Source organism: Paenirhizobium selenitireducens ATCC BAA-1503 (assembly GCF_900492185.1).
GTDB lineage: Bacteria > Pseudomonadota > Alphaproteobacteria > Rhizobiales > Rhizobiaceae > Allorhizobium > Allorhizobium selenitireducens_A.
On record NZ_UEYP01000012.1, the window covers coordinates 55,953 to 110,575 of the forward strand.

Genomic DNA, 54,623 nt, shown 5'->3' on the forward strand with positions numbered 1-54,623 from the left:
CGCGGCAGCCCGGCTGAACGGCGTGTCGTAGAACAGTGCTGCCGCCGAAATGGACGCAGCCAGTCCCAGGCCGGTGCCCAGGAGGGCCCAGCGTCTTGCTTTCTCTGTCATGGTCTAGCTCCTTGCGGCCCTCACGGCCGCTCAAGATCAAATCGTCTTCAAATCAGCTCTGCGAGCGCAGATGTCGCGCACGAAGCCTGCGAACTCGCTGCTTGCGCTTTCCTGCCAACTCGGGGCTTCCTCCGTCTTCCCGCCATATACCGATGGCCAGCCTGCCCTGGCGGGAAGGACATGCTGTCGAACCTCGACACCCGCACTCTTCAGTCGCTGGGCATAGGCAAGGGTCTCGTCGAGAAGCGGATCATCCTCCGACGAAAGCAGCAGCGCCGGCGCAAGTCCCGCCAACCGCGAACAACCGGACGGGGCCGCATACGGATGGCAGATCCCGCCGCTCAGATAATGGCTCCACCCCTCCGCCCAGAGATCCCGCATGCCGATCGCTTCGGCCTTGCGGAACGAGGGCGTCCCCATGAAGGGGTCGAGCAGCGGCGAGACCAGCACCTGACCGTCCAGTTCGTCGGCGAAATGGTCGCGCGCCTTGAGGCTGACCGCAGCGGCGATATTGCCGCCCGCCTCCGAGCCGCCGACCAGCAGCAGGGACTTGCGATCACCGAAGCCTGCCCGCTTCTTCGCCATGTAGGAGAAGAGGGCAAATCCCACCTCGAGCGGTTTGGGGAAAACCGAACCGAGGGCATTGTAATCCGGCACCACGACGATCGCGCCCGTCCCGGCGAGACATTCCGCCATCGGGCAATCGCCAAGCCCCACGTGACGAAACGCACCCGCGTGGAAATAGATCAGGACCGGAGGTCCCTTGCCATATTCCGCTCCTTGGTAGACCCGAACGGCAATGGGGCCAACGGCCACATTGTCCAGCGTCATATCCTTGATCTCGACAGGCATCGAACCTTTACTCCGCGCGCCACAGGACCCGGACCGCACTCACAAAGAGCGGGACCAGAACCGGCAGGTAGCGGGGAATGCGCATGACAACAACCCTTCCCTTGTTAAATGGCCAGCGGCTCGGGCCACCGGGAAGTTGCCAAAGGCAGTCTTACCGGGCACCGATCGGCATTTCAGATACAGAAATTCGATCCAATCACGTGACGAGGGCCGGCGGCCTTCACCATCCCTCGACGTGATTGGCTTCTCTTGAGAAGGAATGTACTTTATTCGCATTATTGAACAAGTATGGCAAATGCGAGCGCACTATTCCAGATTTCGAACAATTTCGCATCGCATACTGACAGGAACCGACACATGGATCAGCTATCAGCCATGCGCGCATTCGTCCGGGTGGTCGAAACGGGCAATTTCACCCGCGCCGCCGAAGCGCTCAGCCTGCCCAAGGCGACGGTCACCAATCTCATTCAGGGGCTGGAGGCGCACCTTCATACCAAGCTCTTGAACCGCACCACCCGGCGCGTCATGGTGACCACGGACGGCGCCTTGTATTACGAGCGGGCAACGCAGATCATTGCCCAGCTCGACGAACTCGACACCAGCCTGTCAAACTCGCAGATGGCGCCGAGCGGCCGGCTGCGCGTGGAGATGGCGGGGGCCTTTGCCGACTGGATCGTCATCCCGGCCCTTCACGATTTTCACGCCCGCTTTCCGGAGATCCGCATCGACCTCGGCGTTGGCGACCGTCCCGTCGACTATCTCGCCGAAAATGTCGACTGCGCCTTGCGCGGTGGCGTTCCGGCCGACCAGTCGCTGATCGCCCGCCGGGTGTCGGAACTATCGATGATCACCTGCGCCGCACCGGGCTACCTGGAAAGGCACGGAACCCCGCAACACCCCCTGGAACTGGAGGACAGACATCACTGCGTCAGTTATTTCATGGCCCAGAACAATCGAACCATGGCCTTCGACTTTGAAAGGGACGGTGAGAAGATCGAAGTCAACGGCCGCTATCTCGTCGCCGTAAACGATGCGCGCAGCTATCTGACGGCGGCCTTGAACGGTCTCGGCATCTCTCCGCTCCCCCATTTCATGGCGGCAGAGGCGCTGGCAAAAGGCGATCTGGTGCGCGTCCTTCCGGAATGGCGCACCGAGCCGATTGCCCTCTATGTCGTCTACCCTCCCAACCGGCACCTGAGCAACAAGGTCAGGGTCTTCGTCGACTGGCTGGTCCGCCTGGTGACGAACTGGCAGCTCAATCTGCCGCCGGGGAGACGCTAGCCGGCGACACGCCGCAATCCGGCGCGTCGCACAATTCCTTGCGTCTCGACAAAGAAGGCCTGCGTGACATGACGCAGGGTGGGATTGCAGTCGAAAGTGTGCCGGGCGTTGAACCGGCCCATCGGTTGGCACCGGTCAAGCTCCGGCCCGCTCCAAGGAGAAACGAACATGTCCTTGACCATTGATCTCGATGCCGCGGGGATCGTCGCGCTCGAGCGCAATCATGCCGGGCTCCTTGGCCTTTGCCTGACGCTCGAGGAGATTGCCGATTCCATTCCCTTCGACGTCGACAGCGCCACGTGCCGCGCGGTCACCGAAACCCTCGGCCCGCTGCTGACCGAGGCCCACAGGCTCGAGGAGCAAATCCTCTTTCCCGACTTCGACAGGAACGCCGGCTCCTGCTTCGCCGCCATGATGATCGAACGGCTGAAGGCCGAGCATCGCTGTGACGGGTTGGCTTGCGAGGAAATGGTCAAGACCCTCGAGACGCTGGCCGAGGTAAAATGCCCGCTGCCGCCCGAGACGGTTCGCTACATGCTGCAGGGTTTCCTCGAAGGCCTGCGTCGCCACGTCTCCTCCGAGCGGCTGATGATCGAAACACTTCTTGCCGCCAAGGCCGAGGGGCGGGACGTCTTTGCCTGATCGCCCGCGGCCGCGAGCCACAAACCTTGCCTCCGAAAGCTGCTGAGAATGTCCCACCCCATCGAAATACGCTCCCCCTCGCTGATCGCCCATTTCTTCTCCGGCGGTTTTCGCCCCTTCTTCCTCCTCGGTGCCCTGCATGCCGCGCTGATGATCGCGCTGTGGGTGCCGTGGTTTCTCGGCTTCATCCATGTTCCGACGGCCCTCTCGCCGGTCGTCTGGCATCAGCACGAGCTGCTGTTCGGCTTCGTCCCCGCCGTGATCGCCGGTTTCCTCCTCACCGCCGTGCCCAACTGGACCGGCCGCAAGGCGTTCACCGGCTGGCCCCTCGCCCTACTTTTCGCGCTGTGGCTCGCCGGCCGCCTGGCGATCGCAGGCTCCGAAGTCATCGGTCTTTGGGCCGCCATGGTCATGGCCGGCGCCTTCCTTCCGGTCCTGGCAGGGCTGATCCTCAGGGAGCTCGTCGCCGCCAGCAACAGCCGCAACTACAAGGTCATCGCCGTCATCGGCATACTGTTTGCCGCGCAACTGACCTTCTTCTGGGAATTCGACCGCTACGGCCGCATCGAACTTGCCGACCGCATCGCCATCGCGACCATCATCTTCCTGATCTCGCTCATCGGCGGCCGCATTATCCCGAGCTTCACCGGCAACTGGCTGCGCCAGAACAATCCGGGTGCGATCCCTCCAGCCTTCAATCGCTTCGACCTTTCGGCAATGGTGCTCTCCGGCCTGGCATTGGCGGCATGGCCCATCGCCACCGCGGTCCCGACACTCGTGCCTTTCGCCGGCTTGGCCTTGATCGGCGCGGGGATCGCCCAGTTTGCCCGTCAGCTTCGCTGGAGGCCGGAGCGCACGCTGGCCGAACCGCTGGTGACGATCCTGCACATCGCCTTCTTCTTCATCCCGCTCGGCTCCCTGATGACCGGGGCTGCCCTGCTGCTCGACGAGCCCGGCTTGCGCACCGCCGGTGTCCATGCCTGGACATCCGGGGCGATCGGAGCCATGACGCTGGCCGTGATGACCCGGGCCACGCGCGGCCATTCCGGCCAGGCGCTGCGCTCGCCCGCCTCGACCACGATCGGCATCTACATCCCGATCGTGCTGGCGACCCTGCTGCGCATCGGCGTGGCGCTCGCCCCGGAATACACCATGATCCTCCTGCCGCTCGCCGGCCTGCTATGGATCGTCGCCTTCGTGGGCTTCGCGGCCTTCTATGGCCCGCTCATCCTGCGGCGCAAGCTCATCTAGCCGGTTTTCGCGCCACGGAGCCAACCCGTCCTTCCGAGCCGGCCGGTCAGGTTGGCTCCGCCCGTTCATCCCCGTGCCGTGGCAATGGCCTCCTTGAGCCCCTTCTCATCCAGTACGCCGGGATAGAGGTGCGACCCGATGACGAAGGACGGCGTGCCGACGAAGTTCAGGGCGAGCGCCTGGCTGTAGTTGCGGTCGAGCAGACCGGAAATCTTGCCACTGTGCTTGTTCACGGCGGCGACGATGTCCTGCATCTTCAGGCCGGCGCCCGTCAGCGCTTTCTCCACCACCTCCTCCGTCAGCTTGCCGGAGGTGCGCATCAGGGCTTCCATTGCCTTTTCATATTGGCCGATCTGGGCAGCGCCGAGAACGGCCTGGGCGGCAAAGATCGAGGCACCGCCGAAGACCGGCCAGTCCTTCAGCACGAGGCGGATATTGCCGTCCTGCTCAACCAGCTTCTTCACCGTCGGATGCGATTTCTTGCAATAAGGGCACTGGTAGTCGAAGAATTCGACGAGGGTGACGTCGCCCTTCGGATTGCCGAGCACGGGGGCATCCTTGTCGAAGTAGATCTCTTCCTTGGTGACGTCCTGCGCAAATGAGAGACGCGGCATGAGGGTCGACAGGGCCACGGTACCGAGCGTGGCATTGATCAGGTTCCTGCGGGTGAGCATCAGATTTCTCCTTTTCCGGATTGTTCGGGGCCGAGCACGACGACGCGCGACCCCTTCGGCACGCGACTGTGCAGATCGATGATGTCCTGGTTGAGCATACGGATGCAGCCGGACGAGACGGACTTGCCGATCGACCACGGCTCGTTGGTTCCATGGATACGATAGAGCGTGTCCTGCCCGCCCTTGTAGAGATAGAGCGCACGGGCACCGAGCGGGTTCTTGAGCCCGCCCGGCAATCCCTTGGCGAGCGGCTCGTAGCGCTCGGGATCCCGCTTGATCATGTCCTGGGTCGGCGTCCAGCCCGGCCATTGCGCCTTGCGGGCGATGTCCGCCTCGCCGACGAATTCGAGGCCGGCCTTGGCGACGCCGACGCCGTAGCGCATGGCCTTTCCGTTCTCCATGACGAGATAGAGGAAGCGTGCGTGCGGATCGACGACGATGGTGCCCGGCGGCTCCTTGGTCTGGTAATCGACCAACTGGCGCACATTCTTCGACTCGATCTTCGTCGCATCCACGGCGGGGATCAAGTTCCCGCCGTCGTCGATCGCCGCATACATGCTGGCGACAGACGGGTCGACTTTCGCCACCTCCGGTTCGACGGCTGGCTTTGTCGTCTGCACGCAGGCCGACAGGGACAGCAGGACCAGGGGCAAGGCCAGGAGCCGCACACGGCGCACCGGCCCCGGTTGGATGGATTTACGCATTCATATGTCCTTTTCCGCAAGCGGAGCTGAAATTCGTTTGATCTGTTCCGACAGGGTCTCGCGCGAGATCTCCCCGAGATGGGATGCGGCGAGCGTGCCGTCGGGGTGGATGAAGAGCGTCGCAGGCAGGCCCGGCGCCTTGTAGTGCCGCGACAGAAGCGAGGTCCGGTCGGCGATCACGGTGTCGATCGCGAGGCCGGCATCGGCGAGATAGTCCGCGACCCGTTCTTGCGCCTCCCCCTGGTTGGCGAAGACGAAATCGATCTGCGGATGGCGGCGCGCCATCTCCGCCATCATCGGCATTTCGCGCCGGCAGGGCGGACACCAGCTTGCCCAGAGGTTGACGACGAGCGGGCGGCCAACCCGTTCGGAAAGGGCGATGGAGCGGCCATCCAGCGTCGCCAGCCGCGTGTCGGGCGCGGCGATTGCCCCATTGCTGCCAAGCAGTGCAAGGATCGAGAACCAGGCAACCGCACCGGCCGCCAGGCTGCCTGCCGCCCATGGCATCAGACGGGATGACCGCCGGAGCAGGGGCACGGCCGCGATCAGGATGCCGACCAGGACCCCGGTCGCCGAAAAGCCGCCCTGCCAGAAGGCCAGGATGCGCCACGGCTCGGCGAGGAAACTTTCCCAATGTGCGAGGACATGACCGGCGCGCGCACCGATCAGGCCAAGCACCAGCGTCATCGTCGACCAGGGCCCCAGACGGCTGTCGACCCGGGAGGAAAGCAGGCTTGCCAGTGCGACGAAGGCGCCGATGCCGAGGATCGCGGCCAACCTTTCGACGTCGAAGGCCAGCGGACCAATGGACACTGCATTCATTGCACGGCCCCCTTTGCCAGGCCGGCGGAGCGGACCAGATTGACCGTGTCGACCTCGCCGACAAGCCGGGTTTCCGGCACTTCCGCCGTCCCGTCGAAGAACAGCATGGTCGGAGGCCCGATGACATCGAGCGATTTCATCAAACCGGCGAGATCCGCATTGTTCGTCGTGAGATCGACGCTCAGCCGATCGAAACCGGCCAGCGCATCGCCGATTTCGGGTTGCGACAACACACTTCTTTCGATCGTCCGGCAGCTGACGCACCAATCGGCTGTGACATAGACGAGGGCAGGCCTTTTTCCCTTGGCGCTCGCGGCAAGCAGGGTTTCAAGCTCGCGCGCGGATGCAACCGGGGAGAAATCCTTCTTCGACACACCGGCCGGGGACAGGGTGGCGCTACCTGCAGAAAACGGCGCGAGCGGCGCCAGGGGATCGCTGGCACCCGCCGCCAGGCCGACAACGAGCACCGCACCGTAGAGCGCAGAGAGCAGGCCCGCTGACTTTCCGAGCCGGGCCATTGCACCGGTTTCGGGGCGCAGGCTGTCGAAAGCGCCGATGAACACGCCGAAGGTGACGAGAAGGATCGACCAGAGCGCCAGCACGGCCGCTACCGGCAGCAGCGGCTCGGCAAGCCAGACGGCCGTAGCGATGAAGAGGAAACCGAAAAGCTGGCGGACGCGCTCCATCCAGGCACCGGCACGCGGCAGTATTCCCGATCCGAACGTGGCCATCACGACGAGCGGAACGGATTTGCCGAGCCCGAGCGCAAAGAGCGCCGCCGCGCCGAGAAACAGGTCACCCGAGCGGGCGATGTAGAGAAGGGCGCCCGCCAGAGGCGCGGTGACACAAGGCCCGATGATCAGGGCGGAAGTGAAACCGAGCGCCGCCACCGACCCGATCGATCCGGAACCGTTTGTCTTCTTGCCCACGAACCGCCGGGTGAAAGCCGCCGGCAGCTGCAATTCGAACAGACCGAAGCTGGCAAGACCGAGGACGACGAACAGGATGGCGGTCAGGGCGATCGTCACCGGCGACTGCAGGGCAAATTGCAGGTTTTGCCCGGACCAGGCGGCGACAAGACCGAGCATGCCGAAGGCCGTCGCCAGCCCCAGCCCATAGGTCAGGGAAAGCAGGAAACCGCGCCGCGCCGTCAGACGCTCACCTTCGCGGGCCAGCGTTGCTGCGACTATGGGGTACATGGGGAAGACGCAAGGGGTGAAGGCGAGCAGCATGCCGAGACCGAGAAAGGCCACCAAAAGCAGCGGTACGCCGCCACGGGCGAGGAAACCCTCGACCATCCCGCCCGACGGCGAGGCGGCACTGGCCAGGCCGGTGGCGCCGACGGCCGAACCCGTTTCGACTGCTGCTGTCGGCGTTTCGACGGAAATCGGCGTGGAGGCACCCGTCTCCGTTGTGCCGGGCGGCGTCCACTTGCTCCCGCTCTCCGCCGCGAGGGCAGCGAGTTCTATCGTGCGCGTGGTCGGCGGATAGCAGATGCCCTGGTCCTGGCATCCCTGATAGGTGACTTCAATTGCCGGGGCATCTGTCGATGCGAGGGCCTCTGCATGATCGAAGTAAACCTCGACCTTTCCGAAGCCTGGATCGTCCTTGAGCGTGCCGGGCCTGGTTTCCAGCGCGACCGGCCGTCCGTCCGGGGTCGCGGCGGCAAGATATTCGCGGTAGAGGTAATAGCCCTCTTGGATGTCCCAGCGCAGGGAAACCCGGCCCTCCTCGCTTCTCTCGGCGCTGAAGACGAATGCCTTGTCCATGTCGAGCGGCCGTTCGAGCGCGCCGACGGGGATGGCAAACAGAGCGGAAAACAGGAGCCCGATGAGGGTTTTGGAAAAGTTCATGCCTTGCGTCCTTCCGGCGGCGCACCATTTGTCGTTCGGGGCACCGATCGACCCGCTACCTTAAGGCAGGCTTAAGGTGAGCCGCGCATTGAGGCGGCCAAGGTCAGGTTCACGGAGGTGTGATGCGTCTGCTGGTGGTTGAGGACGACGAGGTCCTGTCGGATGGCTTGAAGGTCGGGCTGAACATGCTCGGCTTCACCGTCGACGCGGTCGGCCGCGTGGCCGACGCCTGCGAAGCCGTTGCCGTCAACCGCTTCGACGCCATCGTACTCGACTTGATGCTGCCGGACGGCTCCGGTCTCGATGTGCTGGCCCAGTTGCGCGCCTCGGGCGAGCGCACGCCGGTCCTGCTGCTCACCGCCCGTGACGAGGTGGGTGATCGGATCGCCGGCCTCGATGCCGGTGCCGACGACTATCTCGGCAAGCCCTTCGATCTCGACGAACTGGCCGCACGCCTGCGCGCCATCATCCGCAGGGCGCAGGGGCGAGCGGAAAGCCGGCCGCAATGGCGTGGCGTCACCCTGGACCCGGCGCGCATGAGCGCCGAACGCGACGGCCGGACCGTGCCGCTGTCGCGTCGGGAATTTACCATCCTGCAGGCCTTGATGGACAATCCCGGCACCATCCAGTCCAAGACGGCGCTGGAGCAGAAGCTCTATGGCTGGCAGGAGGATGTCGAGAGCAACACCGTCGAGGTCCACGTGCACAAGATCCGCGCCAAGCTCGGCCCTGACCTGATCGAAACCGTGCGCGGCGTCGGCTACCGGCTGAAGGACGACACACCATGATCTCGATCCGCCTCCGGCTTTTCGCCATCCTCCTCGCCACCACCGGCGCGGTCTGGCTCTTTGCCGTCGTCTGGACCTACAGCAACACCCAGGCGGAGGTCGAGCGTGTGCTCGATGCGCGCCTCATCGAAGCCGCGCGCATGGTCAGCTCCCTGATCACCGACCACCACATCGACGTGGCTGCCGCCGTGGATGCCGCCAATGCCCGGCAGCCAAGCAGCGAGTTCGAGCGTGTAGAGGGTGACTACAATCGCCAGCTGTCCTGCCAGATCTGGTCCTTGCAGGGAACGCTTGTCAGCCGGTCGGAAAGCGCGCCGGCCACCTCTCTCGCCGACCACCGGGAAGGCTTCGCCGAAACCGAGATCAACGGGGAGCGCTGGCGGGTCTTTGCCGTGATCAATCCGACGCTCGGGGTCCGGGTCCTGGTCGGTGACAGCCTCGAGATCCGCGAGCGGCTGGTGGGTGACGTCATCAAGGGTCTTCTGCTTCCGGCCCTGGTGATCCTGCCCTTGCTGGCATTGCTCATCTGGTTGAGCGTCGGTCGCGGGCTGGCCCCCCTCAACCGGATCGCGGCCAGCCTTTCGTCCCGCTCCGCGACCGAGCTTCATCCCCTTGCCGAAGCACCGGCGCCCCGCGAGATCCGGCCGATGATCGCCGCATTGAACAGTCTTTTCCGGCGCGTCGAAGACGTGCGTGCAAGGGAAAGCGACTTCACCGCCTACGCCGCCCATGAATTGAAGACACCGCTGGCGGGCCTCAGAACCCAGGCGCAGATCGCCATTCGCAGCGATGATCCTGACACCCGCCGTCAGGCGCTCGGCCAGATCCTCAGCAGCGTCGATCGCACCAGCCGCATGGTCCGCCAGTTGATCGACATGGCGCGCGTGGATGCACGGGACGATGCCGTCGCACGCGACCCGGTCGACGTGCATCGGCTGCTCGAAGAGCTTGCCGCCGAACTGTCGCCCGTGGCGGCTCAGCGAGATGTGCGCATCAATGTTCGCCGCGATGCCGAGAGTGGCGCGATGTCAATCCCGACCGATCGGACCCTGTTAAGGCTCGCCTTGCGAAACCTCCTGGAAAACGCGCTCCAGCATGCTCCCCAAGGCACCGAGGCCGTCTGCACCATCAGCACCTCTGCCGATGGCCTGACGATCGAGATCGACGATGTCGGACCCGGCATGACCGCGACCGAGCAGACGCGAGCGGTCGAACGCTTCTACCGGGGGCCGCTCAGCGCCGCGTCCGGCAGCGGCCTTGGTCTATCGATTGTCCAGATGGCCGTCGAGCGCCTCGGCGGGCGCCTTGACTTCCGCAATCGTACCGAGGGCGGACTGTCTGTTGCGGTGACCTTGAAAAGAAACACCGCCTAGCCTGCGCAAGGACCGAGCATCGAATGGCGCAAACGACAGCGTTCGGCGGATAGGATCGAGAGCGGACAGCACCAGCACCTCCGGCTCGCCCCTTGGAGTCCTTGGGAACGAAACAAAGGCTCCTGTTGCGGACCGGCAATCAGCTGTGGGCACCGAAGAAGCGCCTGTTGCCACAGAATTCCGGGCCGGCTTCCGGTTGGCGTTCGCCATGGGCGGAAAGCCATTCCTCGCATTCGGCGCTGTGGTGACAGAACATGCAGGACCTCACGGCCCGGGCCAGGCCCAGTCCCAGCTGCTCCTGTCCCGCCCGTTCCTGGTCGACGCCCAGCCGCTCCATCATCACGCTCATCAAATGCGACTGGCGTTCGAGCCGCATGCCGACTCTTTCGACGATTCCCATGTCTGCTCTCCCTTTTGCAAAGACCTCTTCTTTTAATATAGCGACTGCGCTTGCGGCCATTGTTGATCCAGAACAAGCAAGCCGGCATCGCCGCCCGCTTGCTCTTCCCCGGCATCCTGCAAGGAAGCCGGCAAGAAGCGCTTTGGCGGGAGAACGTCACCGCATCGGAATTGCTGGGACACCCGACAGTGTATCCCCGGCCGTCGGCGACAAAGTTTGTAAGCCCTGCGACAATCGCGCTGTTTATGCACGGCAGGCATTTTGATATAGCTGCCTGTGAATATGTCGGTCTCCACATCGAAAGCGATGGATTGCGCTGGCCGTTTGACCCCGGATTGGGAGGAAGCCCCTCGAATGGATGTGACGCCACTGCTTGACCGTTTGGACGAAACGCACCTGGCCGTCCTTTTCGGGCTGGTCACGGGTGGCATCTTTGGCGTCGCCGCACAGCGTTCCTCGTTCTGCCTCCGGGCAGCGACCGTCGAGTTCGCCCGCGGATCGCTTGGACCGAAGATTGCCGTTTGGCTGCTGACCTTCTCCACGGCTTTGGTATGGGTCCAGTCGGCCGTCCTGATGGGACTTTTCCGTCCGGACGCCTCGCGCGTCATGTCGATCACCGGCAGTTGGTCCGGCGCGATCATCGGCGGTCTGATGTTCGGCGTGGGAATGGTTCTTGCCCGGGGATGCTCGGGGCGCCTCTTGGTGCTCGCCTCGACAGGCAACTTGCGGTCCGTGGTCTCGGGCCTGATCTTCGCCGTTGTCGCGCAGATGGCGCTGCATGGCTGGCTTGCACCGGCGAGAACCTATCTGGCTTCGCTTTGGACCACCCCGGCCGGACAGAATGTCGACCTGCTTGCCTCGGTCTCCGCACCGCCGGGAACAGCCCTTGCACTCGGCCTGATCATCGCCGCAGGCGCGATATGGCTGGCGATCCGCCACCGTCTTGGTTGGGCGAAGCTGGTCTTCGCCTCCGGCGTCGGTTTTGCCGTCGCCGTCGGCTGGGTCCTGACTTTCTCGCTGTCCCAATCCGCCTTCGAGCCCGTCTCCGTGAACTCGGTCACCTTCTCCGGACCGTCGGCCAGCATGTTGATGTTCTTCCTGACCGAAGATCCGGTACTGGATTTCGACATCGGTCTGGTGCCCGGCGTGGTCATTGGCGCCTTCCTGGCCGCCCTGCTGTCACGCGAACTGAAGTTTCAAGGGTTCAGCGATGAAAGCCAGATGCGCCGCTCCATGCTGGGTGCGGCGCTGATGGGTTTCGGCGCCATGCTCGCCGGCGGATGCGCCATTGGCGCGGGCGTGACCGGCGGCTCCGTGTTCGCGGCGACCGCCTGGCTTGCGCTTCTGTGCATGTGGATCGGCGCCGTCGCGACGGACCTGATCGTCGACCAGCGGTCAGGCGAGGCAAAGGCTCCCAGAGCCGCCAATCAGCTTTCGGCGACAAACCTGTAGGCAGTGCCGTCCTTCTCGACACGGCCAAGCCCGCCATCGGGCAGATGAAAGCCGATGAGGCGCATCTTGTCCGCCGCCAGTTGGTCGAGCAGCGCCGCCCGCGTCGCCGCGGCACGCTCCCCGTCCTGATCCGATCCCGATGGCCATTTCGGCCGCTCGAAGGCGACATGGTGATTGCCGATCGCATCGCCGACAACCATGACGCTGTCGGAGCCGGAGCGGATCTCGAACGCCATGTGGCCGGGCGTATGGCCGGGCGTCAGCCGCGCCGCCATGCCGGGCAGGATCTCCTGCCCGTCGGCGATGAAAGTCATGCGGTCCGCGACGACGCCGAGCCGGCGGGCCGCACCGACGGCAAAGGTGGTCCTGGCGTCGCCGATGGTCTGGGCAGTATCAGGATCGGTCCAGTAATCGAATTCCGCCTGCCCCATCATGTGGACCGCATTGGCAAAAATCGGTTCGTCGAATTCGTCGAGCATCCCCCACAGATGATCCGGGTGTCCATGGGTGAAGACGACATGCGTGACGTCTTCGAATGCCACGTCGAGCGCCTCCAGCGCCTCCGCCAGCTTTCCGGCGGAAGGCTGGAAGTCGGGCCCTGCGCCAACGTCGAACAGGACCGTATTGGTGCCATCGCGAACGAGGGTCACGTTGCAGGGAGGGGTCAGTTGTTGGGTGGACAGCCCGAACTTCTCGACGATGACCTTCAGCTCCGCTTGCGGCATGCCGCCGAGGATGAAGTCGGCGGGAAGGACGAGGTTGCCGTCCGACAAGGTGTCGATCTGGATGGTGCCGACTTTCACGTTCGAGCCGGCCCATATCCTCGTGGCCGGAAGCATCACCGCGGACATCGCCGCGGCGCCAAGAAAGGTTCGTCTGTTCAGCATGTCTGTCTTCCCGCGTTATACGGGCGCTTCTGCGACGCCCGGTGAGTGTGGATTATCCGAAGATGTCGGACGTGATCCCGGCATACCAGCCGAGGCTCTCTTCATAGGTCGCCTTGCGCAGGGCCGCGTCTTCGCCCGTCTGGCTGATGAAGCTTTCGACCGATGCGATTTTCTCCGGGGTCGGCTGGTAGGAGGCCCCGACTTTCACCCCGTCATCCGGCGCGATGAGCGACCAGCAGGTGTTGGAATACTTGGCCGGGAACACCTTCGAAGCCAGCAGTTCGCCACGAACGGACATGGCGGCGACCTTGGCCTGGCTATTGGCGGAGAAGGCGGACTTCGGCATGTCGCCCTGCGCGCTTGAATCTCCAAGCACGTAGACGTTCGCGTCAGCCTTCGCCTTCATGCTGTCGGGATGCACCGGAGCCCAGCCCTTGTCGTCGGTGACGCCGGCGATCTGGGCGATCTTGCCGGCAACCTGACCCGGAATGACATTGCAGACATCGACCTTCTGGGCGGTCCCTTCGACGACGACCTCCATCGTGTCGGGTCGAACCTCGACGGCACCGCCGCCGAATTCCGGACCGATCCATTCGATCATTCCGTCATAATGTTTCAGCCAGCCCTCCTCGAACAGGGCCTGCTTGGAATACTTGTCCTTGGGGTCCAGCACGAGAATCTTGGCCTTGGGGTTCTTCTGCTTCAGCACATGCGCGACCATACTGACCCGCTCGTAAGGCCCGGGGGGGCAGCGGTAGGGATTTGGGGGCGCGATCATGGCGAAGACCCCACCCTGAGGCATTTCCTCGACCATCTTCTTCAGGAGTTGCGTCTGCGGGCCGGCCTTGTAGGCATGCGGCATTTTCTCCGCCGCATCCAGCGACCATCCGGGCACCGAGCCTTCCTTGAAGTCGATGCCCGGCGACAGGATCAGGCGATCGTAGTTGAGCGTCTGCCCTCCCGCCAGTGTGACGGTCTTGGCCGTCCGGTCGACCGCGGTCGCCAGGTCATTGATCACCGTGACGCCGCCGGCGACGATCTTGTCATAGCCGTGTTGCAGGCTCTCGAACTCCTGGAAACCGCCGATGTAGAGATTGGAGAAGAAGCAGGTCGTGTAGAGCGGATTGGCCTCCACGAGCACGACGTCGAGCGCCCCGCCGCTGTCCTTCGCCAGATAGCGCGCGGCGGTCGCCCCGCCCGCGCCCCCTCCGATCACGACGACCTTCGGCTTCGACTGACCGATCACCGCTGGCGCATGGAGAAGGGCTGCGGTGGCAATACCGGTTCCGATGAAATTCCGTCTCGTCAGCCTCATGTGCTCTCTCCCAGATTGGCTGTTGTCGTGCGGTTCAGTCCATGTCTCTTGCTAATCGACGCCTTCGAAATAGGCGGCCAGCGCGGCGATCTCGTCGTCCGAAAGCCGGCCCGCCATCATCTGCATCACCGGATGTGGCCTCAGCTTGCGCTTGTAGGCGTGCATGGCCATGACGAAGTCTTGCGTGGGCCAGTTGGTGATCGACGGGATGCCCTTGTCCGAACCGTCGCTCTGATGGCATGTCGTGCACTCGGAAGAGAGGTATTGCCCGAAGTCGGGATCGCCCTGGATGGCGAGGACGGCCGGGTCGAGTTCCACTTCCCGCTTGGACGCCGTGGGATCGGCCTCGGGAATGTCGCGCGGATTGTCGGACCATAGGCGCAGATAGGCGAGGATCGCAGCCCGATCTTCCGGCTTGGCCAATCCCGGATAGTTCATCCGGGTTCCCGAAACGAGCGTCTTCGGATTTGTCAGGTAGGCGTCCAGAGTCTCGAGGTGCCATTCCAGACCGTCCGCGCCCATGCGGGAGATCGACTTGGAATACTTGAACCCCTCGATGGAGCCGGCTCTGCGACCGAAGACGCCGTTCAACTTCGGCCCTATCCGGTTTTGGGCCCCGCTTCCCACCTGGTGGCAAGCGGAGCACTCATTCTTGAAGAGGTCAGCGCCGCGCGTCGCATCGCCGAGGGATTGACCCGCGGCCGGCGTGAAGCCGGCAGCGATCCATGAGGCGGCGATGGCTGCGAGGCTCCACCGCATGGGCGTGCATCACTTCCCGATGCTGCGCAGATAGGCAATGACCGCTGCGCGGTCCTCCGCCTTCTTCAGGCCCGCAAAAGTCATCTTCGTGCCCTTCATGAAGTCTTTCGGGTTCTCCAGGAATGCCTGAAGTTCCGCTTCATTCCAGGTTAGTCCCGCAGCCGCCTTATCCGCAAGGGCCTTGGAATATTTGAAGCCTTCCGACTGCCCGGCCGCAGAACCGACAATACCGTTCAATGTCGGACCGGTAGCGTTCTTGGCCCCCTCCCCGACCTTGTGGCAGGCAACGCACTTCTTGAAAACATTCTTCCCCTGATCGATCAGGGCAGGATCGAGGCCTGCCGTTTCGCTCGGGGCCGGTGCCGGTGCTGTTGCTGCGTCCGCGGCGGGCGGCGCCTCCACTGCGGCTGCTGGCGCCGCTTGTGCCGCTTCGGTTGAAGGCGCCGTTGCGGCCTTCTCCTGCCCCTCGACCGGCGCCGCCTCGGCGGTGTCGGTGCTTGGGGGAGCGGCAGGTTCGGCGGCACTCGCCTCGTCATAGGCTGGTATCGTCCCAGCCGGGCGACCATCCGCGTCGGTCGGGGTGACCTTGAGCTCGGCGGCACGCTTGGTGACCTTCACCGCCGGGCCGCAATCCTTCATGCAGGGCTCAACGCGGAATTTCGGATACTCGGTTTCGGGACGGTCATCGACATAGAAACCGTCCGCATTGGGCAGCACGATGTCCTTGAAGTTCTCGTTCGAAAGCGTGAAGTCCTCGTCCACCAGGCCGTTCGAATACAGCAGGAAAGCGGTGATCGCATAGGTTTCGTCGACCGTGACCGTCTGGGCCGAGCCGAACGGCATGGACCGGTGGACATAGTCCCACACGGTCGAGAGATAGGGCCAGTAGCTGCCGATCGTCTTGACCGGCCGCCGGTCGGTGAGCGTGCCCTCGCCGCCCGCGAGAACCGGCCAGGCGTCGAGGCCCTCGGCGAACTCGCCGTGGCAGGTCGCGCATTTCTCCGCGAACACCTCATCGCCTGTCGCCACGTCCCCGGAGCCGGGACGCAGCCCGGTGCCGTCGGGAAGAATGGCAACGTCCCAAGCCGAGATTTCCTCGGGCAAGGCCGGACGACCCAGGCCCAGTTTTTCCGCCAGTGCCGGCGTTGCCAGAAACAGGAGGCCCAGCGCCGTGCAGGCCAAACGGTTACGCAACTTCGACATTCTCGACCTCTCCATCGGCTTTGACCCACCAGGTCTGGATCCCGTTGTTGTGATAGACGTTGTTCAGCCCACGGATTTCGCGCAACGCATCCTTGGTCGGCTGGACATAGCCCGTCTCGTCGATCGCGCGAGATTGCAGCAGCATTTCGCTGCCGTCCCAATCGATGTCGAGATGGAAGCGCGTCAGCGCCTTGGATTTGATATCCCCGGAGATCCGTGCCTCCTGCCAGTTGACACCACCGTCGAGCGAGACGTCGACCCGCTTGATCTTGCCATTGCCCGACCAGGCGAGGCCGGTCAGCACCAGCGGCCCCTTGCCGTGCCGTATCGGCGCCTGGGGACTGGGCGACGTGATCACGGATTTCGTGTCCATGGTCCAGGTCCATTTCCTGGCCCGGCCGTCGGGCATCAGGTCGGTGTATTTCGAAGTCTCCTCGCGGCTTTCCACCGCCTTGTCATAGACACCGATCCGCCGGAGCCATTTGATCCACATATTGCCTTCCCAACCGGGCACCACCAGGCGAACGGGGTAGCCGTGCTCCTTGCGCAAGGCCTCGCCATTGGCGAAGAACGCCACCATGACATCGTCGAGTGCCTTCTCGATCGGGATGGATCGGCCGTTCGAGCTTGCGTCGGCGCCCTCGGCATAGATCCATTTTCCCTCGGGCTTGACGCCCGCTTCCTCGAGCAGCAGCCGCAAGGGCACGCCGGTATATTCCATGTTATGGATCATGCCCTGGGTGAACTGGCAGCCCTCGAGCTGGGCGCCGCCCCATTCCATGCCGCCATTGGCAGCGCATTCCAGGAAGGCGGTGTTGATCGTTCGGGGAAAGCGCAACAGGTCCTCGAAGGTAAAGACCAGTGGCTTTTCGACCAACCCGTTGATCATCAGGCGGTAGTCCTGCTTGCTCAGTTCGATCGCGCCGGAATGATGGCGCTCGAACGCACAGCCCTGCGGCGTGATGGTCCCTTCCAGGGCGTGAATGGGAGTGAAGTTGATCGAGGAGACGGGGCTTTCCGTCAGCCACTCGACATTGCGGCGCACGACATGGGATTCGAAGCGGATCGGCGTCCCATAGGGTGCCGCATCGACCGGATCACCAAAGGCGGTAGCCCACTCCTGCACTTCGGTGATCTTCGGATCGGGCTCGCTGGCACGCGCGGTCGTCGCACCGGCGACGATGCCCGCGCCGGTCAGGGCTGCCTGGCGCAGGAAGCCGCGGCGGGACGTCCCGTTTTTCGTTTCGTCGGACATGGCGAAAACTCCTTGCTGTCAATCAGATTCCGCTGACGCGGACAGTGTTGTTGGGTTCGAGTTTGACAGTGCCGATCTTCCGGACATGCGCCTCGAGGACATCCCAGATCTGCGGCCCCTCGGTTCCCTCGTTGACGCTGGCCCAGCCCGCCACCGTGTAGGATTTGCCGGCCTCGATGGCTGCTCCGCCCTCCGTCAGCGAAATCTCGCTGATCCGCTCACCGATCGGCTTCGTCACGTCGATGGCATAGGACAGGCCGCCGACGCGGACCATGTCACCGCCCTGCTGGTAGTAGGGATCCGGGTTGAAGATATTGTCGGCGACATCTTCCAGGATCGTCCTGATCGTCTCACCGGTCATCTCGGTGCGATAGCAGGCGCCATAGGTCATGGACGTGACGTTGTGGATGTCTTCGCGGGTGATCGCATCGCCAGGCAATAGCGACGTTCCCCAGCGAACGCCGGGCGACATGGCGATCTGTGCGTCGCGCTCGCTGCGGATCGCATCGCAGATCAGGTCGTCCCAGGTCCCGTTGAAATTGCCGCGGCGGTAGAGCAGGCTTTCGGTGGTGCCGATCTGTTCCTCGAGCTGCGCCTTGTAGGGTGCCCGCTCGCCGTCGATCAGCGCCGCCATGTCAGGATCCGGCGTGATCACGTCGGAGAAGATCGGTACGAGCTTGTGACGGAAACCCATCATCTTGCCGTCGCGAACGTCGAGGTCGATCCGGCTGACGAACTTTCCGTTCGAACCGGACGCGATCAGGATGGTCTCGCCGATGAGCACGGGTTCCGGCACGGCATCATGGGTGTGTCCCGTCAGGATGACGTCGATCCCCTTCACGCGGCTGGCCATCTTGCGGTCGACGTCGAAGCCGTTGTGCGACAGGCAGACGACCAGGTCGACGCCGTCCGCCCGCACCTCGTCGACGACTTCCTGCATGCGTTCCTCGCGGATGCCGAAGGAGTATTCCGGGAACATCCATTTCGGATTGGCGATCGGCATGTAGGGGAAGGCCTGCCCGATGACGGCAATGCGCACGCCGCCCTTTTCGAAGATCTTGTACGGTTCGAAAGCCGGCTCGTCCCATTCCGCATCGAAGATATTGGCGCCGAGGAAGGGAAAGGGCAGCCCGTCGACGATTTCCTTGACGCGCGCGGTCCCGTAGGTCCACTCCCAGTGACTGGTCATGGCCTCGACGCCAAGCGCGTTCATGACATTCACCATGTCCTGCCCCTTGGTCAAAAGGCTGGTCATGGACCCATGCCAGGTGTCGCCACCGTCGAGGAGAAGGGAGTCGGGCCGCGCCGCCCGGATCGCTTTCACGACCGTCGCCACCCGGTCCATGCCGCCCATGCGGCCATAGGCCTTGGCGAGCGACGAGAAGTCCTCGTGTGTCAGCGCGTAGGCGTCGCGCGAGCCGGGCGCGATGTTGAACATTTTCAGGAAGTCGGAACCGGTGACATGGGGCACGTGACCCTTCGCATCGCCGACGCCGAGATTGACCTCGGGCTCGCGGAACCAGATCGGCTTCAACTGCGCATGAATGTCGGTCACATGGATCAGCGTGACATTGCCGAAATCCTCGAACGCCAGCAACTGCTCCTGGGTGAGAGCCTGCTGGGCGGCCAGCCGGGCGAAATTGCCGAAGCCAGAAACGCCCACGATCGCCGACGCGGCCATCGAGGCCTGTAAAAATTCCCGACGGGTAATCATCCCGCATGTCCTCCGGCAGATACAGGTTCCCGTTCCGCGTCGATGACACGGTCAGGCCTGCCTTGTTCAGTTGTATTGGTCGTCATGCCTGCCAGGTCGGTCGACCTGGCAGGCATGACTATTCATCAGTGGCGGACCGAGACGCCCTCGACCGAAAGCCCGTTGCCGCGCGAGGCGACATAGAGTTCCAGCGCCTTGAACTCGTCCGAACCCGCCTTGAATGTTTCGGCCCGCGTATCGCGAACGCAGCCTACGAAGCGCTGTTGTGCACTCAGCACGCCGGCGTCCTTCAGACGATAAGCGGGAAACCCGTTGATCTGCCCCTGGGAAAGGTGGTCGGCACGGATCATCTTTCCGTAGTTGTCCTCGTGACAGTTGGCACAGGACATTTCCAGCTGGCCGAAGCGGGTGTAGTAGATCTCCTTGCCCTTTTCCCAGAAGGACTGGGCGGGGCCGTCGATGGCGACATTGACCTTGTGACCGCGCGACTGCATCGAGATCAGCGAGAGCATGTCCTTCATCTTGTCGGACGTCATGCCCCAGGCTTCCTGCCCCATCCGCTCGGTGACGCACTCGTTGATGTAGTCCTCGACGATCATCAGCTTGCCGGAAACCGGATCGACCCGCGGCGTGACGGCCCGCAGGCCTGCCATGCTCTCGGGCCCCTGGTGACAGCCGGCGCAGGATTCGCCGTTCTTGCCAATCGCCTTGTTCCAGTTGTCGAGGCCGCGATCGGCAAATACCATGCCGGGATTGTCGAAGTCGTCCTTCTGCAATTCCCGCGTCTCGTCCTCGCGGAACAGCCATCCGGAATAGATCGTATCCAGGGTACCCTTGAGGAACTCTGGCGCCGCCGTCTTGGTGACGAGTTCGATGGGGCCGTCGTCAGTCTCGACGGTCAGCGTGTCGTCGACCGGTTCCGCATTTGCAACAGCGGCGGCTAGAAATCCGCATGCTGCCGCTACAGCGATAAGTTTGGTCTTGCTCCTGTCCTGCATGAGCCCTCCTCCCAGAGATCGTATCGAGCGAAAAATCAGGCGACCTCGATCGGCTTCTTGTCCGTGTAGATGGAGCCATCGTCGTCATACCAGGTGAAGGTGAATTCCCCTGCGGCATCCACCTTGGCATCAAACTCGAAATAGGGGTTCGTCGAAACCGCAGGCTCGATCTTCACGTCGATCACGTTGACCCCGTTGAGGTCGCAGGTGAAACGGTTGATGATCGAACGCGGAATGAGCTTGCCCTCCGCATCCTTGCGCTGACCCGATTCCATCTTGTGGCTGATCAGCGCCTTCAAGGTCACAACTTCGCCAGCCTTGGCCGACTTCGGAACCTTCACGCGTGGTTTTGCATCATCTGCCATAAAAAAATCCTCCCTTGAACTCAGCCGCCACAGCCGCCGATGGTAACCTTGACCGTTGCCTGCGCCTTCTTGATGGAACCGTCAGCCATCTTGGCGAGCGCAATCACGTCCTGCGTCTTGGCAAGGCGAATACGCGTCGCAGCCATCTGGCTTCCCGCCGCAGGCCCGAAGGTGAACGTCGCGACGGCCGGCTCCGGATTGCCGCTTGCCAACAGCATGATGGAGACGGCGCCCGGCGCATCGACCGAGATCGGCACGGTATTGCCGTTTTCAGCGATTTCAGGTGCAGTCAGCGTGATGCCGTCGGACGATTCCGTCGCCCCGCCGGTGAACGCCTTCGTCAGTTCTTCTGTCGTCGCAGCGCTTGCCAGACCCGGCAGAGCGACGGCAACGACGCCCCCCAGGCCGATCAGCAGCATGTCACGTCTGGTGATAGTCATGTCTTGTTTCTCCTCATCCTATTCCTTGAGCGTCATCAGGTAAGCGACGACGTCCTCGATCTGCTGGGCAGTGAGGATCGGCTTAAGCTCACCCTTCGCCGCCTTGCCGGTAAACCCGTCGCCGGGACGGATAAACCCGTCAGTCTTGTAGAAGGCGGGCATGAAGCTGCCTTCGAATGTTTTCTTCGCATTCGCGACGATGCCGCGCAGTTGCGCTTCGCTGTAGCGGTCGGCGACGCCATCGAGCGGCGGCGCGATGTCCCCGGGGAACTGCACGTCGGGCAGCGCCGCGATCGTATGACACGCCACGCAATTGCCCAGCGCATTCGTGGTCATGACCTTGATGCCCGACGCCGTGTCTCCCGGCTTGCCGGAAAGCGAAGTCGCGATGGCCCCTTCTTCAAAGGCCACGCTCGACGGCGCGGTTTCACTTGAGGCTGGCGTCGCGCTTGCAATAGCGATCGTCGCTGCCAGACAGAACTGCCATTTCATTGTCTCCTCCCTCATCTCTCCGAATGCAGGTTACCCGCACTCGCAACCTATGACAATGCCTATATATATATTTTTGAATAACCTGCCAGAACATTGATCCTGATCAGTTTTTCGTCACGGGTTGACCCGCTTCGCCAGAAACTTCTGGAAATGTTCGCCCGACTCATAGCCGCGATCCCGAACCCAGACCAAAAGGGCCTCGGTGGTCCCCTTGCCGAAGGCACCCGGCATGGTCGCAACGGAAGCCTGCGCAGCGGTCTTGTCCGGCGCAACCTCCTCCGGCAGGAAGATCAGGGTCGGCGTGAACATCAGACCCCAGCGGGTCACCATCTCCTTTTCCGGAAGAACGGTTCCGTCGAAGTCGGTCACCTCCACATCACCGAAGAGATTGAGTTGCACGACGAAATAATTGTCCCTGATCAGGCTCTCGATCTTGGGATCGGAAAATACCTCCTCATGCATCTTGGTGCAGTAGATGCAGCCGCGTTGCTCGACGATCAGCATCAGTCGCTTGCCTTCGGCCCTGGCATCCGCCAGATCCTCCCGCAGGTCCTTGAACGTCTCGCGCAGCCAGGCCGGCTTGTGCAGTCCGTCATCGCCGAGTTCGGTGGCCGCAACCGGCAAAGACGGCACGGCCGTCACGATCAGCAGCGCGAGCGCAAGAAAGAACTGTGACAGGCGCATGGTCTCTTCCTCCCCATTATTGCAGTGTTGCCGACCAGTCGAAGTTTCGCAGCAGGAAATCGGCGATCAGGTTGACGGAATTGGTGGCGATCAGGATGCCGAAGACGATCAGCATCACCCCCATCAGTTTTTCCACATGCCCCATCATCGCCCGGTGGCGCCCGACGAAGGCAAGGAACGGACGGGCGAAGAGGGCGGCCACGACGAAAGGCAGGGTCATGCCCACGCCATAGGCGAGCAGCAGCAGGCCCCCGCGCCAGAGATCACCCATGCCGCTGGCGACCATCAGGATGGCGGCAAGGGCAGGCCCGACGCAGGGGGTCCAGCCGAAGCCGAAGGCCAGCCCCATCAGATAGGCGCCCCCGAGGGTCGTCGGATTGGCCCCCGACTGAACCCGCGCCTCGCGGTAGAACAGGCCGATGCGGAAGACACCGAGAAAATGCAGCCCGAAGGCGATCAGCATCGCCGCCGCAAGCCAGGAGAGCGGCTCCTTCCATTTCAGGAAGACATGCCCCAGCGCCGTCGCACTCAGCCCCAGCAGGACGAAGATGGTCGTGACGCCGAGCGCGAAGGCGACCGACTGGATGAACAATCTGCGCTGCGCACCCGCCGGTATGCCGTCCGCTCCGCGCAATTCCTGCACCGACAGGCCGGCCATGTAGGACAGGTAGAACGGCACCATCGGCAGGATGCACGGCGACAGGAAAGACAGTAGCCCAGCGACGATCGCGCCGCCGTAACTGATCTCGAGCATGGCTCCCTCCCAAGCGCCGTACATGTATCTTTCGGACCCTGCGAAGCACGGATTGCTTTCGCAGGGGATTGAAATTAGAATATCTCTATATTTCTATGTAGTCTGTCAATATGCCCCGATGCCTGCTGCCCCTTCTTGTCGCTTTCGTGATGCTGGCGTCCGCGCCGGCACGGGCCGCTGTGGAGCTCTTGATGTTCGAACAGCCCGGCTGCATGTATTGCGCCCGCTGGGATGCAGAGGTGTCACCAAAATACCCGAAGACGAGCGAGGGCCGCGCCGCGCCGCTTCGCCGGCTCGACCTCCATGCCGACCTGCCCCCGGGCATCGCGATAAGCCGGCCACCCACCTTCACGCCGACCTTCGTGCTGATCGTCGATGGCTTGGAGACTGGCCGAATCGAGGGATATCCGGGAGAGGATTTCTTCTGGGCCCTGCTGGGTGAGATGATCACCAGGGCAGGCGGCCACCTGACCGACGAAGACCGCTGAGAGCAGTGGAGCGCGATCGGTCCGGGGCCTTGGGATAACGACGGGAACGCGACATCGCAGCATCGACGCGCCGCCGCCCACGTGCGATATTGACTGTCTAAATGGGGTCTGTACCCGTTTGGGCAGCCTTGCAGGCAAGGCAGCAGATTGAAGGATTGTTGGGGACGTGGACGATTTGGTTGAACCGGCGCTGAGAGACGGCGCTCTGGACGGGCTGATCTCCGACCCGACAACCGTCTCGCAATTCCTCAAGGCATTGGGGCATGACGGCCGACTGACCATCCTGTGCCATCTGCTGGATGGCCCGAGAAGCGTGACCGAGCTTGAGAATCTGCTTTGCGCGCGCCAGGCGGTGGTCAGCCAGCAACTCGCCCGGCTCCGGCTGGAGGGCCTGGTGTCGGCCCAGCGAGACGGAAACGCAATCTATTATTCGATACAGGATGACAGGGTCAGGCAGACCATCATATTCTTGGCCAACCTCTTTTGAGGAAACCAAGTCCTGTGAATTCATTGGGAGGTGAATAGCGTGGAGACATTGCCGGTCGGCCTTCTGGCTGCATTGGTCGGTTTGGCGGGCGGTCTGGTCCTCGGTCTCGCCTGGCGGCTGGGCAGCTTGTGTACGCTCGCCGCCCTTGAGTCCGCCGTATACGGCACGGAGCAGAAGCGCCTGCGCTCCTGGGGCATCGTGCTCGGCGTCGCGATCCTTGGCACACAGATCGGAGCGCTGGCGGGGCTGATCGATCTGAAGGGCACATTGTACCAGGCCTTCGCCTGGGACCCGTTCGCTTCGATTGTCGGTGGCCTCATGTTCGGCTACGGCATGGCGATGGCCGGAAATTGCGGCTTTGGGGCGCTTGCCCGTTTCGGCGGCGGCGACCTCCGCTCGCTCGTCCTGGTCGTGGTCATGGGCATCACCGCCTTCGTCGCCCTGTCCGGACCGCTTGCTCCACTGCGAATATTCCTGTTTCCCCAATCCGAGGCAGTCAGTCCGCACGGCATCGCCGACGATCTTCAAGCGGCCCTCGGCATTCCGGTCATCGTCACGATCATCGCGGCGGCATTGGCCTGCCTTGTCTGGGCCCTCTCCTATGAGCGACTGCGCCAGGACCGGCGGATGATCGCCTGGGCCGTTGCCGCCGGCCTTGCGGTGACATGGTGCTTCGCCGGCACCTCCTATCTGTCTCAGTTCAGCCTCGGCGCCATATCCCCCGAAGGCCCTTCCTTCACCGCCCCCTTGGGCAGGACATTGATCTACCTGATGACGGCGACCGCGGGCGGCATCAATTTTTCCGTCGGCTCCGTCGCCGGCGTGGCCGCCGGCGCGTTTATCGGCTCGATGTTCAAGGGCACGTTCGTGTGGGAAGCTTGCGAAGACCCGAGGGAACTGCGCCGCCAGGTTGGCGGTGCCGCCCTGATGGGGATAGGCGGCGTCATCGCGATGGGCTGCTCGATCGGACAAGGCGTGTCCGGGATCGCCGCCCTCGCCTGGTCCGGGCCGGTCACCCTGCTTTGCATCATCGTCGGCGCACTGTTCGGCCTGCGTCAGCTCATTGGTGGCTTCCAGTCGATATGAGCAACGATAAGCTCGCTACGGTCGATGGCAGCAGCGGTCAGAGACTTGGCGACGGCCTCCAGCGGAGACCATCGATCGCCTCAGCGACTTGCTGGCGGAGGTGAGGCGCTAGACAGGCTCTCGCACGACGCCAACCATCGGTCTGAGACCTCGGGAACCGGGTGATCTGGCGCTGACCATATTGCCCCAGAGGACCGCCTGCCCGGCGTCTCGCCAGGCAGCATCCGTTGACGTTGCGGACAAGTGTCAGATGCCGGGGTGAAGCCCGGTTCAGCGTTCGTCTGGGCCGTCCGGCACGAGAGTTTGGCATGGTCGGGTTCACGCCTCCTTTGCGTGGACTGTCGTCGCAAAGGCTTCGGTCCTGGGAACCCTTTGGTTCAGGCAGGGTGCTCGACATTCACCGTGACTTCAGCCACTGCAGAGTACGGATCTCGTCCTGCGTCATCCAGTCCAGGAGCTTCCTGCTCCTGGTCTTCGGCAAGGTAAGGACATTTCCGAGCGTTCCCGCCCTGAACGCCTCGATGACCGAAGGATGGATGTAGTTGCTGCGGCACACCGTGCGGGTATTCACCAGTCTCGCTGCAACCGCGTCCACCGCCTCGTTGATCTGCCGGCTCACCAGCCTGTCGGAGTCCGCAACCTCTACCGGCGCCAGGGCGGCGACCGCCATGCACGTCGCGCCCCATGTCCTGAATTGCCGCGACGTGAAATCCTCTCCGGAGATTTCGCGGATATACGAATTGACGTCGTGGGACGACACCGGCCGGCACCTCCCATCGTCATCGAGATACTGGAACAATGACTGTCCCGGCAGATCCTGCAGTCTGCGCACCACATTGGCGATGCGTCTATCCGTGTGAACGAGATTCCATTCCTTGCCCGACTTCCCGCGAAAGCGAAAGCGGATCCTGGAGCCATCGACATTGACGTGGCGGTTCCTGAGCGTCGTCAGGCCGTAGGATCCATTGGTTCGCACATAGTCGACGTTGCCGATACGGATGAAGAGATTGTCCAGCATCCACACCACTGTCGCGACCGCCTTCTCCATTCCGATGCGCTGTTTGCGCAGATCGCCGTCGACGCGCTGACGAATGTCGGGGAGCACGGTCGCAAACGGAAGGAGGCGTTCGAACTTGGCTTGATCCCGCATGGCACGCCATTCGGGATGATAGAGATACTGTTTGCGTCCGCGCGTATCGACGCCGGTGGCCTGCAGGTGCGACGACGGATCTTCCGAGATGACGACGTCGCGATAGGCCGGCGGAATGCCGAGGGCGTTGATCCTGTCGAGAACGGCGGGATCCTTGACCCGTTTGCCAGCGGCATCCTTGTAGACGAAACCTCTTCCGGCTTGCCGTCTGGATATCCCGCTTTGCAGGCTCTCGAGATAAACCAGTTTTGTCTCGGCCTTGCCGCCCACCGTGCCATACCTTCCTGTCGTCCTCGTCGCTCGACATAAGGCCCAGCCCCCCTTTCGGGTTCCCGCAGCCATCCGCATCGACAAAGGGACAGGGTGGCTCGCAGGTTTTGATCACCCGGTGCGCTTGGTCAGCATCGATCTCGACAGCATCAGGATCAGCCCGATGATCACAGTTGCCGCAATGAACAGGAAGGCGGCCGCGGCGATCGCCGGGCTGATGTTCTCGCGGATCGAGGAAAACATTTGCCGCGCCAGCGTGCGCTGGTTGGGGCCGGCCACGAAAAGCGTCAGCACAACCTCATCGAGCGAGGTGGCAAAGGCGAGCACCGCACCGGACAGAACGCCCGGCATGGCAAGCGGCAGCGTGATGCGGCGAAAAACCGTCGCCGGCGAAGCGCCGAGGCTCTGCGCGGCCAGTTCCACGCGCTCGTCGATCCCTGCCAGCGCTCCGGTGACGCTCACCACCACGAAGGGGACGGCGACGACGGTATGGGCGATGATCACCCCGAGATAGCTGTTGGTCAGCCCAAACCCCGACAGCAGAACTTGCATACCGACACCGAGCACGACGGCCGGCACGACCATCGGCAGAAGGAAGAGCGTGCGGATAGAGCCGCGGAAGAAAAGCAACCGGTTACGCAGGCCGACCGAGGCCGCCGTGCCGAGCGCGGTGGCCAGCAGCGTGGTACCCGTGCCGATGATCAGGCTGTTGACGATCGCCCGCCGCCAGGCATCGGCAAAGAATAGTTCCTCGAACCAGCGCAGCGACCACGAGGGGATGGGATAGGTGAGGATGACGCTCGAGGTGAACGCCAGAGGCAGGATGGCGATCAGGGGCGCGACGAGGAAGAGGATGGTCAGCGTCGCGAAGGTCGCCTTGGCGATTTTCATGGGCATCGTCAGTGCCTCCCAGGCTCGTCGCGGGAAAGCCGCGCATAGACACTGTAAAGCAACAGGGTCGCAACGAGCAGCACGACACCGAGCGCGCCCGCCATGCCCCAGTTCGCCGAGCCCGTCGCATAGAAGGCGATGATCGACGAGATCATCTGGTCGCCCGGCCCGCCGATCAGCGCAGGCGTAATGTAATAACCGATCGCCGAGATGAAGACGAGCAGCCCGCCGGAAGCGACGCCGCGCAGGCTGAGCGGCAAGAGCACGCGCAGGAAGGCGCGCAGCGGATGGGCGCCGAGTGAGGCTGCGGCCGGCATCAGGTTCTTGGGAATGGTGATCAGCACCGAATAGATCGGCAGGACCATGAAGGGCAGGAGTACATGGGTCATGGCGATGATGACGCCGGTGCGGTTGAAGATCAGCGCCAGCGGCGAATTGACGATGCCGAGCGTCAGCAGGAGATCGTTGATCAGCCCCTTTTCCTGCAACAGGATGAACCAGGCCGCGGTGCGCACCAGAAGCGAGGTCCACAACGGTAAGAGGACGGCGGCCAGCATCAGGTCGCGCTTCCAGCCGGCAAGCGATGCGGCGATGATGGCATAGGGGTAGCCGATGCAGGCGCAGGCGAAGGTAACGAGCGCGGCGATCCAAAAGGTGCGCAGGAGGATTACGCGGTTGACCGACTGGTCCGTTGGCAACTGTTCGATCTCGCCCGCAGCGTTACGCCCGAGATCGACCGCCGCGAGCAGGTTGCGGTCGGTATAAGGCGAGAGCGCGTCGGCGATCGCCAGCCAGAATTCCGGCCGCTCCCAGCGTTTGTCGATGGAAACGAGATCGACGGGCGGATTTGCGCTATCTCCGACGGCCGTCATTGTCTTGCCCATCAGCGTTCGGAAACCCGACCGGGCGCTGTTGAGACGGCGCACCATGTCACCGAGCGCCTGGTCGTCATCGACCGCCTTCAGGTCCTCGATGACCGCAGCCTGCATTTCCATTGTCGGTGGCGACATGCGGTCCCAATCGGCGAGGACCTCGGCGCTTCGCGGCAGCAGGCGCAAGACGGCGGGATCGGACACCGACTGCGACATCATGCTGAAGAGCGGCCAGACGAAGAAGCCGATGAGGAAGAGCATGAGCGGCGCCAGCAGGAAAAGCGACCGCCCCGTGCGGGAGGAGGCTGCGCTCATGGCACGATGACCCGACAGTCATCGGCCGAAAAAGTCGCAAAGACCTTCGTTCCGGGCGGAAATTCGCGCGAGCGTCGACCGAGCTTGGCAATCAGCGGATGGATGGAGTTGTGCAATTGCACCCGCAGGTGATCTCCCTGGTAGACGGAATCGGTCACCTCGGTTTCCAGTACGTTGCGCGCCTCGCCTCGCGTCTCCGCAAGCTCTACCCGTTCCGGACGGATGGAGAGGAGCACCTTCTGGCCGGGGACGACACCGCCGGAAACAACCGAGATAACCTGTGCGCCGGACGGAAGCCGCACGACCGCTTCCTCTCCATTCACCGATTCCACAACGGCTTCAAAGAGATTGGTCTCGCCGATGAACTCGGCCACGAAACGCGTCGCCGGCGCGTCATAGACTTCGCGCGGCGTACCGATCTGTTCGATATTGCCCTTGTTGAAGACGGCGACCCGGTCCGACATGGTGAGCGCTTCGGACTGGTCGTGCGTGACGAAGACGATGGTAAGCCCAAGGCGACGGTGCAGGTCGCGGATGTCGAGTTGCATCTGCTCACGCAACTGCTTGTCGAGCGCCCCGAGCGGCTCGTCCATCAGGACGACACGCGGCTCGAAAACGAGGGCACGGGCCAGCGCCACGCGCTGCTGCTGACCGCCGGAGAGCTGAATGGGGCGGCGGTCGGCAAGAGCCGACATCTGAACCATGTCGAGCGCGCGGCTGACGCGCTCGCCGATCTCCGCCTTGCCGACGCCGCGCATCTGCAGCGGAAAGGCGATGTTGTCGCCAACGGACATGTGGGGGAAAAGCGCGTAGCTCTGGAAGACGACGCCCATGTCGCGTTTGTGGGTTGGCACCGCGTTAATGGCCCTTCCATCGACCACGATACTGCCCGAGGTCGGCTGTTCGAAGCCGGCAAGCATCATCAGCAGCGTCGTCTTGCCGGAGCCCGATGGTCCGAGCAGGCTGACGAATTCGCCCTTCTCGATGCCGAGATCGAGGTCCTTGACCACGCAGAGCGGGCCGTAGAATTTGGTAATGCGGTCAAATCGAATGAATTCGGCCACGGAAGACTCCATCGCTTGAGGCGAGAAGTGCGCTTGCTGAACGCACCCGGCCATACGGGGAAGGCACCCGATGCGAGCCCCTTCCCCCGGATGTTCTTACTGGGCCAGCCAGGCGTTGAAACGCTCAGTCAGCGTTTCCGCATTGTCGATCCAGAAATCGACATTGAGCGGAATGGCATCCGTCAGGTTTGCCGGGTCGGTCGGCAGATCCTTGGCGAACTCCGCCGGCACCTTGGCGGCCGCGTCCTTGTTCGGCAGGCCATAAGCGACGAATTCCGGCAGCTTGGACTGGTTTTCCGGCAGGCTGGCGAAGGCGATGAAGTCCTGCGCGGCATCCTTGTTTTCCGCGTCCTTCAGCACGACCCAGCTGTCGACCGCATAGATGGAGCCGGGGAATACGACCTTGAAGTTCTTGCCTTCCGAGCGGTTGATGCCGGTGATGCGGCCGTTATAGGCCGAGGTCATGACCACTTCGCCCGAAGCCAGGAACTGCAGCGGCTGCGCACCGGATTCCCACCAGACGATGTTCGGCTTCAACTCGTCGAGCTTCTTGAAGGCGCGTTCGACACCTTCGTCGGTGCCGAGCACGTCATAGAGTTCGTCCTTGGAGACGCCATCGGCGAGCAGTGCGAATTCGAGCGTGTATTTCGGTCCCTTGCGCAGCGAACGCTTGCCGGGGAACTTCTCGACGTTCCAGAAGTCGGCCCAGGAGCTTGGCCCCTCGGCAAGCTTGTCGCCGTCATAGGCAATCGCCGTCGACCAGACGATGGCGCCGACGCCGCAGTCATTGACGGCGCTGTCGAGGAACTTGTCCTTGCCGCCCATCTTGTCCCAGTCGATCTTCTCGTAGAGACCGTCGGCACAGCCGAGCGCCAGCTCTTCGGCTTCGACCTGGACCACATCCCAGTTCGGCGCGCCGGCCTTGACCTTAGACTGGATGACGCCGATGCCGCCGTCCCAGGCTTCGTCGAGCACCGGCTTGCCGAGCTTTTCCGAGAACGGCTTGAAGTAGATGTTGCGCTGGGCGTCCTGGTAGTTGCCGCCCCACGATACGACGGTCAGGTCGCGTGCGACGACCGGCGCAGCGAGGCTGGCCGAGAGCACTGCGGCAGCTGCCGCCAGGAAGCCGGATTTCATGATTGTCTTCATCACATTCCCCTTTTCTTCGTTGTGTTGAGCCGGTGCAGGCTCCGTGACGTAATCACGCCGACCGCCTGCCATTCCTTTGCGGCTTTGGCTGCGGTCAGTTCGGTCGTCACATCCTTTTCCCCTGGACGTATCGACCGATTGATGCATTCCGTTCATTGCCGGTCAACGGACAATCCGGTTCGCTTGACCTTTGTCAGACGTGCTGCCCTCCGTTGATGTGGATTTCCGCTCCATTGATGTAGGAGGACTGTTCGGTGCACAGGAAGTAGATGGTTTCCGCGACTTCGCCCGGTTCGCCCAGCCTTCCCATCGGCACTTCGGCGGCGACCAGCGCATCGGTGCCGGGTGAAAGGATCGAGGTTTCGATCTCGCCCGGCGCAATCGCATTGGCGCGCACGCCGCGTCGGCCGAATTCATGCGCCATTTCGCGCGTCAGCGACGCCAGTCCCGCCTTGGAAGCCGCATAGGCGACACCGGCAAACGGATGAACGCGCGAACCGGCGATCGAGGTGACGTTGACGATCGAGCCCTTGGCCGCCTCCAATTCAGGCATCAGGGTCCGGGCGATCAGCGCGGTCGAGACGAGATTGACGTTGAGCACCTGCATCCAGACGCTCGCATCCGTGTCCATCACACCGAGCCGGCTTCTGTTGGGGCCCTTGGGCGAAATCCCGGCATTGTTGACGAGCGCGTGCAGCTTGCCGTGCGGCAGCCGTTCGCGGACCGTCGCCGCAAGGCGGTCGATCTGCGTCAGATCGGCAAGATCGGCCTGGATGTGGCTTTCCCGGGCGGAGGGCCAGGCGCATTCCTCGGAAAACGGCTGACGGGACACGGTCAGGATGCGCCAGCCCTTCGATTGAAAGAGCTTGACCGTCGCATGCCCGATGCCGCGGCTGGCCCCCGTCAGCAACATGTAGCGGCGCTCTTCGGTCATGCTGAGTATCTCCTTGATGCTTGATACATCGTAATCAGCGACGGATGAATTGCAAGCCCTCTGTTCTCGCTGCCGTCAGGCGCGACGGGCCTCCCGCTCCGCGCCGCTGGCAATGCGGTCCAGGATCGGCTTTCCACCCAACAGGATATCGTCGACGATCGCCATGGAGGCCGCCGCCGGATCGTGCCGCTTCAGCGCCTCGATGACCGGATAGTGATGGTCGATCATCGCCCGGCCGCCGGCGAGATAGGCGCCGGAAATATGCGGCCCCATCTGCAGCCAGAGCCTGCGTAAGATGCTGGTGAGCACCGGAAGCCCGGCGATCTTCGGCAACATGAAGTGGAAGGCCTGGTTGAGTTGCGTCCCCCTCAGCCGGTCCCCCTGCGCGATCGCGGCCTCGTTCTCGCGCACGATCAGCTCCAGGGCCTGGATATCGGCGCTTGTCGCGACCTGGGCGGCGGTTTCCGCCGCAAGCCCCTCGAGGCGGACGCGAATGGCGCGGATCTCGCGATAGCGTTCTTCGCTGAGGCCGGCGATGCGGATGTCGCGCGGCGAACGGAAGGTGACGGCCTCGTCGTTGACGAGACGCAGTATGGCATCGCGGATCGGCGTGACACTTGTGCCGAACTGCTCGGCGAGATCCCGGATCTTCAACCGATCGCCGGGCTGGAACCGACCCTGCATCAGCGCATCGCACAACGCGCCGTAAACGACGCTGTTGAGGTTCGCATATTCCAGTGTCGAAAACTCGGTCATGGGGCCCAATCCGCAAAATAAAATGACAAGATACTTGATGCATCTTTTTTTGCGTGTTTCAAGTATCGGTAGCCGCCGGCGACGTGTTCACACGAACAAGGAGCTTGGTCATGCCGGCCCGTGCCCAAAAACCGCGGGCATCCGCCCCGACAGCCGGCGGGGTAAACGCACGCAACGGAGAAATCATGACCGAGCAATCGGCCGCCAGGAAAACGGATTCGATGTCTGCGACATGGGGCCCCACGTCGCTCGACGATGCACAGGCCGCCGTTCGCGCCGTCTATGGCCTGAACGGCGTAGTCAAGCGCCTGTCCAGCGAGCGTGACGAGACCTTTCTCTTCACCGCGACGGATGGGGCCGCCTTCATCCTGAAGATCGCCAATCCCGCCGAGGATCCGGCCACGCTGGACTTTCAGGACGGCGCCCTGCTTCATCTTCAGGTCGTCGCTCCCGGCGTACCCGTGCCGCGGCTCTTGCCTACCCTCGAAGGCAAGCCCTGCCACACCTTGTTCACCTCCGAAGGTCCGCGCATCATGCGCCTCCTCACCTTCCTCCACGGCGAACTGCAATACCGCACGCCGGCCTCCGAAGCCCAAAGCCGCAATGTCGGCCGGGCGCTCGCCGAACTCGGGCTCGGCCTTGAAAATTATGCCGGGCGCCCCCCCGAAGGAAAGCTGATGTGGGACATTTCCCACACGCTCGATCTTGCCGCCGTGATCGACCACGTGGCCCCCGAGCGTCGCGCGCAGGTCGCAGCGGTTCTGGCCGAGTTCGAAAGTGCCCTTCCGGCGATTGCCGCGATCAGGCGACGGCAGATCATCCACAACGACTTCAACCCGCACAATATCCTGCTCGATCCGGCGGAGCCGACGCACGTGGTTGGCATCATCGATTTCGGCGACATGGTCTATGCGCCGGTCGTCAACGACCTCGCCGTCGCCCTCTCCTATCATCTGGCAACCGACAACTGGGCCGCCCGCATCAACGCTTTCCTGGAAGGCTACCAGTCGGCCCGCGCGCTGGAGGAGGCCGAGATCGAGCTCCTGCCCCTTCTCACCCGGGCGCGCCTCGCCATGTCGATCATCATCGCCGAGTGGCGCTCGACCCACTTCCCGGAAAACCGCGATTACATCATGCGCAACCACGCCACCGCCTGGCGTGGCCTGCAGAACACTGCCGATCTCACCGCGGCCGGGCTGAGAAGGCTCGTCCCCAACTTTTCCGAGGCCTGATCATGTCGATGGTGAATGCGTTTTCGCGCGAGGATTTCGAAAGGCTGAGCGACGGCGAACGGGCGCTGATCGCCCGGCGGGAAAAGGTGCTCGGACCCGCCTACCGCCTGTTCTACGAGAAGCCGCTGCATCTCGTGCGCGGCGAGGGCGTCTTCCTTTACGATGCGGCGGGCGAACCTTATCTCGACGCCTACAACAACGTCGCCTCGCTCGGCCATTGCCATCCCCGCGTCGTCGAGGCGATCACGAAGCAGACAGCCATCCTCAACACCCATACGCGCTATCTGCATGAAGGCATCGTCGACTATGCCGAAAGCCTGACGGCAACCTTCCCCGAGGGCCTGAGCCAGGCGATGTTCACCTGCACCGGCAGCGAGGCAAACGACCTGGCCGTGCGCATCGCCCGCTTCGTCACCGGCGGCACCGGCATCATCGCCACCGAGCTCGCCTATCATGGCCTCACCAGCGCGGTTGCCGAATTCTCACCCTCGCTCGGCGAATCCGTGACGCTGGGACCCCATGTGCGCACGGTGCCCGCCCCCGACAGCTACCGCCATTCGCCCGAGGAGATGATGGAAAAGTTCGGCCGCGACGTCCGCGCCGCCATCGCCGACCTCAGGCGCCACGGCATCAAGCCGGCCATGCTGATCGTCGACACGATCTTTTCCAGCGACGGCATCTTCGCCGGTCCGAGGGGCTTTCTGAAACCGGCGGTGGACGCCATCCACGAGGCAGGTGGCCTCTTCGTCGCCGACGAGGTGCAGCCGGGTTTCGGCCGCACCGGCGAGGCCATGTGGGGCTTCGAGCGCCACGGCATTTCCCCCGACATGGTGACGCTCGGCAAGCCGATGGGCAACGGTTACCCGATGGCCGGCATCGTGCTGCGACCGGAGGTCATCGCCGAATTCGGCCCGAAGGCGCGCTACTTCAACACCTTCGGCGGAAACCCGGTCGCTGCCGCTGCCGGCAAGGCGGTGCTCGACACGATCCGCATCGATGGCCTGCAGCAGAATGCGCTCGACGTCGGCCGCTATCTGATGGACGGCCTGAAGGATCTGGCCGACCGCCACCCCGCCATCGGCGATGTGCGCGGCGCCGGCCTCTTCATCGGCGTCGAGATCGTTTCCGACCCAGCGACCAGGAGCCCGGACGCTGCCCTCACCACCCGCATCGTCAACGGCCTTCGCGAACGACGCGTCCTCATCAGCGCATCCGGCCCCCGTGCCAACGTGCTGAAGATCCGCCCGCCGCTCGTCTTTTCGCGCGAAAATGCCGACATGCTCGTCGATGCACTCGGGAAGGTCATGGCGGCGGCCAGTCCCTGATCCCACCGCAATTTCTCTTTGCGTGCCGTGCCTCGCGCGAGCTTCGGCAAGCTGCCTTCAGGACTCTTCCGATCGAAAGACCGGAAGCCGGACGGCGGATTGATTCGATCGTGCGCGCACCCAGTTCGAGCTTTCAGGTCCGCGGCATTTTCACAGGTCCAGCGGCAAGTTGGATAGCCGGCGAAGGGCGCCATTTTCTATGACGTAGTTCTGCTCGAGACGTATTCCACCCCGGAGATTGTCTCCGTACAAGCCGGGTTCGAGCGCGAACGTGCAACCCTCTTCAAAGATGTCGTCCGAACCCGAATTTATGAAGGGGCGCTCGACCGGGTTCAAGCCCAACCCATGGCCTAGGTGATGGTCAAAGCGCCAGTCGTCGCGGACGCTGTTCAGGATGGATGAAATCTCCTGGAAAACGGTCCCGCATCGAACGCCCGGCCGGATCATGTCTTCGGCTATTGACAGTGCATGAACAACGCGGCTGAAGGCTTCCTCCTGAAGGGGCGCTCGTGTCCCCGATACAGCGAAAGTCCGGCACATATCGGAAAAATAGTTTGCGAAAACCGCTCCGGCGTCCACGGGCAGAAGATCGCCCTCCACCAGGGGCACGGGTCGAGGTCGCCCGCCCGGCTGTCCCCCCCGAAAATCGTTTCCTAGCTCCCCCATCGTCTGTCCCGCAGCCACGATTGCAGCTCCCTGAAATAGGGCAAACACTTCCGTTTCCAGAAGTCCGGGGGCGATATGCGGCGCAATCGCACGGTATCCAGCTTCATTAACGGCAATGGCTGCGGAAATGAGCGCGACTTCATCCGGATGCTTGCGTCGGCGCATCGACAAGATTTGATTGTATATCGGAGTGATGGTCCGTCCTGCGATTTCGGCGCAATCAGCGCCTAGCGCCTTCGTCTTAGCCAGGCGAATATCCAGCGCGCCAATTGCCGCTCGCTCGCGGTCTTCGTCAGTGGTCGCGAACATCGAATCGTCGAACCGGACTGTTTCATCGGCGTAGACGTCAGTCTCCAACGAGTTGCCGACCGAGATCAAACCGAAGCCATCACGGCCAACGAACCCCGAAGCTGGCGAACTTCTCCATCCATGCAACCCAAAAAAGTATGTCAGGTGTTGAGGTCGCGTGATCACGGCACCATCCAGGCCAACCTCAACGAGCCAATTGGAAAGGCGCGTGCGACGCTCCCGGCACCCTGCGGCTTGCAGTCTTGCCAGTGCCGCGCGGTCCAGAATATTTCTCTCGGGATAGATCGAGGTGGGTAGGTTCATGGACAATCTTCTCCAACTTCGTCTCACGCCTTGGCCGCCCTTTTCCGCTCGCCACCTGCTGATGCACACGTACGGTAGGGTGCCACCCGCCCTTTTACCTTGATGAAGAAAGCCGTGAAAGCCACGACGCACGAGGCGCGAGTGCGGCGGGTGGCAAGGAAGGAAGGATTGCACTAGCGCCTTTGCAAAACCACCCCGAATCGACGCCTAGACGTCATCAACGGTCAGTGGGAGCCAAATTTTCATGTCGTAATGACACCGGTCGCGTCACGACCGGAACTTTGCCGCGATCACGCACATCAGCTCGAACATCATCGTGGCGCCGGCGATCGCCGTCATGCCGGCGAGATCGAAGGGAGGCGCCACCTCGACCACGTCGGCACCGACGATATCGACGCCTTCCAGAAGGCGGATCATCTGCTGTGCCTCGCGCGTGGTGAAACCGCCGACCTCAGGCGTACCGGTGCCCGGCGCCATGGACGGGTCGATGCTGTCGATATCGAAGGTCACATAGGTCGGCGCCGAGCCGACGATCGCCTTTGCTTCGGCAATCACCTCGGACGCGCCGCGGCGGGTGAACTCTTCCATGTAGATGATGCGGATGCCCTGCTCGACGGCCCAGGCATGCTCGTCGGTCTCATAGATCGAACCGCGAATGCCGATCTGCACCATGCGTTTGGGATCGAGCAATCCTTCCTCGATGGCGCGCCGGAACGGCGTGCCATGGGTATAGCGGTTGCCGCCGAAATAGCTGTCATTGGTGTCGGAATGGGCATCGAAATGGATGAGACCGACTGGTCTGTGCCGGGCCACCGCACGCAGCACCGGCAATGTCGTCAAGTGGTCGCCACCGGCGGAAAGAGGGATGGCCCCGACCGCGATGATACTGGCAATGCCTTCCTCGATGCGCTTCAGCGCGTCCATCAGGTCGATCGGATTGACCGAGAGATCGCCGACGTCGGCGATATTGGCGAGGCTGAAGGGCGCGATCTTGGAAACATGATGCACCTTGCGCATCAGGCTCGACTGGCTGCGGATCTCGCGCGGTCCATGACGGGCGCCGGCCCGGTTGGTGGTTCCGCCGTCCCAGGGAATACCGACCAGGGCGATGTCCAGCCCCTCGGCGGACGGCACGGCCGGAAGCCGCATGAACGTCGCCTGGCCGGCAAAGCGCGGAACCTCGGCGGCGTCCACCGGCTGATGCTTAGCGTTGATCATGATGGCCTCCAATGCTGAATTCGTCTCGAACGATCTGTGTCATGCGGCTGACCACATCGGTCAGCAGCCAATTGCCCTTTTCGGCCTGCGATCCCGCTGTCATGGACAGCACGCCCGAGGGCGGCACGTCGGCGAGCGGACGAGGATAGCGGTCATAAGGCTTGAACTTCGCCGGCCCGTCGTGAAGCGATCGACCGAGATCGACGAGATCGGGGCGCAGCGCCAGCATCATGGAAGTCTCGATCACGCTGGCATGTTCAAGCTCGATGCCGGGATAGCCGTCCGGGAAAATCCGATCGATGGTCGACGGCTGGACAAGATCCCAGTGGTCGAGCCGGAGGATCGTCAGCCCGTCTGAGCGGTCGCGGCCGATCGCATCCAGTGCCAGCTCGATGCCTTCGACCGCGGGCCAGATATTCTCGTAATGGCCGTTCACCACCACGATCCGCCGGACCTTCTGCCGGTAGAGCTCGCACAGGACGTCGCGCACCACGAGCGAAAAGGTGTGGGCCGTCAGGTTGATCGTGCCGCCGAAGGCCGAACCGCCGCCCGTCTTCGGCTGCGAACGGTTGCCATAGGGGATGGTGGGCAGGACGAGCCCGCCAACGGCTCTCGCGACCGTCTCACATATGGACGTCGGCAGCACGACGTCGACATTGAGTGCCATGTGATGGCCGTGTTGCTCGGTCGCGCCGAGCGGCAGGAATATCGGTGCGCCGCCCGCCACCTTCGCGGCCGCCTCGGGCCAGGTCTGTTCGGCCCAGAATACGCTGTCGTTCATGGTGAGATCCTCAAATCATCGCCGCGCCGCCATTGGCGCCCAGGCATTGTCCGGTGAAGAAGGTGGCACCAGGTCCGGCGAGAAAAACCACGGCCGCCGCCATTTCCTCCGGCCTGCCGATCCGTCCCATGGGATTGGCCGTCTCGGCCGCCTTCTGGTCCGCCGTCAGGGTCTCGAAGGAGAGCAGGGGGGTGTCGGTCGGGCCTGGAGCGACGGCATTGACCAGGATCCTCGGCGCCAGTTCCCTTGCCCAGGACCGGGTCAGGCCGAGGATGGCCGCCTTGGTGGCGCAATAGACGGAGGCATCCGCCCTGCCGAGATAGGCCAGTTCGGAGGCGATGTTGATGATCCGTCCCCCATCGGGCAGATGCGGCAGTGCTTCCCGCGCCACAAGAATTGCTCCCCGCACGTTGACTGCGAACATGCGATCGATATGGGCGGCGGTGATGCTCCCCAGCGGGGATTCTTCGAGGATGCCCGCATTGTTGACGAGGATGTCGAGCCCACCCAACCGCCTTGCTGCCTCGCCGACGCAGGAGACGATCTGCCCCTCGTCCGCGAGATCGCAGGCGAGGATGGCGATATTTCCCTCCTGCGGCCTGAGATCCAGTCCGATCACAGTGGCGCCCTCGGCCGCAAGCGCCTCCGCGACAGCCCGGCCGATGCCGCTTGCCGCCCCCGTCACCAGGGCCCTCTTGCCCGTCAACGGCTTCACCATGGAACTTCTCCCCGATCGGCACCGATCGACTGGCCGGTGATGTTCTTCGCCCTGTCGGAGGCGAGGAAGAGGTAGACCTCTCCCATGTCGTCGGGCTCCATCAGGCCGGGCAGAGCCTGCCCGGCGACGATGTCTTCGAGAAGCCTGTCTTCGCTGACGCCGTGCGCGGAGGCCATAAGCCCCAGCGAACGCATCGAGGCCTCCGTCCTCACCCAGCCGGGGCAGACGGCGTTGACGCGGATATTGCGCGGCCCGAGCTCCTTCGCCCAGGTCTTGGTGAGCCCGATGATCGCGTGTTTCGAGGCCACATAGGCGTCGAACTGCGCCTCCGCCACCCGTCCCCAGATCGAGGCCGTGTTGACGATCGCCCCGCCCGAAGACATCGACCGGAGTGCGCGCCTCGAGACCAGCGCCGTGCCGGCAATGTTGATGTCGATGATGCGGCGGAAGGTGGCGAAACCCTCGGGGCTCGCATCGTCGAGCGGTGTCAGCCGCTCCAGGCCCGCATTGTTGATCAGCACGTCGATCGGTCCCACGTCCTTCAACGCAGGGTCGACGCGCGCCCCGTCGGCAATGTCCGCCTGGGCGGCGGTGGCGCCGAGCTCGGCGGCGCGTTCGTGAACGGCCGGATCGTCGGCAATCAGATGGAGCCGCGCGCCCTCGCGGTGGAAGGCCCGGGCGATGCCGAGCCCGATCCCGCGGCTTGCCCCGGTGATCACCACCGTGCGGCCCGAAAACATGCCCTTCATACGGGATCTCCCGTTTCGTTGCGGATGAGATGGAGGATCTTGTTGCGAAGGTCGAAGAAGCCCTGGGTTTCGCGGATCTCCAACGGTCGCTCCACGCCGAGAGCGGCGTTGACGTCGATGTCGGCGACGATGCGCGCCGGCCGCTTTGAAAACAGCACGACGCGGTCGGCGAGGAACACGGCCTCCTCGACGTCATGCGTGACGAAAATCACGGTCTTCTGCTCGGATATCTGCAACGCCCTCAGCTGCACCTGCAGACGTTCGCGGGTCAGGGCATCGAGCGCACCGAACGGCTCGTCCATCAGCAGGACCTCGGACCCGGCGGCAAGCGTGCGGGCGATGGCGACGCGCTGGCGCATGCCGCCGGAAATGCGCGACGGATAGGCGTCGGCGAATTCCTCGAGCCCCACCAGCTTCAGATAGTGCGCCTTGCGCTCCGCCTTTTCCTGCGTGGAAATGTCGGAACGGTAGCGCATGCCGAAAGCGATGTTTTCGGCAACGGTCAGCCAGGGAAAGGAGGAATAGGCCTGGAAGACCATGCCGCGGCGGCGATCGGGGGCACGCACGATATCACCGCCGAGCCGGATCTGACCGGTGGAAGGTGTGTCGAGACCGCCCACCATGCGCATCAGCGTGGTCTTGCCGCAGCCGGACGGTCCGAGGAAGACGACGAAGCTGCCGCGACCGATCGAAAGATCGGTCTTCGTGACGACGTCCATCGGGCCGAAGCTCTTCGTCACGCCCTCGAATGCCAAGTAATTCTCTGCCATGGAGGGCTCACACATATTGGAAGATCCGGCGATGCAGGACGCGCAGCAGCTGGTCGGTCACCAGACCGACCAGGCCGATGACGAGAACGCCGGCCATGACCTCGGGCGTCTTGACGTAACGGCGCGCCGACCAGATGACGAAACCGATGCCGGAATCGGCCGCGACGATTTCGGCGATGATGAGGTAGGTCCAGCACCAGCCGAGCGTGATCCTGAGATTGTCGAGCAGCGACGGCCCCATGGCCCTGAAGATCACGTCCGTCATCACCTGCCGCGACCGCGCACCGACGGTGCGGGCCACCTCGACATATTCGTTGGGCACGCGGCGGGCATCGTCCGCCACGAACAGCACGAGTTGGAAGAAGGTACCGAGCCACAGCAGGAAGATCTTGGTGGACTCGCCCACGCCGAACCAGATGATCGACAAGGGCACGAGAGCCGGTACCGGCAGGTAACGGATGAAATCGATCATCGGCTCGAGCGACGCCCCGACGATGCGATAGCTGCTCATCAGCATGCCGATCGGGATCGCCATCAGCGCGGCCAGCAGGAAAGCCGACCAGACGCGCCCCGCGGAGACTGCCGTATGCCAGAGGAGGTCCTGCTGCGTCAGCATGCGCCAGAGCGCCGCCAGGACGTCGCCGGGTGACGGCAGGAACTGCGGCTTGACGAGGCCGAGCCGCGCCACCAGTTCCCAGAAACCCAGCAGGATCGCCGCCGCCGCCAGACCGACGATCAGTTCGACGGCCGGCGACTTCCCGCCTCGAAAGGTGAACAGTGTCCGAAGCATCCGCGTGTGCCGGTCCGAACTCACTTGCCGATGGTCGCGATGACGGAATTGTCGATCTGCTCGGCTGCCACCAGCTGGTTGTCGGCTGCGCCATTCTCCAGATTGAGCGCCATCACCGTATCGAAGATCCCGAACAGGCTGCCCGGTTTGCCCGGCTCACCCATATAGGCCTTGGCTTCAGAGAGCGTGGTATAGGCAAGGCTGCTGCTGACCACATCCAGCACCTCTTCGGGTGTCAGGCCGAAGCTCGGAGCGGCGATCTCGGCGAATTTCTGCGGCTCGGCCTTGATGAAGTCGACCGCCTCATAGATGCACTTCAGGAAACGCCCGTACTTGTCCGGCGACGCCTTGAGGTCGTCGTTGCGCGCGATGATGGCGTCGATGATGAGGCCGCGGTGATCCTTCGAGGAGATCAGGACCTTGGCGCCCTCGCGGGATGACGCCTTGATGGCCTGCGACATGAAGGGTTCGTAAGTGGCGACCGCGGCAATGCTGTCATCGACGAAAACGGCGCCCGTGTCGGCCGTGGAAATCTCCTTGATGTCCAAGTCCTTGAGAGTAAGGCCGGCCTGCTTCAGCTCCATCTGCAGCAGGAGACGCGACGGGATATTGGGTTCGGCGGCGATGGTCTTGCCCTTGAGGTCGGCAACCGTCTTTATGCTGCCGTCGGCGATCACGCCGTCGCCACCGACGGATTCGTCGATCGTGCCGATGATGATGCCGGGCGTCGTCTTGTCGCGCGGACGGCCCTGATACTCGCCGACGCTGCGCATCTGGATCTCGACGTCGCCGCGCGCCATGGCCGCCATCACATTGCTGAGGTCGTCCTCGAAGTTGATGGTGACGTCGAGCTTCTCCTGTTCGAAGCATCCATTGGCCAGCGCCACGTGGACCGGCGCAAAGCCGAGCCAGGTCGGTGCGAGAATGCGGATCTGGTCCGCAGCGAAAGCGTTCGTCGAAGACACGATCAGGGCGATCGCGGTCGTCAGTCCAAGTGTCTTGTTCATGTTGTTCCCCTTTTTTGAATTTGAGGCAGCGTCATGCATTTTTACATTGGAGTAAATCACAATATTTGGGATGTTACATCGAAGAACGTCAATGTGAGTCTCGCCGATGCGTCGCCTCGACAATATCGATATCCGTCTGCTCCGCGTTTTCGTCGTGCTTGCGGATGCCAATGGCTTTTCGGATGCGCAACTGGCGCTGAACCTGTCGCAATCGACGCTGAGCACCCATCTGGCCGAGTTGGAAAAGCGGGTCGGCGGCCAGTTGTGTCATCGCGGCAGGCAGCAGTTTCGGCTGACCGAACTCGGTCGGGCCACCTATGACGCTGCCGTCAAGCTGTTCCGCGACATCGACGATTTCACCCAGCGCGTCAGTGCGGCGAGTGGCAATCTTTCCGGCCGCCTGCGGCTGGGCGCGTCGGACGGTGTGATGACCAGCAAGCAACTGGGGGTGCAACGGGCGATCGCCGAGTTCATGCGGCCGGATGCGGACATCTTCATCGACCTCGAACTGGGCACGCCCTCGGATCTCGAACAGAAGGTGGCGGACGGTGATCGCGATATCGCCATCGGGCCGTTTTCACAGCGTTCTCCCGGCCTGACCTACCGTGACTTCGCCAGCGAGCCGCACAATCTCTATTGTGGCCGCGAGCACCCGCTGTTCGACAGACCGGACCACGAGATCGACCAGCGAGTCATTGCCGGCGCCCGCTTCTCTGTCCGGCGCTACCGCCATTTCGACGACCTCTACCTGGTCGGCCATCCGCGCGCGAGCGCCTCGGTCGTGGCGATGGAGGCGCAGCTCATGCTCATTCTCTCGGGCCAGTTCATCGGCTTTCTGCCCTGCCATTTCGCCGAACCATGGGTGGCCTTGGGCGAATTGCGCGCCATCCGGCCCGCCGCCTTCGGATTTTCATCGACGCACAAGATCGCCTATCGGCGGGACAACAAGAATAGCCCGCTGATCGCGGAATTCCTGTCGATCCTGGAGCGAATAAGGAACTCGATCTGAGCGTGCCGAGCCTTCTGCATCCACCTCGGCTGCTTGGACAACCGAGGATCACAGCATTCAGCGGTTCCCGATGAGCATGCGATAGCGGAACTGGTCGATGACGACGGCGAGGATGAGCAGCGAGCCCAGCAGTACCATCTGCATGTAGGAGCCGATCTGCATGAGGTTCATGCCGTTCTGCACCAGCACGATGAAGAAGGCGCCGAGCACGACGCTTTCCACCCGGCCGATGCCGCCGCGCAGCGACACGCCGGCGATGACGCAGGCCGCGATCGATTCCAGCGCGATCGTGCCGCCGAGATTTGTCTCGCCGCTCTCGACGCGGGCGGTGAGCAATACGCCGGCGACGGAGGCCAGAAGGGCGCAGAGGATATAGGCGAGGAACAGCGTGCGCTTCGTGTTGATGCCGGAGAGGTTGGCGGCCTTGATGTTGCCGCCGATCGCATAGATGCGGGCGCCCGACCGGGTGCGGTTCATCAGGATCCACATGCCGACGATGGCAACGATCGCCACCAGGACCGGGACCGGCACGCCGAAGATGCGGCCAAAACCGAAGAAATCGCCGAATTCGTAAGGCAGGTTGCCGATCGGCACGCCGCCGGTGAGGTAGAGCGCGATGCCGGCGCCGACCGATTGCGCACCGAGCGTCATGATGAAGGGCGACACACCGAACTGGGCGATGCCGAGGCCGTTCAAGGAACCGATCGCCAGCGCGGCGAGGAAGCCCGAGAGCACGCCGAGCAGGATGACGAGCCAGACCATGTCGGGAAACTGGGCGGCGAAGTAGACCATGACCGAGGCGGAAACGACTGAAGTTAGCGCGATCGACGTGCCGACCGCGAGGTCGAAGCCGCCGGTGACCAGCACCAGCATCTGCCCGAGCGAGACGAGCACGAGATAGACCGACTGGCGCGCCACGTTGGTGAGGTTGTCGAGCGTCAGGAACTGTTTCGAGGCGAGCGTGAAGAGGATGAGGGCCGCCACGAGGAAGAAGGGCAGCACGCCGAGCTTGATGAAGACGGCCCTGAGCGCCGAAAGGGCGGAGAAGGAGGGCTTGGCGTCGGCAGTCGACGCGGTTTCCAGCGGGGTGTTCATGCTGATTTTCTTTCCTGATCGAAGAAGGCGCCGAGAACCGCCTGTTCCTGAATGGCGTCGCCCTCGAACTCCGCCGAGATCCGGCCGTTGCGGAAGACGATCAGGCGATGGGCGAGGTGCATGGCCTCGGGGAGGTCTGAGGAGATCACCACGACGGCCTTTCCGGCCTCGGCGATCGCCTTGATGATGCGATAGAGCGCGGCCCGCGTGCCGACGTCGACGCCGACGGTGGGTTCGTCGAAGATGTAGATGTCGTAGTCCTCGCCGAAGCTCTTGCCGAACAGGATCTTCTGCTGGTTGCCGCCGGAGAGCTTCGAAGCGGTGCGATCGAGAAAGGCCTCGCTGAGATCGACCTTGCCGCCGATCGCACTGGTGAGCGCCTTCACGCCGCCGGGCGAAATCAGGCCGAGGCCGGCATTCGTCTCGCGGCGATTGAGGACGGAAAGGGCGATGTTGGTGCGGGCGGACGCGCCGAGCAGCAGGCCCTCCTCCTTGCGGTCGGAGGGCAGGAAGAAGACGCCGTCCTGCAGCAGTTTGCGCGTCGGTGCGCCGGTGCGGTCATGGCCGTGGACGCTCACCGTGCCGCCTTCGACCGGCAGCAGCCCCATGACGGCGCGGAAGGTGCGCGACTTGCCGGAGCCGACGAGGCCCGCGACCCCCAGAACCTCACCGCGCCGGACGTCGATGTCGACGCCGTCGACGCCCCAGGCCTTGAGGCCACGGATCGACAGCACCGGCTCGGCCTGTGTCTTGCGTTCGATATGCGGATAGATCTCGTCCATCTTGCGGCCGGTCATCATCTCGACCAGCACGGTTTCCGACAGGTTCTCGGCGCCGATCGTGCCGATCAGCCGGCCGTCGCGCAGCACGGTGATGCGGTTGGCGATCGCCTTGAATTCCTGGATGCGGTGGGAAATGTAGACGATGCCGACGCCCCGGGCCTTGGCCTGGCCGATGAATTCGAACAGCTTTTCCGTCTCGCGTTCGGTGAGCGAGGCGGTCGGTTCGTCGAGAATGAGGATGTGTGCCTGCTGGTGCAGCGCCTTGGCGATCTCGACCATCTGCTGTTCGGCGCGCGAAAGCGAAATCACTGTGCGGCGCACTTCGATGGCAAATCCCAGTCCGGCAAAGAGCGAACGGGCCTCCTCGACCATGCCGCGGCGGTCGACCAGGCCCATCTTGCGCGGTTCCTGGCCGAGGAAGATGTTTTCCGCCACTGTCATGGTCGGGACCAGGGAAAATTCCTGGAACACGGCACCGATGCCGGCTGCCCGTGCGTCCTTGACCGAAGAAAAGTGCTTCTCTTCACCGTCGATGCGGATCACCCCCTCGGTCGGTGTGGTGACGCCGGCGAGGATGGAGATCAGTGTCGACTTCCCGGCACCGTTCTCGCCGAACAGAACGTGCACTTCGCCGCGTTCGAGCGAGAAGTCGACGCCGTCCAGCGCGCGCACGCCCGGATAGGACTTGGCGATGCCGGTCATTTCGACAAGGGGTGCGTTCAAGGCCATCCACATCGGTCCGTAAAGCAATACTGCTTGATAAATTGGGGGGCGGACCCGGCGCATTCGCGCGCCGAGCCCTTGGGGTCTCAGTTGACCGAGAAGACTGGCTTGAAGCCGTCCGGCGGCAGGATGTTGGTCTGCGGCACGCTTTCGACGTTCGACGGATCGACGACGAAGATCTTCGGGCCGACATGCTTCACCAGTTCCTTGCCTTCCAGCGCGCGCACGGCCTGGTCGATGGCGATGCGGCCCTGGATGACCATGGAGTCGGCGGGAGCCGCCAGAATGAAGCCGCGCTTGATGCCTTCGTAGACGCCGGGCGTCATGTAGAAGGCAAGCAGGTCGACCTTGCCCTTGAGGCCGCGCTCGCGGATGAGGCCCTGAGCCGCTTCGGCCGTGACCGCGGTGCCGGCGACATAGCGCACGTCAGGCTCGGCCTGGAGCACGTCCTCGACCAGCTTCAGTTGGGCTTCCTTGCCGGTGTCGCCATATTTCGGCTCGAGCGCCTTGACGGCCGAACCCTTGATCGCTTCGAGGAAGCCCTTGTTGGCGGCCTCGACCCAGCCGGCGCCGGCCGGACCCGGGAACCAGCCGACCTTGACCTCTTCCGAACCCGCCGGATGCTTCTTGGCGAGATAGGCGCCGGTCTCGTAGCCCATGGTGTAGAAGGAGACGAGCGACTTGGCGGTCAGGTCCGGCGAGGACATGCCGTTGATGACGTCGATGACCGGAATGTTCTTCTTCTTGATTTCGCTGACGAGGTTGTTCAGCCCGTCGAACGAGATCGCGCCGATGACCACGGCCTGGGCGCCACCGGCGACGCAGTCCTCGATCTGGCTGATCTGCTTGTTGAGTTCGGTGTAGCCGCCGGCCTCGACGAGGTTCATCTTGACGCCGAGGTCCTTGGCCTGTTCGGCGACGCCATAGTCGACGCCGAGCCAGTAGGCGTCCTTCATGTGCGGGAAGGAGACGCAGATGTTCCACGGCTTCTCCGCCTTCTCGAGCGGCGAGTAGGATACGTCGACCGACTTGCCGTCCGCGGCGAAGGCCGGCTCGATCGCCTGGGCCGGATAAGGATACCAGGCCTCGGCAAACACCGGGCTGGCAACGGCAAGCGCCAGGGCGGAGCTTGCAAGCGTCATTAGGATCTTGTGTTTCATGGTCGTTCCCCTGTTTGAAGTCTTTGGCTGGGTGGTCAGAAAAGCGCGCGGATCTGGTTGATCAGCGCGGCCCGGTCCTTCCGGGCGGTCAGGGCGGTTTCCATGTCCACCTTGACGAAACGGGTTGGCGTATGCGGCTGCAGCTGGCCGATCAGGTCCATGTCGGCGGAGATGACCGTGCCGAGCATGAAATAGCCGCCGCCGGAAACGGCATCGCGATGCAGAATGATCGGCTCAGTGCCGCCCGGCACCTGGATGGAGCCGTAAGGGTAACAGGCGTCGACGATGTTCGAGGGATCGGAGCCCGCGCCGAAGGGCGGGACGCGATCGACGAAGTCGAGCTTGCGGCCGCCGCGGAAGCGATAACCCATGCGGTCGGCCTCGGGTGCCACCTTCCAGGTGTCCTCGAAGAAGTTCTTGCCTGCTTCATCGGTGAGGCGGTGCCAGTAGAGGCCCGGCAGCACGCGCAGTTCGGCCGGCATGCCGGGCCTACGGCGCAGGTTTTCGGGAATGGACTTGCCCTCGACGGCCTTGCCGGCCGTGCCGACCGGCAGCTCGTCGCCGACGGCGATCGGCCGGCCCTTGAAGCCGCCGAGCGCGCCGATGGCATAGGTCGAGCGCGAACCGAGCGCCAGCGGCACGTCGATGCCGCCGGAGACGGCGATATAGATGCGGGCGCCGGTCTTCAGGAAGTCGAAGGTCAGGACCTGGCCGGCCTTGACCTTGAAGGCGGTCCAGCCGGGCTTTTCCTCGCCGTCGACCTTGATCGGCATATCGGCGCCGGTGACGGCCACCATGGCGTCTTCGGTGAATTCCAGCTTCGGGCCGATGAACACGGCTTCGAGGCCGGCCGCACCCTCGTCATTGCCGACGAGCAGGTTAGCGGCCTTCAGCGCCAGCCGGTCCATGGCGCCGCCGAGCGGGATGCCGAGATGGAAGTAACCGGGGCGGCCGAGATCCTGGACGGAGGTGGCAAGACCCTGATGGAGAACCTTAATGGCCATGGAGAACGCCCTCCAGCTTCGCGTTGTAGCCGTCGATGTCTTTCTGGAATTCACGCAGATCGAATTTCACCTCGCGGATCGGCGGGGCGAACCGGCCCTTGTCGACATCCTCGACGGCCTGGTCATAGGCTTCGCGATCGATCGGCTTGAACTTGACGATGTCGCCCGGACGGAAGAACACCATGAAATCCTTGAGGTAGGAGGTGGTCTGGGTCGGGTCGTAGATCGGCATGGGAGTGATGCCGAACATCTGGTAGCCGCCGGCACCGCGCACCGAATAGATACAGCCGAAGCAGCCGCCATGACCGACCGTCAGGCGCGGGGTATCGGTGCGCGGACGCAGGTATTTCGGCACCTGGATCTGCCGCTGGCGCTCGACCATCTGGTACATGAAGGGCAAGCCGGAAACAAAGCCGACCATGGAGACGAACCAGGGCGAGCCGGAATGGGCGGCGACGAAGTCGTCGACCGAGCCGTAGTCGTTTATGCGGGCGGCGTATTCGAGGTCGGTGCCGCTCGGGTCCTGGTGACGCTCACGGAAGCGCATCAGCGTCTCGTGGGTCCACGGGTCGTTGTAGAAGACCGGGATCTCGACGATGCGGGTGGTGATGACCGGCTCTGCCTTGGCGGCCGCGACCTCGATCGCCTGGACTTCCTTCAGGATGTCGTTCGGATGGATGACATCCGGATCGAACTTGATCTGGAAGGAGGCATTGGCCGGGCAGATTTCGGTCACGCCCTTGATCTTGGCTTCCTTGATGCCGGAGGTCATCGACAGCGAGTTGAAAAAGGCCTCGAGCGACATTTCCTCCGAGCATTCGACGAAGAGGTGTTCGTCACCCCCGAATGTATAGCGCATGGGCATCAGGCAACCTCCTTGGATGCGACAAAGGCCTGGAAGTCCGTCTCCAGCCAGGGTTCGAGGAACCGGGTGTGGACATCGCCCGAGGCGACCGACGGGTCGGCGGCAAGGGCCTGGTGGAGCGGAATGGTGGTGGCAAGCCCGCGGATCTCGAGATTATCGAGCGCGTCGGCCAGCCTTGCGATGCAGGCGTCGCGGGTTTCGCCCCAGACGATCAGCTTGCCGAGCAGCGAGTCATAGAAGGGCGGGACCGTGTAGCCCTCGTAAAGCATGGTGTCGAAGCGAACACCGTCGCCGGAGGGCACGCCGAGCGTCTCGATCGTGCCGGGGCCCGGCAGGAAGCCGCGCGCAGGGTCCTCGGCATTGATCCGGCACTCGATCGCATGACCGGTGACGCGGATGTCTTCCTGGCGGACCGACAGCTTCGCACCGCCGGCGACCCTGATCATCTCCTGCACGAGGTCGATGCCGGTGATCATTTCGGTGACGGGATGTTCGACCTGGATGCGGGTGTTGACCTCGATGAAGTAGAATTCGCCGCTCGTCTCGTCATAGAGATATTCGACGGTGCCGGCGCCGCGGTAGTTGACCTCGCGGGCGAGCGCCACGGCACTGGCGCAGAGTTCCTGGCGGACATGGTCGGGCAGGCGGAAGGAGGGCGCTTCTTCCCAGACCTTCTGGCGGCGGCGCTGCAGCGAGCACTCGCGCTCGAAGCAATGGACCGCATCCTCGCCGTCACCGAGGATCTGCACCTCGACGTGACGGGCGCGGGTGATAACCTTTTCGACATAGAGGCCGCCGTCACCGAAGGCGGCAAGCGCCTCCGCCGAGGCCTGCGGGAAATGGCGCTCGAAATCGGCCATGGTCTCGGCAATGCGGATGCCGCGGCCACCGCCGCCAGCAGCGGCCTTGATCATGACCGGAAAGCCGATCTGCTCGACGATGGCGCAGGCCGTTTGGAGGTCGTCGATGCGACCTTCCGAACCGGGAACGGTCGGCACGCCGGCGCGCTTGGCGACCTTGCGGGCCTCGACCTTGTCGCCGAGCAGGCTGATTGCGCCGGCCTTGGGTCCGACGAATATCAGGCCGGCATCTTCGACAGCCTGGGCAAAGGCGGCGTTCTCCGAGAGGAAACCATAGCCGGGATGGACCGCGTCGACGCCGGTTTCCCTGGCGGCCTTCAGAACGGCCTCGATATTGAGATAGGATTTGGCGGCCGATGGCGGCCCGATTTCCACCGACTGGTCGGCGAGCCTGACCGCCAGCATGTCGCGGTCGGCGGCCGAATGGACCTGCACGGTCCTTATGCCGAGCGCTTGGGCGGCGCGGATGATCCTCACCGCGATCTCGCCCCGATTGGCAATGAGGATCGAGCGGATGGTCATGCCTCGACCTCGGCAATAGCCTGTCCGGCCATGATCGGCTCCTGGTCGTCGGCGACGAAGGTGATCTCGCCGGCGGCATCGGCATGGACCTCGTGGAAGGTCTTCATCACCTCGATCAGGCCGATCACGTCACCGACGGCCACCTGGTCACCGTCAGCCTTATAGGGCGCGGCGTCCGGCGAGGGCTTGCGGTAAAAGGTGCCGGGCAGAGGCGATCTGATCTCGAGCTTGCTCATGGTGGTCTCCGGTTATCTGACGATTTCTGAAATGGGGGCGATGCGGATGCCTTCGGCGATCAGGGCTTCCCGCATGTTGCGCACGATATCGAGCGCGCCGAGCGTATCGGAATGGAAGCAGATGGATTCGAACGGCACCTCGATGTCCTTGCCGCTGACCGTGGTGACCAGCCCGTCCTTGCAGGCGCGCACCACCTTGCGAGCGATCGCCATCGGGTCCGGCCGGCCGACATCACGGGTAAAGACGATCGAACCGCTCTCGTCGTAGTCGCGGTCGGCATAGAATTCGCGCACCAGCGGCTGGCCGACCTCGAGTGCCGCGGTCTCCGTCGCCGAGCCCGCCATGCAGAACACATAGGCATTGGGGGCCACCGTGCGCATGTATTGGACGAACAGCTGGGCGAACTCCGGATTGACTGCCATCTCCATGTAAAGCGCGCCGTGCGGTTTCACATGCTGCAGGCTGGCCCCATGGCGACGGGCGAATTCGCGGATCGCGCCGACCTGATAGACGATGTCGTTGACCAGTTCGCGCGCCGTGCCGTTGATCTTGCGGCGACCGAACCCCTGGAGGTCGTTGTAGCCAGGATGCGCGCCGATGCCGACGCCGTGCTCGACGGCGACACGTACGGTGTTGTCCATCAGGTTCGGATCACCGGCATGGAAACCGGCCGCGATGTTGGCGGAACTGATCAGTCCCATGAGGGCGCTGTCTTCGGTATCGCCGACACGCCAGCGGCCAAAGGCCTCGCCCAGATCACAATTGATGTCTACGATCTCGAGTGCCACTTTTCTTCCCTGTCCTGCCTGTATTTTGTGCAACGCAGCGCAATGCCTGCGTATTTGTCAGAAAACCGTAGGAAGAAAAGTTTCATTTGAAAAATTCTATTTTCAGAATGTCGTTATCTGATATTCATATGTTGCCGAGCTGCGGCATGACCTGCCTTTCCGCATTAAAATCAAAGTGTTGATGCATATCCTAAAAGGCGAGTCTCCCAGTTCTGCAATCCTCGCGCCCTTCGATCTTGTTTTCAGATACTAAGTATTCTCGATTCAGAATGATGGATAACAATGTCACTCAGCCTCAGACAGATCCGCTACTTCATTGCCACGGCGGAGGCCGGGCAGGTCTCGCAAGCCGCCGTCAACCTCTCGATCTCGCAGTCGGCAGTGACGACGGCGATCAAGGACCTTGAAAGGACGGTCGGCGCAGGGCTGTTCGAACGGACACCGCACGGGATGGATCTGACGTCAGCCGGCCGCAGGTTTCTCTCGCAGGCTTATGAGATCCTGCAGAAGGTTGAAGAAGCGACGCAGCTCAATCTCGTCACCGACAAGGTCGAGGGCACACTGAGCATCGCCACGACCTATACCGTCATCGGCTATTTCCTGCCGTTCCACATCGAGCGGTTGAAGCGCCAGTTTCCGGCCATTGACATCCAGTTGTTCGAACTCAACCGGGAATCGGTCGAGGAGGGACTGCTCACCAACCGCTACGACATCGCCGTCATGTTGACGTCGAATATCCTCAATCCGGAACTGATGACAGAAAAGCTGTTGAGCTCGCAGCGCCGCCTCTGGCTGCCAGCGCGTCACGGTTTGCTTGAGAAGGACAAGGTTGGCCTCAAGGAAGTCTCGGAAGAAGACTACATCATGCTGACCGTGGACGAGGCGTCGCACAGTACGTTGAAATACTGGAGCCAATCGGCCTATCTGCCGAAGATCACGCTTCGCACCTCCTCCGTCGAGGCCGTGCGTTCACTGGTGGCCAACAGTCAGGGGGTCGCGATCCTGTCCGATATGGTGCATCGACCCTGGTCGCTCGAAGGTCGGCGGATCGAAACCATTTCGCTGGTCGATCCGATCCCCTCCATGGATGTCGGCCTCGCCTGGCGGCGCAATGTAGAATTTACACCGGCAATGGAAGCCGTCCGTTCGTATTTCCGACGATCGTTCAACATTCCCGAATAGGCCTGGTCGGCTCGAAGCTACGATCTTGGCAAGGCGCGAACTCGCATGCCTCAGCCCCGTATTCCGAACAGCAGACTGCGGTCAAGCATCCAGAAATGGGCGGTCTCCAGCATCATCCCGGCAGCAGCGAGCCGAACATGCGACCCATCCAGCCCGGCAAAGCCGCCGTTGACGCCGCGCTTGGGTGTCAGTGTCGATCCGTTGTCCAGAGCGAAGGACCGGGCGATTTCGGCGCCAAGGCTAACGCGGAACTGTTCCTCGTCAAAGCCCTCGAGAGAAACCTCATCACCCGTGGCGTTGCCGACCGCATAGTCCTCGACGGTTTCATCGAAGCAGACCGCCCTCGCCTTCGGCGTCAGCACCGTGACCTCATCGATCTGCCACTGGCCGCAAATGGGCTGCATACCGCTGGCAATCTTGCCGTCAGCTCAATCCCGGCGCTGACGCCTGGGCAACGAGGTGTCCGCCGCCGATATCGACCAGTTGCGCCCGTTCCGGGCCTTCGCCGACCTTCCACACCGGGCTCGGGATCTCGCCAGCCAAGCGCAGGCCGGGCACCCTTTCGCGACGCGGGTCGGGAACGGGGACCGCATCGAGGAGGCGCCTGGTATAGGGATGCCGGGGATTGCCGAAGAGCTGCGCGCGGGTTCCCATCTCGACGATCTGGCCGAGATACATCACGGCGACGCGGTCGGAGATGTTCTCCACCACCGCCATGTCGTGGCTGATGAAGAGGTAGGTGACGCCGCTTTCCTTCTGCAGGTCGCGCAGCAGGTCCAGCACCTTGGCCTGGATCGACACGTCGAGTGCCGCAACGCTTTCGTCGCAGACGATCAGCTTCGGCTTCAGCGCAAGCGCACGGGCAATGCAGATACGCTGGCGCTGCCCCCCGGAAAACTGATGTGGGTAGCGATTGTAGGCGCTCGGCGACATCTCGACCCGCTCCAGCAGTTCGCGCACGCGGGCCTTCTGTTCGGCCGGCGTACCGATGCCATGAATCACCAGCGGCTCGCGGATCAGCTCGCCGACGGTCATGCGCGCATCGAGTGCCGCCATGGGGTCCTGGAAGACGATCTGGAGATCGCGGCGGATCGCCTTGCGCCCGGCGGCGTCGAGATCATGCATGGCCTGGCCGTTGATCTCGATGCGGCCGGTATAGGGCACGAGCCCGGCCAGTGCCTTGGCCATTGTCGACTTGCCGCAGCCGGACTCGCCGACCAGCGACAGCGTTTCCCCTTTGAATATCTCGAGCGAGACATGCTCGACCGCATGGACGCGGGCAGCCACGCGGCCAAGAAGGCCCTGACGGATCGGGAACCGCACCGACACGTCATCAAAGCGCACCAGCACGTCGCGGGCTTCCGGTTCCGGCCGCAAGGCCCCGGCGCCGATGCGGGGGACGGCGGCGAGCAGGTCGCGCGTGTACTGTTCTTTCGGGGCATCGAACAGGTCGACCGTCGATGCAGTTTCCACCATCTTGCCCTTGCGCATGACGATGACGCGGTCGGCCATCTCGGCGACCACGCCCATGTCATGGGTAATCAGGATGACGGCCGTTCCGAGTTCCTTCTGCAGGTCCCGCAGAAGATCGAGCACTTCACGCTGCACGGTCACGTCCAGCGCCGTCGTCGGCTCGTCCGCGATGAGGACGGCAGGGCGCAGCGCGATCGCCATGGCGATCATCACGCGCTGGCGCATGCCGCCCGAGAGTTCGTGCGGATATTGCTCGAGCCGCTTTTCGGGCTGCGACAGGCGCACCGCCTTGACCGCTTCGAGCGCGCGCGCTCTCGCCTGCGACACCGATAGCGGCTCGTGCGCGCGGATCGCCTCGATCAATTGGCGACCGATGCTCATGACGGGATTGAGCGCGGTCATCGGCTCCTGGAAGATCATGGCGATGCGCGCGCCGCGCATCGCCTGCATCGTCTTCTCGGGCAGGGTCGTCAGTTCCGTTTCGCCGAAGCGGATGGAGCCGCCCGTCACCCGAACTGCGGGTG

General features: G+C 63.3%; 57 protein-coding genes (2 of these 57 cut by a window edge). 13 read left to right on the forward strand and 44 right to left on the reverse strand.

Annotated features, from left to right (window positions below; all coding sequences use genetic code 11):
* Both RHIZ70P_RS17495 and RHIZ70P_RS17500 read right to left on the reverse strand, forming a co-directional pair.
* Positions 1-111, reverse strand: partial view of an efflux RND transporter periplasmic adaptor subunit gene (locus RHIZ70P_RS17495; protein ID WP_115671767.1) — the beginning only. It extends 1,092 nt beyond the left edge of the window; the window shows 111 of its 1,203 coding nt (coding positions 1-111); it begins with the start codon at positions 109-111; its stop codon lies off the left edge, out of view.
* A gap of 36 nt (positions 112-147) precedes the next feature.
* The gene (locus tag RHIZ70P_RS17500) at positions 148-963 is read right to left on the reverse strand and encodes an alpha/beta hydrolase fold domain-containing protein (RefSeq protein ID WP_115671768.1); all 816 of its coding nucleotides are present in this window, start codon (positions 961-963) and stop codon (positions 148-150) included.
* 357 nt (positions 964-1,320) lie between these two features.
* On the opposite strand from RHIZ70P_RS17500, the gene RHIZ70P_RS17505 reads away from it, so the two are divergent.
* The 3 genes from RHIZ70P_RS17505 (at position 1,321) to RHIZ70P_RS17515 (ending at position 4,137) form a co-directional block, all read left to right on the forward strand.
* Complete coding sequence (locus RHIZ70P_RS17505; RefSeq protein ID WP_115671769.1) at positions 1,321-2,244, forward strand: LysR family transcriptional regulator; 924 nt, start codon at positions 1,321-1,323, stop codon at positions 2,242-2,244.
* A gap of 168 nt (positions 2,245-2,412) precedes the next feature.
* Complete coding sequence (locus RHIZ70P_RS17510; RefSeq protein WP_115671770.1) at positions 2,413-2,886, forward strand: hemerythrin domain-containing protein; 474 nt, start codon at positions 2,413-2,415, stop codon at positions 2,884-2,886.
* Positions 2,887-2,934: 48 nt separating this feature from the next.
* Positions 2,935-4,137, forward strand: coding sequence for an NnrS family protein (locus RHIZ70P_RS17515; protein ID WP_115671771.1), 1,203 nt, complete (start codon positions 2,935-2,937; stop codon positions 4,135-4,137).
* A gap of 65 nt (positions 4,138-4,202) precedes the next feature.
* Here RHIZ70P_RS17515 and RHIZ70P_RS17520 read toward each other — a convergent pair whose 3' ends face one another.
* Genes RHIZ70P_RS17520 through dsbD form a run of 4 tightly spaced genes read right to left on the reverse strand, consistent with a single transcriptional unit; the run spans position 4,203 to position 8,190 of the window.
* Complete coding sequence (locus RHIZ70P_RS17520) at positions 4,203-4,811, reverse strand: DsbA family protein (RefSeq protein ID WP_115671772.1); 609 nt, start codon at positions 4,809-4,811, stop codon at positions 4,203-4,205.
* The gene (locus RHIZ70P_RS17525; RefSeq protein ID WP_115671773.1) at positions 4,811-5,515 is read right to left on the reverse strand and encodes a L,D-transpeptidase; all 705 of its coding nucleotides are present in this window, start codon (positions 5,513-5,515) and stop codon (positions 4,811-4,813) included. The genes RHIZ70P_RS17520 and RHIZ70P_RS17525 overlap by 1 nt, the downstream gene beginning before the upstream one ends.
* A complete protein-coding gene (locus RHIZ70P_RS17530) occupies positions 5,516-6,337 on the reverse strand; it encodes a TlpA disulfide reductase family protein (protein WP_115671774.1) in 822 nt (273 codons plus the stop codon). It abuts the gene before it with no gap.
* The gene (gene dsbD / locus RHIZ70P_RS17535) at positions 6,334-8,190 is read right to left on the reverse strand and encodes a protein-disulfide reductase DsbD (protein ID WP_115671775.1); all 1,857 of its coding nucleotides are present in this window, start codon (positions 8,188-8,190) and stop codon (positions 6,334-6,336) included. The genes RHIZ70P_RS17530 and dsbD overlap by 4 nt, the downstream gene beginning before the upstream one ends.
* A 122-nt stretch (positions 8,191-8,312) precedes the next feature.
* On the opposite strand from dsbD, the gene RHIZ70P_RS17540 reads away from it, so the two are divergent.
* Positions 8,313-8,978 carry a response regulator transcription factor gene (locus RHIZ70P_RS17540; protein WP_115671776.1) on the forward strand — a complete coding sequence of 222 codons (666 nt, stop codon included), beginning with the start codon at positions 8,313-8,315 and terminating at the stop codon, positions 8,976-8,978.
* Positions 8,975-10,351, forward strand: a complete 1,377-nt coding sequence (locus RHIZ70P_RS17545) for an ATP-binding protein (RefSeq protein WP_115671777.1) — start codon at positions 8,975-8,977, stop codon at positions 10,349-10,351. The genes RHIZ70P_RS17540 and RHIZ70P_RS17545 overlap by 4 nt, the downstream gene beginning before the upstream one ends.
* 139 nt (positions 10,352-10,490) lie before the next feature.
* On the opposite strand, the gene RHIZ70P_RS17550 is transcribed toward RHIZ70P_RS17545, so the two are convergent.
* On the reverse strand, positions 10,491-10,751 hold the full coding sequence (locus tag RHIZ70P_RS17550; protein WP_115671778.1) for a DUF6455 family protein: 261 nt from the start codon (positions 10,749-10,751) through the stop codon (positions 10,491-10,493).
* 354 nt (positions 10,752-11,105) lie between these two features.
* On the opposite strand from RHIZ70P_RS17550, the gene RHIZ70P_RS17555 reads away from it, so the two are divergent.
* Complete coding sequence (locus tag RHIZ70P_RS17555; RefSeq protein WP_115671779.1) at positions 11,106-12,203, forward strand: YeeE/YedE family protein; 1,098 nt, start codon at positions 11,106-11,108, stop codon at positions 12,201-12,203.
* Here RHIZ70P_RS17555 and RHIZ70P_RS17560 read toward each other — a convergent pair.
* The 12 genes from RHIZ70P_RS17560 to RHIZ70P_RS17615 form a co-directional block, all read right to left on the reverse strand.
* A complete protein-coding gene (locus tag RHIZ70P_RS17560) occupies positions 12,179-13,090 on the reverse strand; it encodes an MBL fold metallo-hydrolase (protein ID WP_115671780.1) in 912 nt (303 codons plus the stop codon). The two genes, RHIZ70P_RS17555 and RHIZ70P_RS17560, sit on opposite strands and share 25 nt — an antisense overlap.
* A 52-nt stretch (positions 13,091-13,142) precedes the next feature.
* Positions 13,143-14,405: an NAD(P)/FAD-dependent oxidoreductase gene (locus RHIZ70P_RS17565; RefSeq protein WP_115671781.1), complete on the reverse strand. Its 1,263-nt coding sequence runs from the start codon at positions 14,403-14,405 to the stop codon at positions 13,143-13,145.
* Between the two features lie 51 nt (positions 14,406-14,456).
* Positions 14,457-15,164, reverse strand: a complete 708-nt coding sequence (locus RHIZ70P_RS17570) for a c-type cytochrome (RefSeq protein WP_115671782.1) — start codon at positions 15,162-15,164, stop codon at positions 14,457-14,459.
* A 9-nt stretch (positions 15,165-15,173) separates the two neighbouring features.
* A complete protein-coding gene (locus RHIZ70P_RS17575) occupies positions 15,174-16,367 on the reverse strand; it encodes a c-type cytochrome (protein ID WP_115671783.1) in 1,194 nt (397 codons plus the stop codon).
* Positions 16,351-17,622 carry a sulfite dehydrogenase gene (soxC, locus tag RHIZ70P_RS17580; RefSeq protein WP_115671784.1) on the reverse strand — a complete coding sequence of 424 codons (1,272 nt, stop codon included), beginning with the start codon at positions 17,620-17,622 and terminating at the stop codon, positions 16,351-16,353. The genes RHIZ70P_RS17575 and soxC overlap by 17 nt, the downstream gene beginning before the upstream one ends.
* 22 nt (positions 17,623-17,644) lie before the next feature.
* Positions 17,645-19,336 carry a thiosulfohydrolase SoxB gene (gene soxB, locus RHIZ70P_RS17585; protein ID WP_115671785.1) on the reverse strand — a complete coding sequence of 564 codons (1,692 nt, stop codon included), beginning with the start codon at positions 19,334-19,336 and terminating at the stop codon, positions 17,645-17,647.
* Positions 19,337-19,461: 125 nt separating this feature from the next.
* Positions 19,462-20,334, reverse strand: a complete 873-nt coding sequence (soxA, locus tag RHIZ70P_RS17590; protein ID WP_115671786.1) for a sulfur oxidation c-type cytochrome SoxA — start codon at positions 20,332-20,334, stop codon at positions 19,462-19,464.
* 35 nt (positions 20,335-20,369) lie between these two features.
* Positions 20,370-20,699 (reverse strand): thiosulfate oxidation carrier complex protein SoxZ, encoded by a 330-nt coding sequence (soxZ, locus tag RHIZ70P_RS17595; RefSeq protein WP_115671787.1) that lies wholly within the window; start codon positions 20,697-20,699, stop codon positions 20,370-20,372.
* A gap of 20 nt (positions 20,700-20,719) precedes the next feature.
* The gene (soxY, locus tag RHIZ70P_RS17600) at positions 20,720-21,139 is read right to left on the reverse strand and encodes a thiosulfate oxidation carrier protein SoxY (RefSeq protein ID WP_115671788.1); all 420 of its coding nucleotides are present in this window, start codon (positions 21,137-21,139) and stop codon (positions 20,720-20,722) included.
* Positions 21,140-21,157: 18 nt separating this feature from the next.
* Positions 21,158-21,631 carry a sulfur oxidation c-type cytochrome SoxX gene (gene soxX / locus RHIZ70P_RS17605; RefSeq protein ID WP_181904059.1) on the reverse strand — a complete coding sequence of 158 codons (474 nt, stop codon included), beginning with the start codon at positions 21,629-21,631 and terminating at the stop codon, positions 21,158-21,160.
* Between the two features lie 114 nt (positions 21,632-21,745).
* Complete coding sequence (locus RHIZ70P_RS17610) at positions 21,746-22,315, reverse strand: thioredoxin family protein (RefSeq protein ID WP_115671790.1); 570 nt, start codon at positions 22,313-22,315, stop codon at positions 21,746-21,748.
* A 16-nt stretch (positions 22,316-22,331) separates the two neighbouring features.
* The gene (locus RHIZ70P_RS17615) at positions 22,332-23,069 is read right to left on the reverse strand and encodes a cytochrome c biogenesis CcdA family protein (protein WP_115671791.1); all 738 of its coding nucleotides are present in this window, start codon (positions 23,067-23,069) and stop codon (positions 22,332-22,334) included.
* Between the two features lie 191 nt (positions 23,070-23,260).
* On the opposite strand from RHIZ70P_RS17615, the gene RHIZ70P_RS17620 reads away from it, so the two are divergent.
* The 3 genes from RHIZ70P_RS17620 (at position 23,261) to RHIZ70P_RS17630 (ending at position 25,130) form a co-directional block, all read left to right on the forward strand.
* Positions 23,261-23,557 (forward strand): thioredoxin family protein, encoded by a 297-nt coding sequence (locus RHIZ70P_RS17620; RefSeq protein WP_235842265.1) that lies wholly within the window; start codon positions 23,261-23,263, stop codon positions 23,555-23,557.
* A 166-nt stretch (positions 23,558-23,723) separates the two neighbouring features.
* Positions 23,724-24,044: an ArsR/SmtB family transcription factor gene (locus tag RHIZ70P_RS17625; protein ID WP_115671793.1), complete on the forward strand. Its 321-nt coding sequence runs from the start codon at positions 23,724-23,726 to the stop codon at positions 24,042-24,044.
* A 39-nt stretch (positions 24,045-24,083) separates the two neighbouring features.
* On the forward strand, positions 24,084-25,130 hold the full coding sequence (locus tag RHIZ70P_RS17630; RefSeq protein ID WP_115671836.1) for a YeeE/YedE family protein: 1,047 nt from the start codon (positions 24,084-24,086) through the stop codon (positions 25,128-25,130).
* A 397-nt stretch (positions 25,131-25,527) separates the two neighbouring features.
* Here RHIZ70P_RS17630 and RHIZ70P_RS17635 read toward each other — a convergent pair whose 3' ends face one another.
* The 7 genes from RHIZ70P_RS17635 to RHIZ70P_RS17665 all read right to left on the reverse strand — a co-directional run bounded on the left by RHIZ70P_RS17635 (position 25,528) and on the right by RHIZ70P_RS17665 (position 32,531).
* Positions 25,528-26,550, reverse strand: coding sequence for a DNA topoisomerase IB (locus RHIZ70P_RS17635; protein ID WP_235842266.1), 1,023 nt, complete (start codon positions 26,548-26,550; stop codon positions 25,528-25,530).
* A gap of 111 nt (positions 26,551-26,661) precedes the next feature.
* Entirely contained in the window at positions 26,662-27,447 is a 786-nt protein-coding gene (locus tag RHIZ70P_RS17640) for an ABC transporter permease (RefSeq protein WP_115671795.1), read from the reverse strand.
* Positions 27,448-27,449: 2 nt separating this feature from the next.
* A complete protein-coding gene (locus RHIZ70P_RS17645) occupies positions 27,450-28,628 on the reverse strand; it encodes an ABC transporter permease (protein WP_115671796.1) in 1,179 nt (392 codons plus the stop codon).
* The gene (locus RHIZ70P_RS17650; protein WP_115671797.1) at positions 28,625-29,704 is read right to left on the reverse strand and encodes an ABC transporter ATP-binding protein; all 1,080 of its coding nucleotides are present in this window, start codon (positions 29,702-29,704) and stop codon (positions 28,625-28,627) included. Before RHIZ70P_RS17650 ends, RHIZ70P_RS17645 begins: the two co-directional genes overlap by 4 nt.
* A gap of 84 nt (positions 29,705-29,788) precedes the next feature.
* A complete protein-coding gene (locus RHIZ70P_RS17655) occupies positions 29,789-30,829 on the reverse strand; it encodes an ABC transporter substrate-binding protein (RefSeq protein ID WP_419178313.1) in 1,041 nt (346 codons plus the stop codon).
* 205 nt (positions 30,830-31,034) lie between these two features.
* Positions 31,035-31,775: an SDR family NAD(P)-dependent oxidoreductase gene (locus tag RHIZ70P_RS17660; RefSeq protein ID WP_115671799.1), complete on the reverse strand. Its 741-nt coding sequence runs from the start codon at positions 31,773-31,775 to the stop codon at positions 31,035-31,037.
* A gap of 75 nt (positions 31,776-31,850) precedes the next feature.
* Positions 31,851-32,531: a GntR family transcriptional regulator gene (locus RHIZ70P_RS17665; protein ID WP_115671800.1), complete on the reverse strand. Its 681-nt coding sequence runs from the start codon at positions 32,529-32,531 to the stop codon at positions 31,851-31,853.
* A gap of 221 nt (positions 32,532-32,752) precedes the next feature.
* Here RHIZ70P_RS17665 and RHIZ70P_RS17670 point away from each other — a divergent pair, with 221 nt between their 5' ends.
* Both RHIZ70P_RS17670 and RHIZ70P_RS17675 read left to right on the forward strand, forming a co-directional pair.
* Positions 32,753-33,763 carry a phosphotransferase enzyme family protein gene (locus RHIZ70P_RS17670; protein WP_235842267.1) on the forward strand — a complete coding sequence of 337 codons (1,011 nt, stop codon included), beginning with the start codon at positions 32,753-32,755 and terminating at the stop codon, positions 33,761-33,763.
* A 2-nt stretch (positions 33,764-33,765) separates the two neighbouring features.
* The gene (locus RHIZ70P_RS17675) at positions 33,766-35,088 is read left to right on the forward strand and encodes an aspartate aminotransferase family protein (RefSeq protein ID WP_115671802.1); all 1,323 of its coding nucleotides are present in this window, start codon (positions 33,766-33,768) and stop codon (positions 35,086-35,088) included.
* Between the two features lie 150 nt (positions 35,089-35,238).
* Here RHIZ70P_RS17675 and RHIZ70P_RS17680 read toward each other — a convergent pair whose 3' ends face one another.
* The 8 genes from RHIZ70P_RS17680 to RHIZ70P_RS17715 all read right to left on the reverse strand — a co-directional run bounded on the left by RHIZ70P_RS17680 (position 35,239) and on the right by RHIZ70P_RS17715 (position 42,399).
* Complete coding sequence (locus tag RHIZ70P_RS17680) at positions 35,239-36,366, reverse strand: M24 family metallopeptidase (protein ID WP_115671803.1); 1,128 nt, start codon at positions 36,364-36,366, stop codon at positions 35,239-35,241.
* A 267-nt stretch (positions 36,367-36,633) separates the two neighbouring features.
* Entirely contained in the window at positions 36,634-37,584 is a 951-nt protein-coding gene (gene speB / locus RHIZ70P_RS17685; protein ID WP_115671837.1) for an agmatinase, read from the reverse strand.
* Complete coding sequence (locus RHIZ70P_RS17690; RefSeq protein ID WP_115671804.1) at positions 37,571-38,365, reverse strand: creatininase; 795 nt, start codon at positions 38,363-38,365, stop codon at positions 37,571-37,573. Before RHIZ70P_RS17690 ends, speB begins: the two co-directional genes overlap by 14 nt.
* Before the next feature lie 10 nt (positions 38,366-38,375).
* Positions 38,376-39,083: an SDR family NAD(P)-dependent oxidoreductase gene (locus tag RHIZ70P_RS17695; RefSeq protein WP_115671805.1), complete on the reverse strand. Its 708-nt coding sequence runs from the start codon at positions 39,081-39,083 to the stop codon at positions 38,376-38,378.
* Positions 39,077-39,832: an SDR family NAD(P)-dependent oxidoreductase gene (locus RHIZ70P_RS17700; RefSeq protein ID WP_115671806.1), complete on the reverse strand. Its 756-nt coding sequence runs from the start codon at positions 39,830-39,832 to the stop codon at positions 39,077-39,079. The genes RHIZ70P_RS17695 and RHIZ70P_RS17700 overlap by 7 nt, the downstream gene beginning before the upstream one ends.
* Positions 39,829-40,602 carry an ABC transporter ATP-binding protein gene (locus RHIZ70P_RS17705; protein WP_115671807.1) on the reverse strand — a complete coding sequence of 258 codons (774 nt, stop codon included), beginning with the start codon at positions 40,600-40,602 and terminating at the stop codon, positions 39,829-39,831. Before RHIZ70P_RS17705 ends, RHIZ70P_RS17700 begins: the two co-directional genes overlap by 4 nt.
* A gap of 7 nt (positions 40,603-40,609) precedes the next feature.
* Positions 40,610-41,392 (reverse strand): ABC transporter permease, encoded by a 783-nt coding sequence (locus RHIZ70P_RS17710; protein ID WP_115671808.1) that lies wholly within the window; start codon positions 41,390-41,392, stop codon positions 40,610-40,612.
* A 20-nt stretch (positions 41,393-41,412) separates the two neighbouring features.
* Complete coding sequence (locus RHIZ70P_RS17715; RefSeq protein ID WP_115671809.1) at positions 41,413-42,399, reverse strand: ABC transporter substrate-binding protein; 987 nt, start codon at positions 42,397-42,399, stop codon at positions 41,413-41,415.
* Positions 42,400-42,505: 106 nt separating this feature from the next.
* Here RHIZ70P_RS17715 and RHIZ70P_RS17720 point away from each other — a divergent pair, with 106 nt between their 5' ends.
* On the forward strand, positions 42,506-43,408 hold the full coding sequence (locus RHIZ70P_RS17720; RefSeq protein WP_115671810.1) for a LysR family transcriptional regulator: 903 nt from the start codon (positions 42,506-42,508) through the stop codon (positions 43,406-43,408).
* A 57-nt stretch (positions 43,409-43,465) separates the two neighbouring features.
* Here RHIZ70P_RS17720 and RHIZ70P_RS17725 read toward each other — a convergent pair whose 3' ends face one another.
* The 8 genes from RHIZ70P_RS17725 to RHIZ70P_RS17760 form a co-directional block, all read right to left on the reverse strand.
* A complete protein-coding gene (locus tag RHIZ70P_RS17725; protein WP_115671811.1) occupies positions 43,466-44,503 on the reverse strand; it encodes an ABC transporter permease in 1,038 nt (345 codons plus the stop codon).
* On the reverse strand, positions 44,500-46,014 hold the full coding sequence (locus tag RHIZ70P_RS17730) for a sugar ABC transporter ATP-binding protein (protein ID WP_115671812.1): 1,515 nt from the start codon (positions 46,012-46,014) through the stop codon (positions 44,500-44,502). Before RHIZ70P_RS17730 ends, RHIZ70P_RS17725 begins: the two co-directional genes overlap by 4 nt.
* Positions 46,015-46,094: 80 nt before the next feature.
* A complete protein-coding gene (gene torT, locus RHIZ70P_RS17735; RefSeq protein WP_115671813.1) occupies positions 46,095-47,168 on the reverse strand; it encodes a TMAO reductase system periplasmic protein TorT in 1,074 nt (357 codons plus the stop codon).
* Between the two features lie 35 nt (positions 47,169-47,203).
* The gene (locus tag RHIZ70P_RS17740; RefSeq protein WP_115671814.1) at positions 47,204-48,172 is read right to left on the reverse strand and encodes a biotin-dependent carboxyltransferase family protein; all 969 of its coding nucleotides are present in this window, start codon (positions 48,170-48,172) and stop codon (positions 47,204-47,206) included.
* Positions 48,162-49,037: a 5-oxoprolinase subunit B family protein gene (locus tag RHIZ70P_RS17745; protein WP_115671815.1), complete on the reverse strand. Its 876-nt coding sequence runs from the start codon at positions 49,035-49,037 to the stop codon at positions 48,162-48,164. Before RHIZ70P_RS17745 ends, RHIZ70P_RS17740 begins: the two co-directional genes overlap by 11 nt.
* Positions 49,037-50,419 carry an acetyl-CoA carboxylase biotin carboxylase subunit gene (locus RHIZ70P_RS17750; protein WP_115671816.1) on the reverse strand — a complete coding sequence of 461 codons (1,383 nt, stop codon included), beginning with the start codon at positions 50,417-50,419 and terminating at the stop codon, positions 49,037-49,039. Before RHIZ70P_RS17750 ends, RHIZ70P_RS17745 begins: the two co-directional genes overlap by 1 nt.
* Positions 50,416-50,655 carry an acetyl-CoA carboxylase gene (locus RHIZ70P_RS17755; RefSeq protein WP_115671817.1) on the reverse strand — a complete coding sequence of 80 codons (240 nt, stop codon included), beginning with the start codon at positions 50,653-50,655 and terminating at the stop codon, positions 50,416-50,418. Before RHIZ70P_RS17755 ends, RHIZ70P_RS17750 begins: the two co-directional genes overlap by 4 nt.
* Positions 50,656-50,667: 12 nt before the next feature.
* Complete coding sequence (locus RHIZ70P_RS17760) at positions 50,668-51,444, reverse strand: 5-oxoprolinase subunit PxpA (RefSeq protein ID WP_115671818.1); 777 nt, start codon at positions 51,442-51,444, stop codon at positions 50,668-50,670.
* A 282-nt stretch (positions 51,445-51,726) separates the two neighbouring features.
* Here RHIZ70P_RS17760 and RHIZ70P_RS17765 point away from each other — a divergent pair, with 282 nt between their 5' ends.
* The gene (locus RHIZ70P_RS17765; RefSeq protein ID WP_115671819.1) at positions 51,727-52,626 is read left to right on the forward strand and encodes a LysR family transcriptional regulator; all 900 of its coding nucleotides are present in this window, start codon (positions 51,727-51,729) and stop codon (positions 52,624-52,626) included.
* 50 nt (positions 52,627-52,676) lie between these two features.
* Here RHIZ70P_RS17765 and RHIZ70P_RS17770 read toward each other — a convergent pair whose 3' ends face one another.
* Positions 52,677-53,030 carry a hypothetical protein gene (locus RHIZ70P_RS17770; protein WP_115671820.1) on the reverse strand — a complete coding sequence of 118 codons (354 nt, stop codon included), beginning with the start codon at positions 53,028-53,030 and terminating at the stop codon, positions 52,677-52,679.
* A gap of 19 nt (positions 53,031-53,049) precedes the next feature.
* On the reverse strand, positions 53,050-54,623 hold the 3' portion of the coding sequence (locus RHIZ70P_RS17775; protein WP_115671821.1) for an ABC transporter ATP-binding protein. Its footprint extends 217 nt past the window's final position; the window shows 1,574 of its 1,791 coding nt (coding positions 218-1,791); its start codon lies off the right edge, out of view; it ends in the stop codon at positions 53,050-53,052.

What these genes read in the sequence shown, in the direction of transcription:
- RHIZ70P_RS17500 (WP_115671768.1), bottom strand. Translation starts at nt 963, where the DNA reads ATGCCTGTCGAGATCAAGGATATGACGCTGGACAATGTGGCCGTTGGC.
- RHIZ70P_RS17505 (WP_115671769.1), top strand. Translation starts at nt 1,321, where the DNA reads ATGGATCAGCTATCAGCCATGCGCGCATTCGTCCGGGTGGTCGAAACG.
- RHIZ70P_RS17510 (WP_115671770.1), top strand. Translation starts at nt 2,413, where the DNA reads ATGTCCTTGACCATTGATCTCGATGCCGCGGGGATCGTCGCGCTCGAG.
- RHIZ70P_RS17515 (WP_115671771.1), top strand. Translation starts at nt 2,935, where the DNA reads ATGTCCCACCCCATCGAAATACGCTCCCCCTCGCTGATCGCCCATTTC.
- RHIZ70P_RS17520 (WP_115671772.1), bottom strand. Translation starts at nt 4,811, where the DNA reads ATGCTCACCCGCAGGAACCTGATCAATGCCACGCTCGGTACCGTGGCC.
- RHIZ70P_RS17525 (WP_115671773.1), bottom strand. Translation starts at nt 5,515, where the DNA reads ATGCGTAAATCCATCCAACCGGGGCCGGTGCGCCGTGTGCGGCTCCTG.
- RHIZ70P_RS17530 (WP_115671774.1), bottom strand. Translation starts at nt 6,337, where the DNA reads ATGAATGCAGTGTCCATTGGTCCGCTGGCCTTCGACGTCGAAAGGTTG.
- dsbD (WP_115671775.1), bottom strand. Translation starts at nt 8,190, where the DNA reads ATGAACTTTTCCAAAACCCTCATCGGGCTCCTGTTTTCCGCTCTGTTT.
- RHIZ70P_RS17540 (WP_115671776.1), top strand. Translation starts at nt 8,313, where the DNA reads ATGCGTCTGCTGGTGGTTGAGGACGACGAGGTCCTGTCGGATGGCTTG.
- RHIZ70P_RS17545 (WP_115671777.1), top strand. Translation starts at nt 8,975, where the DNA reads ATGATCTCGATCCGCCTCCGGCTTTTCGCCATCCTCCTCGCCACCACC.
- RHIZ70P_RS17550 (WP_115671778.1), bottom strand. Translation starts at nt 10,751, where the DNA reads ATGGGAATCGTCGAAAGAGTCGGCATGCGGCTCGAACGCCAGTCGCAT.
- RHIZ70P_RS17555 (WP_115671779.1), top strand. Translation starts at nt 11,106, where the DNA reads ATGGATGTGACGCCACTGCTTGACCGTTTGGACGAAACGCACCTGGCC.
- RHIZ70P_RS17560 (WP_115671780.1), bottom strand. Translation starts at nt 13,090, where the DNA reads ATGCTGAACAGACGAACCTTTCTTGGCGCCGCGGCGATGTCCGCGGTG.
- RHIZ70P_RS17565 (WP_115671781.1), bottom strand. Translation starts at nt 14,405, where the DNA reads ATGAGGCTGACGAGACGGAATTTCATCGGAACCGGTATTGCCACCGCA.
- RHIZ70P_RS17570 (WP_115671782.1), bottom strand. Translation starts at nt 15,164, where the DNA reads ATGCGGTGGAGCCTCGCAGCCATCGCCGCCTCATGGATCGCTGCCGGC.
- RHIZ70P_RS17575 (WP_115671783.1), bottom strand. Translation starts at nt 16,367, where the DNA reads ATGTCGAAGTTGCGTAACCGTTTGGCCTGCACGGCGCTGGGCCTCCTG.
- soxC (WP_115671784.1), bottom strand. Translation starts at nt 17,622, where the DNA reads ATGTCCGACGAAACGAAAAACGGGACGTCCCGCCGCGGCTTCCTGCGC.
- soxB (WP_115671785.1), bottom strand. Translation starts at nt 19,336, where the DNA reads ATGATTACCCGTCGGGAATTTTTACAGGCCTCGATGGCCGCGTCGGCG.
- soxA (WP_115671786.1), bottom strand. Translation starts at nt 20,334, where the DNA reads ATGCAGGACAGGAGCAAGACCAAACTTATCGCTGTAGCGGCAGCATGC.
- soxZ (WP_115671787.1), bottom strand. Translation starts at nt 20,699, where the DNA reads ATGGCAGATGATGCAAAACCACGCGTGAAGGTTCCGAAGTCGGCCAAG.
- soxY (WP_115671788.1), bottom strand. Translation starts at nt 21,139, where the DNA reads ATGACTATCACCAGACGTGACATGCTGCTGATCGGCCTGGGGGGCGTC.
- soxX (WP_181904059.1), bottom strand. Translation starts at nt 21,631, where the DNA reads ATGAAATGGCAGTTCTGTCTGGCAGCGACGATCGCTATTGCAAGCGCG.
- RHIZ70P_RS17610 (WP_115671790.1), bottom strand. Translation starts at nt 22,315, where the DNA reads ATGCGCCTGTCACAGTTCTTTCTTGCGCTCGCGCTGCTGATCGTGACG.
- RHIZ70P_RS17615 (WP_115671791.1), bottom strand. Translation starts at nt 23,069, where the DNA reads ATGCTCGAGATCAGTTACGGCGGCGCGATCGTCGCTGGGCTACTGTCT.
- RHIZ70P_RS17620 (WP_235842265.1), top strand. Translation starts at nt 23,261, where the DNA reads ATGTTCGAACAGCCCGGCTGCATGTATTGCGCCCGCTGGGATGCAGAG.
- RHIZ70P_RS17640 (WP_115671795.1), bottom strand. Translation starts at nt 27,447, where the DNA reads ATGCCCATGAAAATCGCCAAGGCGACCTTCGCGACGCTGACCATCCTC.
- RHIZ70P_RS17645 (WP_115671796.1), bottom strand. Translation starts at nt 28,628, where the DNA reads ATGAGCGCAGCCTCCTCCCGCACGGGGCGGTCGCTTTTCCTGCTGGCG.
- RHIZ70P_RS17650 (WP_115671797.1), bottom strand. Translation starts at nt 29,704, where the DNA reads ATGGAGTCTTCCGTGGCCGAATTCATTCGATTTGACCGCATTACCAAA.
- RHIZ70P_RS17655 (WP_419178313.1), bottom strand. Translation starts at nt 30,829, where the DNA reads ATGAAATCCGGCTTCCTGGCGGCAGCTGCCGCAGTGCTCTCGGCCAGC.
- RHIZ70P_RS17660 (WP_115671799.1), bottom strand. Translation starts at nt 31,775, where the DNA reads ATGACCGAAGAGCGCCGCTACATGTTGCTGACGGGGGCCAGCCGCGGC.
- RHIZ70P_RS17665 (WP_115671800.1), bottom strand. Translation starts at nt 32,531, where the DNA reads ATGACCGAGTTTTCGACACTGGAATATGCGAACCTCAACAGCGTCGTT.
- RHIZ70P_RS17670 (WP_235842267.1), top strand. Translation starts at nt 32,753, where the DNA reads ATGTCTGCGACATGGGGCCCCACGTCGCTCGACGATGCACAGGCCGCC.
- RHIZ70P_RS17675 (WP_115671802.1), top strand. Translation starts at nt 33,766, where the DNA reads ATGTCGATGGTGAATGCGTTTTCGCGCGAGGATTTCGAAAGGCTGAGC.
- RHIZ70P_RS17680 (WP_115671803.1), bottom strand. Translation starts at nt 36,366, where the DNA reads ATGAACCTACCCACCTCGATCTATCCCGAGAGAAATATTCTGGACCGC.
- speB (WP_115671837.1), bottom strand. Translation starts at nt 37,584, where the DNA reads ATGATCAACGCTAAGCATCAGCCGGTGGACGCCGCCGAGGTTCCGCGC.
- RHIZ70P_RS17690 (WP_115671804.1), bottom strand. Translation starts at nt 38,365, where the DNA reads ATGAACGACAGCGTATTCTGGGCCGAACAGACCTGGCCCGAGGCGGCC.
- RHIZ70P_RS17695 (WP_115671805.1), bottom strand. Translation starts at nt 39,083, where the DNA reads ATGGTGAAGCCGTTGACGGGCAAGAGGGCCCTGGTGACGGGGGCGGCA.
- RHIZ70P_RS17700 (WP_115671806.1), bottom strand. Translation starts at nt 39,832, where the DNA reads ATGAAGGGCATGTTTTCGGGCCGCACGGTGGTGATCACCGGGGCAAGC.
- RHIZ70P_RS17705 (WP_115671807.1), bottom strand. Translation starts at nt 40,602, where the DNA reads ATGGCAGAGAATTACTTGGCATTCGAGGGCGTGACGAAGAGCTTCGGC.
- RHIZ70P_RS17710 (WP_115671808.1), bottom strand. Translation starts at nt 41,392, where the DNA reads ATGCTTCGGACACTGTTCACCTTTCGAGGCGGGAAGTCGCCGGCCGTC.
- RHIZ70P_RS17715 (WP_115671809.1), bottom strand. Translation starts at nt 42,399, where the DNA reads ATGAACAAGACACTTGGACTGACGACCGCGATCGCCCTGATCGTGTCT.
- RHIZ70P_RS17720 (WP_115671810.1), top strand. Translation starts at nt 42,506, where the DNA reads ATGCGTCGCCTCGACAATATCGATATCCGTCTGCTCCGCGTTTTCGTC.
- RHIZ70P_RS17725 (WP_115671811.1), bottom strand. Translation starts at nt 44,503, where the DNA reads ATGAACACCCCGCTGGAAACCGCGTCGACTGCCGACGCCAAGCCCTCC.
- RHIZ70P_RS17730 (WP_115671812.1), bottom strand. Translation starts at nt 46,014, where the DNA reads ATGGCCTTGAACGCACCCCTTGTCGAAATGACCGGCATCGCCAAGTCC.
- torT (WP_115671813.1), bottom strand. Translation starts at nt 47,168, where the DNA reads ATGAAACACAAGATCCTAATGACGCTTGCAAGCTCCGCCCTGGCGCTT.
- RHIZ70P_RS17740 (WP_115671814.1), bottom strand. Translation starts at nt 48,172, where the DNA reads ATGGCCATTAAGGTTCTCCATCAGGGTCTTGCCACCTCCGTCCAGGAT.
- RHIZ70P_RS17745 (WP_115671815.1), bottom strand. Translation starts at nt 49,037, where the DNA reads ATGCCCATGCGCTATACATTCGGGGGTGACGAACACCTCTTCGTCGAA.
- RHIZ70P_RS17750 (WP_115671816.1), bottom strand. Translation starts at nt 50,419, where the DNA reads ATGACCATCCGCTCGATCCTCATTGCCAATCGGGGCGAGATCGCGGTG.
- RHIZ70P_RS17755 (WP_115671817.1), bottom strand. Translation starts at nt 50,655, where the DNA reads ATGAGCAAGCTCGAGATCAGATCGCCTCTGCCCGGCACCTTTTACCGC.
- RHIZ70P_RS17765 (WP_115671819.1), top strand. Translation starts at nt 51,727, where the DNA reads ATGTCACTCAGCCTCAGACAGATCCGCTACTTCATTGCCACGGCGGAG.
- RHIZ70P_RS17770 (WP_115671820.1), bottom strand. Translation starts at nt 53,030, where the DNA reads ATGCAGCCCATTTGCGGCCAGTGGCAGATCGATGAGGTCACGGTGCTG.